We start from the raw sequence: 57,671 nt of genomic DNA on the forward strand, positions 1-57,671 counted from the left end.
TCAGGCGGAATGTTCACGGCGAAGGTGTAGCGCCCGGCGTCCAGCCCGGCATCCATCTCATCAGCGGTGATCATCTCCGGCGTAAAAACCACGGGCGATAAAAGCTGTTCACAATCCGGTTCGACAACTGCGACTGGTCCATATCGGCAATAGCAATCGGCGCCAGATGCAGCGAACCCGGCAGGACGGTCGCGGAAGAATAAACCGAAATCGTGAAGGCAAAGACGATCAGCGTCAGCATCGCTTTGTCACCCAGCAGGCTGCGCAACTCTTTGATACCGAGGTTATAAATATTGCGTAATCGGCGCATCACCCCTCCTGTTTTTCAGCAGTAATACGCTCAAACAATCACCCCCGGAATGGCTACCGCCAGCGGCATAAACAGCTGCCAGAGATCCGTCAGATCCAGCGCTTTAGAGAACGTCCCGCGTGCGATAGTCAGAAAATGGCTGGTCGGGTAAATTTCACCAATCCACCGTCCAGGCCCTTCGAGCGAGGCGACCGGGTCGATCATCCCGGAGAACTGCGTCGCCGGGATAAGCGTAATAATCGCCGTTCCAAAAATGGCGGCGATCTGGCTTTTCATAAACGTGGAGATTAACAGCCCCAGCCCGGTGGCAATGGTGACGTACAGCAGCGCGGCCAGCGTCAGATCATAAAGCTGCCCTTATGCGGGACGCCGAACACAAACACGACAGCGCGCACAGCAGCAGAAAGTTCAGCATGCCAGCACGATGTAAGGCAACTGTTTGCCGAGCAAAAACTCACTGCGGGTCGTGGGCGTGACGTACAGGTTGATAATCGATCCGAGCTCTTTCTCGCGCACTACGCTGAGTGCGCTGAGCATGGAAGGGATCATCATCAACAACAGCGGGATCACCGCCGGAACAATCGCCGGCAGACTCTTCACATCCGGGTTGTAACGATAACGGGTTCAATGGTCATCAGCCCGTTTTGCCCACTGGCATTGGGTTGACGCGCCATCGCATCCTGCAGCCAGGTCTGGTGCATCGCCTGCACGTAACCTCTGACCGTTTCAGCGCGGCTCGGCATTGCGCCATCGACCCAGACGCCAATCTTCACCGGCGTGCCACGCGCGATATCGCGGCCAAAGTTTGGCGGGATCTCTATTGCTACCGCCACTTCGCCCGAACGCATCCGTTTGTCCAGCTCGTCATAACTGGTGAGCGGCGGCTGTTCGATAAAATAGCGCGATCCCGCCAGATTCAGCGTCCACGCCTGGCTGCTGACTGTCTGGTCACGATCGAGCACCGAAAAACGCAGGTTTTCCACGTCCATGCTGATGCCGTAGCCATGATCAGCATCAGGATCACCGTCCCCATCAGCGCCAGCGTTGAACGCACCGGGTCCCGCCGCAGCTCCAGCGCTTCACGGCGGCTGTAGCTGAACAAGCGCCGCAGGCTAAAGCCCTGCCGCGGCGGCTGACTGTTTTCATGCACCAGCGGAGCAGTCGCTTGCGAAAGCGTCGCTTCCGGTGCCGGCCTGCTGCTTCCTGTAGCCAGGAGATAAACGCCTCTTCCAGGCTGGCGGCACCACGCTGTTTCACCAGCTCCTGCGGCGTGCCGCTGGCGAGTACTTTTCCGGCGTGCATCAGCGACATACGGTCGCAGCGCTCCGCTTCATTCATAAAGTGGGTAGAGATAAAAATGGTCACTTTATCCTGACGCGACAGATCGACCATCAGTTGCCAGAACATGTCCCTCGCCACCGGATCGACCCCGGAGGTCGGCTCATCAAGAATGAGCATTTCAGGGCGATGGATCACCGCCACCGCCAGCGACAGGCGTTGACGGATCCCCAACGGCAGCGCACCGGCAACGTGTCTTCGACATCGGTCAGCGAAAAGCGCTCGCTCATCTCTTGTACCCGCCCGGGGATTTCCGCTTCGGGGATATGGAACAGTCGCGCGTGTAGCTCAAGGTTTTGCCGCACGGTCAGCTCGCTGTAGAGCGAAAACGCCTGCGACATATAGCCTACCCGGCGGCGGGTATCGATATTCTTCGGGTCAACCGCTTGCCCAAACAGCCACGCCTCACCTTCGCTTGCGGGTAGCAGACCGGTGAGCATCTTCATGGTGGTGGATTTACCGCAGCCGTTGGAGCCGAGAAAGCCGAAGATCTCCCCGCGGGGAATACGAAAGTTAACGTGATCAACGGCGACAAACTTGCCGAAGCGCATAGTCAGATCTTTCGCCTCAATGGCAATCTCTTCCTGCTCAGCGTGATACGGCGGATCACCACCGGTTTGTGCGCCTGACGCTGCGCTTCAGGTAACAACGCAATAAACGCCTGCTCCAGCGTGGCGCTGTTGGTTTGTTCTCGTAGCTGCTGGGCGCTGCCGGTGGCCAATACCTCACCCGCGTTCATCGCCACCAGCCAGTCAAAGCGCTCGGCTTCTTCCATATAGGCGGTGGCGACCAGCACGCTCATATTGGTCTGACGCTGGCGAATGCTGTTAATCAGATCCCAGAACTGGGCGCGGGACAGCGGGTCTACCCCGGTGGTGGGTTCATCAAGAATGAGCAATTCCGGGTCGTGGATTAACGCGCAGCACAGCCCCAGCTTTTGCTTCATCCCACCCGAGAGTTTCCCGGCAGGACGATCGCGAAACGGCGCCAGTCCGGTGCTGTTCAGTAGCTCGGTAATCCGCGCTTCGCGTTCCGCTTTGTCATGACCAAACAGCCGGCAAAGAAGTCGACGTTCTCATACACCGACAGCGTGGGTACAGGTTTTTACCCAGCCTTGCGGCATCCAGGCAATACGCGGGCAGACATCACGACGATGCTTCGGGTCGCGCATATCGCCACCCAGCACCATCACGTTGCCCTGTTCAATCACCCGCGCACCGGAAATAAGCGACAGCAGGCTCGATTTTCCGACGCCATCCGGGCCAATCAGCCCCACCATGCAGCGGGCGGGATATCCAGCGTGATATTGTTCAGCGCGACCGTTGTCCCGTAATGCTGACTCACGCCGTCAAGGTGCGCCACGGGAGGAACGGGAACCAGCGCCAGATGCGTCATTGCGCAACCTCACCACCAGCTCGTCAGGCCAGGGGCGATTTTCATCCAGACGCACCCAGGCCATGCCCGGCAGACCGGTTTTCACGTACTCCAGATGCTGCTGCAAGCTCTGGCGGAATACGCGCTTTGACGCGAAACATCAGCTTCAGCCGTTCATCACTGGTTTCGACCGTTTTCGGTGTGAACTGCGCGACGCTTGCCACAAAGCTGATGGTCGCAGGAATACGCAGATCCGGCGCGGCATCCAGCACCAGGCGAGCTTCACCGCCAATCTTCAATAAACCAGCCTGTTCGGTAGGTAAGAAGAATGTCATGTAGACATCGCTGAGATCGACCATATTCAGCACGCGCCCCCCGCGGAAAGCACCTCGCCCGGTTCGGCGACACGGTACTGCACGCGACCATCGCGCGGGCTTTCAGCTCGCTGTCATCAATATCAGCGGCAACGACGTTCGGTGCCTGCGCGGCTTCAACGCGGGTTTGCGCCTGAATAATGCTGGTACGGGCGGCTTCAATCGCGGCTTTTGCCGCAGAGACCTGCGCCCTTGCAGATTCCAGTGCCGCGCGCGCACTTTCTGCCGCAGCCCTGTCGTCATCCAGCTGTTGCTCAGACACGGCCCCACGCTGGGATAGCGAACGGGAGCGAACGTGACGTTTAGAGACCGACTGCAGTTCCGCCTCGCGCTGTTTTACCACCGACTGCGCGGCGCGCATTTCACTTTGCCGTTGTTCCAGCAACGCCCGTGCCGCCGCAACTGCACTTTCCGCTTCTTTGATTTGCGCGACCGCTTCCAGCCGCTGCTCGTGCAGCACGCGGGTATCCATTTTCGCCAGCACCTCGCCCTGACGAACGAACTGCCCTTCCGATACGAGGATCGTATCAATACGTCCGGCAATTTTGGTGGCAATATCCACTTCAGTGGCTTCAATTCTGCCGTTGCTGGCGGCAAACCCTTCCGGTATCCCCGCAGGACGCAACATCCACCATGCTATTGCAGCAACCACACCACAATACCGCGCCCCACCACACCAGATGACGCTTAATCTTATCCATATTCGACCCGCCGTAATCCCTGTTATCAAACGATGCGTGTCACAAACCCACTGAACTGCTATTCAGTGAGAGATTCCATCCGGGATGAGAAGGAATGATAAACGATGGCCAAAGAGCGGACAGGCGTTATAGCAACGCATACCGCGAAGGAAGTGAATGACGAAAATGCTGTGAAATCGGGTAGTAATGTTGTCATCATCAGCGTTCCTGGCCGGAAATGAAACACGCATACTCATAACTGCTATCTATTGAATACTAACACCTGGATTCGATATGTCTTCGGTTGTTCGCGATGTCATCGGGCAAAACAGTGTCCGGCAATCCACTCGCCGGACAAGCTTTTGGCGAGTGTTCTGTTTAAAACGCGTGTTGGTATAGCCGCAACGCATCATCTGCCGTGAGCGGAACAGGATTGTTATCCAGAAGACGAGTCTGCTGCATGGCATCCTGAGCCAATATCGCCAGCGTTTCAGCAGGTATATCGACATCGCGCAGCTTTTTCGGTGCACCGATTCAGCAATAATGCGTACCATCGCAGCAATAAATATCGCGGCATCTTTCTCCATATTCCCCGACACCTCCTCGCCAATAACAGCAGCCAGCTCGGCATAGTACGGCGCAGCGACTGGCGCATTAAACTGCAGCACCGGAATCAGCATCAACGCATTCGACAACCCATGTGGAATATGGTGTCGTGCGCCAAGGGGATAAGCCAGCGCATGCACTGCGGCCACTGGGGAATTGGCAAAAGCCTGGCCTGCCAGCATCGCGCCCAGCAGAACATTTCTCGCGCTTCACGGTTGTTCCCATCACGACAGGCAGTCACCAGATGGCGGCTAATTAAGCGTAATGCTTCCCGCGCCAGCGCATCCGAAATGGGGTTCTTCTTATTTACCGGTATAAGCCTCAATGGCATGCACCATCGCGTCGATGCCAGCCGCCGCCGTATGAACCGGAGGAAGTCCAAGCGTCAATTGCGCATCCAGCAGCACCAAATCGCCATATAGCTGTGGTGCGACAATCCCCATTTTGCTGTCATCATTGGTCGTCAAAATCGAAATATTAGTGACTTCTGAGCCCGTCCCTGCCGTGGGGGATGTTAATCAGCGGCAGACGCTGCCCGGAAACTTTGCCAATACCGTAAAGCGCCTGCAGATCTTGCTCAGAGTTGATTAACACGGCCACCAGCTTCGCGACATCCAGCGAGGAGCCGCCGCCCAGACCAATGACCATGTCGCAATGGTCATCACGAGCAACCTGTAAGGCTTCCCGGACAAGACGTTCCTGCGATCGGGTTGGACCCGATCATAGACCGTCACCTGAAACCCTGCCTCTTGCAGGCTATGCAAAACAGGCGGCAGAATCCCTGCTTTGACCAGTCCGGGGTCGGTCACCAACAACACGCGACGCGCGCTAAATCGCGGCTGAATAATCTCCCTGCTCGTGATGCTCCTGCCCACTCGACGATAATTTCCGGTACAGTTGAAAACGTAAAATCCTTCATGACATTGTTCATTGATGTACTCCTGGTAGTAAAAATGGCCAGCTTTTAACTACGCGGTGTATCGGCATGAGTGAGAAAGCTTTTCACCTCTTTACGCTCAAGCAACGGGTTGATAATCCCAACGCCAATACGTTGAAAATGCTCCGTTTGTCGATGAAGTTCGAGACCCTCAGGACAACGATAGGTTTCAATAATCACAAAGCGATCGCCGTCTTCCGTAGAACGGAAAAACTCATAGGTGATGTTTTCAGGCTCCTGACGCGAGGCCTGGGCAAGCAGTCTGAGCGCATCATTGACCTTGTCTCCCATTCCCTTACGAGAAAAATAATGTGCAATAACAAAAAGTTGTGAATTCTCCATGGTCGGGCTCCCGGTGTTCTAACGGTGAAGGTCTATATCCCATAACGCGCTATCACTGCTCGAAACGGCTATCGCGCCGTGTAACAGCGCCGTTTGAGCATGTTCCTCGTTACAGACGAAGCCTGATGCCACTATTGGCGGCAACACATTACGGTCAGCCTGTGAGAGTAGCGGCAACATCTGCGCGGGCATCAGTTGCACGTAATCGGGTTCGCTTTGTTCTACGGCTTTCAGGCTGCGTAGCCAGGTAGAACGGTCGGTGACAAAGATTTTCTGCATCGTCACCAGTCCACACTTTTTCGCTCGCTGTACGGTTTGCAAACGCGTCGAGAGCAACCCCATCGCTCCCGTTTCGGCCACATAATGCCGCCTTATCCTGGGACAGCCCATTGCAGCTGTCGATATTCACGATGACGTACTTCCCCGCCTGCGACAGCAGTTCTATCACCGGATGGAGCTTAATCAGGTCAATATTGGCAATAATGCAGACTTCCGCCTTGCTGGACAGCGCGGTTTTCAATTGCTCAATACCGTAAATCGCCATAATGACGGGCTGCCGTGCCAGGAGCACGCCAAGATTTTATCATTACTGACCTGCCTGATGAAGGAAGATCGACGCTTAACCCCAGTTAAGACGGATCAGCGTTTTTCGCCAGAAAGCGATTCGCCTAAAGAAGCGAACGCAGGAGACCAACACCATGATGGTGGCTAAGGGAGGTGTTGTGCTTAATTAGCACCGCATTCGCTGCATCCCATACCAGGCCGCACGTTGCTCAATCGCCACATCACCGCGCAATGAGAAATAGAGGCATGCGCCGTCGATGTAGGCGTGAGACTGATGCGCCGAACCGGCCAGCGTGCCGGGTACGGCGTTAATAGGCCACCATCATCATCATAAAACGTCCCACCATTTCCAGCGTATCCGCCACCAGACCCGGGCTCTTTTCAGCACTTTTTCCGGTCAGATATCGGGTGTCCAGCCAGCGTTCAAAAATAGCCTCGCCGTCGAGTTGTTGTTGCACATTACTGCATCGACAATCTCAGACTCCCCCTCATCCGCAATCAACAGGACATTGGTCTGGCAGACCAAACTGCACGCCGCTTTCCAGGTTATCGTACAAACGATTCGCCCCATGCTGTAAGATTTCGCGACATGCCTCCAGTCCACTGGCGAAGCTGGAAAAACCCCAGGCGATGGCGCGGCCATAATCCGGCAGGCGATGAAGCTTCAAACGCACACGGACAATCACACCCAATGTGCCTTCAGAACCAATAAACATCTGCTGTAGATCAGGCCCATTGCACGCGCAACATCAGCACGACATCCATCCCATAAACCATATCTTCAATTTTGCCGTAGCGGGTCGACAGCTGTCCCGCGCCACGACAGGCCACCCAACGCCCACGGTACTGATACCAAACGATGACGGCCAGTGGCCCATCGTCATGCCGTACTCTTTTGGATAGTTTGTTCAAAAATGTCGCCGAACATGCCGGCTTCAACGTCAACAATCTGGCTTTGTGATCGAAGTCGATAAGTTTGTTGAGTTCGCAAACGTCCAGCACAATGCCTCCCCGCAACGGCAATGCGGCACCAGTGACGTTACTGCGCCCGGCGGAAACCGTGACCGGGATTGCCAACGCATTCGCCAGACGCATCACATCCTGAATTTGTTCTACCGTAGAGACACGTACAATCGCCCCTTTTGACGTGGCCGGTGCGCCCTGGGTTTCCGCAATCATCGAACCGGCCCACCAGTCGCGGGTCCAGGTAATCACATCAGATTCCGATGTCAGCACCTCATCTGCAATGACCCGCAGTCGATCAAACGTCGCTTCGCTCATCGCCACCGGATCAATCTGCATCCCTTTCGCGCCACCGCTGCTTTTGATATCCGTCGCCCATGCCGGGCGCGTGTGTGCACTACAGTATAATTTCCACGGTTGTAACCGCGTTTAATCGCTTCTTTACTGATCATTCGGATGTCCCCATAAGTGTTGATTTTTCATGTTTAATTGCCGTCTGATAGCTGGCTACCTGCCGGGCCACCTGTTCAGGCTGAAGCTTGAGCTCTTGTTGCAGAATTTCCCCCACGCGTTGCGCAGCATTCGCTGACGCATCACGAGCCATCAGACGGGCACGAATTCGGCGCGATAACACATCATCAATGGTGCTGGCGAGTTCATGGCGCACGGCATACACCACTTCAGCTTCGGTATAGGGAAGCCCTTCCACAATTGGCTTTGCCAGTAAGGGATTGGACTGGATAAGGTCACTGACAAAATGCGCTTCAGTCCCGTAGCGCTCCCCCAGGTGCGCAGACAAACCGCCCGATGCCAGAATCGCCTGCGGTCATAGCCCGCGCCCCCAGCAACCAGGCGGTTTTAGTTGAGCAGGCCTTTTTACGGCCGAGTATTTTGCTGGCGGCATCGATGGTCTCTTCTGCCATATGACGTGATGTCGTCAGCTTGCCGCCGACAATCGTAATCAGACCATCTGCCGCAACCGTGATTTCATGATTACGTTTCATTTCAACGGTCTTGCCTCCCGCCGTCCCACCAGAGGGCGGCAACCGGCGATACTACCCACCACGTCTTCCGGGCGGAGATCGGTTTTCAATGCCGAATTCGCACCTTCCAGCAGAAAGTCCAATTCAGCGCGATTGCAGTGAACATCATTGAGATCGCCCTGATAATCCTCATCCGTGGTCCCCAAATAGGAAACGTTGCCCCAACGGGTGATCGTCGCGCGGCGGCTGCGCCCGGCAACCGGGATCGTCACCGTGCAATCATTGCGGATCATCCACGGAATAGCAACATGTACCCCCTTGGCAGGACGGATTTCAGCGGTGATGCGTCACCTTTTTTCAGCCATTCCAGTCACGCAGCCAGACGCCCGTCGCCATGATGGCAACCCGCGCGTTGACCTGAATTTCTCTGCCATCGGCACAGACGATGGCCCATTCACTTTGCCGTGCTGGTCGCGCGTGGTTTCGATGACTTCCGCATGGTTGGTCACCACCGCGCCATGAAACGCCGCCGTGCGCACCAATGCCAACGTAAGTCGGGCATCGTCGACACGGGCATCGAAATACATAAACCACCGGATAGCTGTTCTTCTTGAGCGTCGGGCAATGCGACAGCACTTCCGCAGGGGTAAGTTTTTGGTGAAGGATGCCTTCCCGCCATCCTCCCGCAAGGTCGTAGGTCCAGAGCAGGCTTTCAAATGCAGCAGACATCCGCTTGTCGAATACGCCATTTTTATCGAGTACCGGGAATAAAAAGGTAACCGTTGCACCAGATGACGGGCATTCCTCCGCATACGCTGGCGTTCGAGTAAAGAGTGGCGAACCAGCCCCAGATTCCCTTGTTCGATATAGCGCAGACCGCCGTGTACCATTTTCGATGACTTTGATGACGTGCCTGAGGCAAAGTCACTTTTCTCAATCAGCGCACCCGGTAGCCACGCAGACTGGCATCCAACGCCGCGTAGGCTCCGGTTACGCCACCACCGACAATAAGAATGTCGTAGGTGTCGCTTCCAGTCGATCCAGTTGTTCAGCGCGCTGGAGACGTAATGGCTCTGCACCGTACATCTCACTACAGGTTTTGTTGGCTTTCGCGAAGGGAAAAACTTCATGAGTAGTGTGCTCCTGATTAGCTGAGGTGAGGCTGTCGGCGGCTTCCATTTCGAGTGCAATACGCATCGCCCAGCGGTTAATTTTTTGTTCGCGAAGGTCATGACTGATTTTCGGCTCAAATAGCCGCGCGGTTTTTAGCATGGCGCAGGCATCCGGCAGCGAGTCCCACAGCAGCCCATCGGCACCAGCCAAAAACGCAACGCCACGTAAGCTTGCCGCGCCGTTTCGGCCATTCGCCGCACGGGAATACCGCTAAGATCGGCCTGGATTTGCAATAACGTATCGCTATTGGATAACCCTCCCCGACTACCAACTCTTTTGTGGGGATCCCGGTTGCCGCTTCATTTGCGCGAATACAGGCCGCGACCGAATGCGCAATCCCTTCCAGAATCGCGTAGGCCACCTGCGAGCGCGTGGTCGAGATTGAGATACCGTTCAGGGACGCACGGGCATGAGGCTGGAGATGGGGTACGCGTAGCCCCGTTAGCGCCGGAATAAAACTCACGCCACCCGCGTCGCTAGCCTGCGCGGCCAGTTCGCTGATCTGTTCGGGTGAGTCAAACCAATGCAGTTTTTCGCACACCCAGTTGAGCGCCGAACCGGTAGTGGGGACAAAGGTTTCGACAGAGAAATGCGAAAGCCCTTTTTGGCGGCGCGCCGTCATGGTGAGCGTACTTTCACAGCCCTTTTGCAAGGTTGGTACCGTTGGCCCCATCATTAAATCAACAAAGCTGCCAGTGCCATGCATACAAAAAGCCTGTCCTCGCTCGGTACACCCCAGCCCAATAGCCCCTGCAAACTGATCCCCTGCGCAGGCCAGGATCGGCACGCTTATCCCCAGAATATCTTCATGAGTGGTGCCGAAGTCATCGGCATCATCATGTAATTCAGGCAGCAATGACGCCGGGAAGCCCAGAGTCTGTAGCCATGGCAAATGATAGTGATGCTCTTTGAGGCAATACGCGCCAGCGGAGGTGGCATTTGTCGGTGTGGTGACACTTTTTTTCTCCTGCGCCAAATGCCAAAGCAACCAGCTATCAACGGTACCAAAGACCAGCGTTCCAGCCTGATACGCCTTCGCCACCGCAGGCGTATTGGCAAGATGGCGCGACGCCAAAGATAAGGAGAGCGTATCCCAACCGGTCGCCCAATCCGCGGCAGCAGTTTTGCATCCCATTCAGGGGCTAACTGGGCCAGTTCATCCGTGAAACGCGCATCCTGCCATACCATCGCCGGAGTTAATGCCTTACCCGTTTGCGCATCCCACAGCACTGCCGTTGAGCGTTGGGTCGCAATCGCCAGCGCCACAATGCGCATCTTGTTGCATTGCGCGTTAGCTATCGCTTTGCGACAAACCTCAATAGTGGCCTGCAAGACCTCATCAGCATCTTGTTCCACCACACCATGACGCAGACTGCTGACCTGAAGCGGCTGGTATTCCAGGCAGTGAACCTGGCTATTTTGTGCAACAACTGCCGCACGGGTCCCCGATGTACCTTCATCGATAGCCAGAATGACATCTTCGTATTCACTCATTTCGTACTCCTGTTTGATTCTGGGGTCATCGACTCTGGATAAGGTGAATGGGGTGATTCGAACTGCGGCGCACCTGGCTCGTTATCCGGCTGAATAATGGTGCGAGTGGGGTCCCACGGAATAACAAAACAGATAATGCTCGCAAACAGCGCACGGCAGACATGATCAGGAAGGTCGTTTGCAGGCCATACAAATCACGGAATACCGGGAAAATAAACAGCCGAGCGCCGCACCTATTGCCCGAGCGCACCGACCACGCCGTTCGCGCCAGCCCGCAGTTCACTGCGAAAAGAGAGTGACGACAGGCTTTTCCGTTTGCACCAGGTCCGCCAGAGTGGCAAAGAATAAACAGTGCAGGGACCAGCAAAGAGGCCCAAAGTGGCATAGTGTCACTGAACAGACCAGCGTGAGTAGCACGAGGAAGGCCACGGCAAAACCGATCGCCGAGGAGCGGCGCAATCCCAGACGGCGGCCAATCGCGGGAGATAAGAAACCGCCGACGATACCGAAAACGTTAAAAATAGTGAACATAAGGTTGCGTAAACAAAATTTTTACCAAACATCGCAGCACTAATAACCGGTAAATACCAGCCCACACCGAAATATTGGATTGACTGACAGATTTGAACGGTCGAAGCAGAATCGTACGTGGTAAATAGACGCCACGGAATATTAACAGCACATTTCTTGCGCCTTTTTCAGCCTGACCAATAACGGGTTTCTGTTCTACTTTCGGCGCCAGAATAAACTGTTCACCATATATTTTATTCATGGAAACGATAGCTTCAGGTAATCGGGATTTCCTTGCCAGCCAAACCGGGCTTTCCACTAAATAACGGAACTGGAAAAACAGAACGATGATTCCACATAACGCCGTTACAGCAATGGAATAACGCCAGATGGCATCACCTACGTCCCATGAGTAAAACATCAGCGCTAATACCAAATTTAAACAAACGGCAACATACCAGACACCCTGCCAGGTATTTAGACGGCTTTTGAGTTTCACAGGCGTGAACTCTGCCAGCATGGCCATTGCCACAGCAAAGTCCATCCCGTAAGAGACGCCAACAAAGAAGCGACCCACGATTATCGTGCTAAAACTGGAGGATGACATCACCAACAAAGCACCAATCACCGCCATTATTTTGGCAATGATCAGCGGTGGCACACGACCCCAGCGATCGGCTATCCAGCCGCCAATCGGGTTAAATAATATGGCGACCCAGGATGAAAATGAGGTAAGCAGTGCAACTTCGGTCGCAGTAAGATTTAAATTGCGGGTCATTGGGTTTAATCCAGCACTGAGAGCTGAATTTGAAAAAGCATCAAGAAAAGGCCGCCTAGTGCCAACCACCAAATAACACCAGCTCTGCCACTGATTTTTCCCCTGGCATCGATGCAATTAATGACATCATCTACACCGCGGATTTTTATCGGATTTGAGAATGAACATGCGGACATGGCTTTCCCCTTCATAATATTCGGAAGAAGGTCGCCATTAGCTAAAAAAATGCAATAAGAGACCATCTTAATTTCACAGATAGTCTCTTATCTAAAATCTGTATTTTTCCACTCTAGAAGGTAACCCAAAGCGTGTCAAAGCGACTTTTAGTCTCATCGTTGATTCTGTGACATGTAGCCCAAATGTTAATGAATCATTACAAAACGAGGTCATTATGAGCCATTTTTCTGTTCTCAGCGGGTGGGATACCACTGTGACTGTACGTAGCCGCCTGATTTGCGCTGAACGTTCGCCGTTCTCCCTGTACGACGCTATTGCAATATCCATCCAAAATAGGTGTTGAATACCAAGTTCGCTTTTATCCTAAATTTACCGCTCACAACAAAACCTTAAAATTCATAAAGATATGCCAACACACATTTGATCGTGATTATTTAAAGCACTAATTTTTCGTTATGTTGATCACATTCGCATCAAAAGAATGGTGATCTTAAAATAGGTTTTAAATATTGTGGTCAGGCCGCTAGACCACAATAAGAGGATATATCATGAAAAGAAAAACAATGGGATGGCTTATCGTTTTTCTTCTTTTTATAGTTTACATGCTTAACTATATGGATCGTTCAGCATTGTCGATCACCGCTCCACTCATCGAAAAGGAATTAGGATTCAATGCTGCTGAGATGGGTATGATATTCAGCGCATTCTTTGTTGGTTATGCACTGTTTAACTTTATCGGTGGCTGGGCCAGTGACCGATTTGGTCCCAAAACAGTATTTCTGGTCGCCGCGTTACTCTGGTCAGTATTTTGTGGGATGACCAGTCTGGTTACTGGATTATGGACTATGCTGGCTGTCCGCGTATTATTCGGCATGGCTGAAGGGCCGTCAGTGCTGCAGGTAATAAAATTATCAATAACTGGATTTCGCGTAAAGAATCTGCCACTGCCATCGGTATTTTCAGCGCTGGCTCGCCGTTGGGTGGCGCAATTTCCGGTCCGGTAGTTGGCCTGCTGGCTCTTTCATTAGGCTGGCGTCCGGCGTTCGGTATTATTTTCCTGTTTGGTTTAGCCTGGGTATTACTTTGGTATTTCATTGCCAGTGATAAACCTTCAAAAAGTAAACACCTCGCCCCGGAAGAACGTGTCGATTTTGAAAACCATGATGACATCATTTTAGCGGATGACGGTAAAGCGATGCCTTCTCTCGGCTACTACATGAAGCAGCCGATGGTGTGGGCAACGACGCTGGCCTTCTTTAGCTATAACTACATACTCTTTTTCTTCCTGACCTGGTTCCCAAGCTATCTGAACCACTCGCTACACCTTGATATTAAAGAAATCAGCATTGCAACGGTGATCCCCTGGGTGATTGGTGCAATCGGCATGGTATTGGGTGGCGTATGCTCTGACTTTATCTATCGGGTAACGGGCAATGCCCTGCTTTCTCGCCGTCTCATTCTCGGTGTTTGCCTGGCTGGAGCGGCAATCTGTGTAGCGGTTTCTGGAACAGTTACCACTATCGGCAGTGCCGTTGGATTGATGTCAGTCTCGTTATTCCTGTTGTATTTAACTGGACCTATTTATTGGGCAGTTATTCAGGATGTCGTACACAAAGATAAAGTGGGTAGCGTCGGTGGCGCCATGCATGGGCTGGCAAATATCTCCGGAATCATTGGCCCTCTGGTCACCGGATTTATTGTTCAGTTCAGCGGTAAATATGATTACGCATTCTATCTGGCTGGTGCTATTGCGATTGTTTCCAGCTGTCTGGTATTCGTATTTGTCAAAAATAAAGGATTAAAAACAAATGAAAGTCAAAGCTGTCTACATCAATAAACCTGGTGAAATTGAAACCCGTTGGGTTGATTATCCAGAAAAGAAAGATAATGAAGTATTAATAAAAGTTGATGCTGCTGGAATATGTGGCTCTGATATAGGTGCATTTCGCGGCACTAATCCCCTGGTGACCTATCCACGTATTATTGGACATGAAGTCACTGGTATTGTTATTAAACAAGGCAATGGCATGCCAGCAAATATTAAGGAAGGTGACCGCGTTATTGTTGATCCTTATATTTATTGTGGCCATTGCTACCCCTGTTCAGTGGGGAGAACAAATTGCTGTGAAAACCTGAAGGTAATTGGCGTACATATTGATGGTGCGATGCAGGAGGTGGTTGCTCACCCCGCGCATTTGATTCACAAAATCCCGGATGACGTCGCCACTGAGATGGCTCCGTTGGCTGAACCACTGACTATCGCACTGCATGCGCTACATCGCGCCAAACTGACGGCCGGGGAGCATATCGCCATTATTGGAGCCGGTGCGATTGGTCTGATGGCAGCATTGAGCGCATTGCGCTACGGTGCGACGCCAATTCTGATCGATATCGTGGACGAACGACTTCAGTACGCAAAATCGCTGGGCGTGCCTTACGTCATCAATCCGTCGAACACCCAGGTTGTTGAGACGATAAAAGATATCACACAGGGGACGATGGCACAGGTTGTCGTCGAAGCATCTGGTGCCAACAGTGCAATTCGCGAAACGCTGGATCTTGCTTCGTTTGCGGGTCGTATTGCTTTCACCGGCTGGCCAAAACAGGAGACATCGTTACCCACTAACCTGATCACGTTTAAAGAGTTGGATCTGCGCGGATCACGTACCAGTGCTGGCGAATTCGAAGAAGCGTTACAGATGCTGGCTACGCTGAACATTAATCCTGCGGATGTCGTCAGCAAGGTGGTGAATATTGATGATGTGCCTGACGCCGTGAAGGAACTCGATCAATACCCGGAACGCTATCTGAAGATCAATGTGACCTTTCATTAATTTTTCCAGGAGATAAAGCGATGGAACAAACCTGGCGTTGGTATGGCCCGAATGATCCCGTGTCGTTGTCCGATGTTCGTCAAGCCGGTGCAACGGGTGTGGTAACTGCGCTGCACCATATTCCAAACGGTGAAGTCTGGTCCGTAGAAGAAATTCTCAAACGCAAAGCGATCGTGGAAAAAGCCGGTCTGGTCTGGTCGGTCGTGGAAAGCGTGCCGATCCATGAAGACATCAAGACCCACACGGGCCAGTACGATCTGTGGATCAAGAATTACCAGCAGACGCTGCGCAATCTCGCCCAATGCGGCATCTTTACCGTGTGCTACAACTTCATGCCGGTTCTGGACTGGACCCGTACCGACCTGGAATATGTGCTACCCGACGGTTCAAAGGCTCTGCGCTTTGACCAGATTGAGTTTGCCGCCTTTGAACTGCATATCCTCAAGCGTCCCAGTGCAGAAGCGGACTACAGCGCAGAAGAAATTGCACAGGCGCACCAGCGTTTTGTGAATATGAGCGAAGAGGACAAAGCTCGGCTGACGCGAAATATCATTGCAGGTCTACCAGGTGCTGAGGAAGGCTATACGCTGGACCAATTCCGTAGCCACCTTGCAACCTATAAAGATATCGACAAAGCGGCCTTACGGGAAAATTTCGCCTGGTTCCTGAAAGCCATTATTCCGGTAGCGGAAGAAGTGGGTGTACGTATGGCGGTTCATCCGGACGATCCACCGCGCCCAATTCTTGGCCTGCCGCGCATCGTTTCTACTGTAGAAGATATGCAGTGGATGGTGGATACCGTAAACAGTACAGCCAACGGTTTTACGATGTGTACAGGCTCTTACGGCGTACGCGCAGACAACGATCTGGTTGATATGATCAAACAGTTCGGCCCACGGATTTACTTTACGCACCTGCGTTCCACACAACGTGAAGAGAATCCCAAAACCTTCCATGAGGCGGCACATCTCTCCGGGGATGTCGATATGTACAGCGTAGTGAAAGCGATAGTCGAAGAAGAACAGCGACGTAAAGCTGAAGGCAACGCCTCACTTATCCCCATGCGACCAGACCATGGTCATCAAATGCTTGATGATCTGAAAAAGAAAACCAACCCAGGGTATTCCGCTATTGGTCGCCTTAAGGGCCTGGCTGAAGTACGCGGCGTTGAACTGGCTATCCAACGCGCCTTCTTCAATCAGTAACCACATTGCCGCATGGTATCCCTGCCATGCGGTTTTTCACTTTCAGTCAGGACCGGTCTTTGATAGCGCATTATCAAAGAAGATCATCAATGACAGGAGTTTGTCATGGACAAGAATCTCGCCACTGCCCAGATTTCCACCCCACGACCACGCTGGGATCGTTCACGCCTCGTTTCGCGCATCGTACATCTTGGTTGCGGCGCTTTTCACCGCGCTCATCAGGCGCTCTATACACATCATTTGCTGGAAAGCAGTGACAGCGACTGGGGTATCTGTGAGGTCAACCTGATGCCCGGAAACGATGCCACACTGATTCAAAACCTGAAGGCGCAGGATCTGCTGTACACCGTTGCCGAGCGCGGAGCACAAACGACAGAGCTTAAAATCATTGGCGCGATGAAAGAAGCGCTGCATCCTGAATTTGACGGCTGTGAAGCCATTATCCACGCAATGGCACGTCCCGAAACGGCCATCGTTTCGCTGACCATCACCGAAAAAGGATATTGCACAGATGCCGCCAGCGGCGAGCTGGATCTGAATCATCCGTTTATCCAGCACGACATTGCTCACCCACTGTCCCCCAAATCAGCAATGGGTTATATCGTCGAAGCCCTCGCGCTACGCCGTCAGCAGGGATTGAAGGCTTTTACTGTGCTGTCCTGCGATAACGTACGAGAAAATGGCCACGTCGCAAAAACCGCTGTCCTGGGTTTAGCCGCCGAGCGCGATCCGCAGTTGGCTGAGTGGATTGCCGAACAGGCAACGTTCCCATGCACGATGGTAGACCGCATCGTTCCGGCAGCGACAGAAGAGACGTTAGCGCAAATCGCAGAACAGCTGGGGGTAGATGATCCCTGTGCCATTGCCTGTGAGCCGTTCCGTCAGTGGGTGATTGAAGATAACTTTGTCAATGGACGCCCGGACTGGGATCGCGTGGGCGTACAGTTTGTAGCAGATGTGGTGCCATTTGAGATGATGAAGTTACGCATGCTCAACGGCAGCCACTCTTTCCTGGCCTACCTTGGTTATCTGGGCGGTTATGAAACGATTGCCGATACGATGACCAACCCGGCGTATCGCAACGCTGCGCGTGCTTTGATGCTCAATGAACAAGCGCCGACACTGTCGATGCCGGAAGGAACAGACCTTGCGGCTTATGCAGAGCTGCTGATTGCGCGCTTTACTAATCCATCACTGAAGCACCGAACCTGGCAAATTGCGATGGATGGCAGCCAGAAACTACCACAACGCTTGCTGGACCCCATTCGACTCCATCTGAAAAAAGGCGAAGATGCCCGCCATCTGATGTTGGGAGTCGCCGGTTGGATGCGCTACATCAGCGGTGTGGATGAACAAGGTCATCCGATTGAGGTGATAGATCCGCTGTCAGCACAGTATCAGGCTATTTATCAACAGTATCCATCAATAGAAGAACGTGTCCGGGCGCTGTTAGCAATTGACACTATCTTTGGGCGAGACCTTTGCGAGAACACAGACTTTATCGAACGCGTAACCGCTGCCTGTCAGCAATTGCACAGCGTAGGCGCACGTGCAGCGGTAGCCGCTCTGAGCCAATAGCGTGGTGTTATTAAAGACCCACTATCTGTCTGACATAGGCCAGATGTTCCAGCGATTTTTGGTAAGCACCGTCAGCATCAGCCTGGCGGATCGCATCCACAATCGCTTTATGCTGTGTATTCATGCTGGTTAATACATCCCGATTGCCGGAACGTTTGTCCAGTCCGGCATACGGGATGTTAACGCGCTGCTCCCACAGCATTCGCGACATATCAAGCAGTACGCGGTTCTGGCTGGCTTCTGATACTGTTAGATGGAATTGCTTATCGAGGGAATAAAAACCATGCACATTGTTTTCGCTAATGGCCTTTTCCATGCTGAGATGCAGTGCTTCAAGCTGGCTAATTAGATCTTCTTTCCCGGCCTGAGCAGCAAGACGCGCACAATGGCTGTCGACCAACTCACGCGAATAGAGGATTTCTTCAATCGTATAATCACTGGTGGAATGCTTTTTATCAGCAACAATCACACCATTACCTGACTGGATGGTGATCCATCCGGAAATCTCCAGCACAATCAGCGCTTCTCTGAGCGATGCGCGACTTACACCGAGTTGCTTCGCCAGCTCACGTTCGGGTGGTAAGAAGCTTCCCGGCGGAAAAATACCATCATTGATGAGCTTAATGATGAGATTGGCTATCTTTTGATAGAGCCGCTCCTGTTTTACCTCAGGAATAACCATGTGTCTCCCGTTCTCTTATCTGTGCGATTTTTAACTGATTTATCATATCATTCCTGGAGTTAAGAAACGCACGTCAGAGTCAGTTCATGTATCACACATCACTATGATATTTTTTCTTATTATGTGCAGACAGAGTCTTTCACTTATTCAGACACCAAATCCTGTGCACATGCCCAGGCGCTCGACCACGCCCACTGGAAGTTATACCCACCCAACCAGCCGGTGACATCCATCACTTCACCAATAAAGTACAGCCCTGGCACTTTGCGGGCTTCCATCGTGCGCGAAGACAGTTCGTTGGTATCCACGCCTCCCAGCGTGACTTCCGCTGTGCGATACCCTTCGGTACCGTTCGGCTGCACCCGCCATTCGGTCAGCGTTTCGACCAGCAATTGCTGATCGCGCACGTTAAGTTGTTTCAGCGTCACATCCGGGATTTGCCCTAATTGCTGCAGGCATTCCACCAGACGTTTCGGCAACTGCATCGCTAACGTGTTCTTTAAGCTCTGATTTGGATGTGCGCTTCGTTGTTCATCGAGGAAGCTCGCAAGGTCAACATCCGGCAACAAATTAATGCTGACAAATTCGCCGGGCTGCCAAAAACTGGAAATTTGCAAAACGGCCGGGCCTGAAAGCCCACGGTGCGTAAAGAGCAGGTTTTCACGAAATACGGTGCCGTCTTCAGCGGTGATAACGGAAGGAACAGACACGCCTGAGAGTACCTGAAGCTGCTCCAACAGTGGCTTATGCAGCGTGAAAGGCACCAAACCGGCACGGGTCGGCAGAACCTTCAGACCAAACTGTTCGGCAATTTTATAACCAAACGGCGTTGCTCCCAGACCCGGCATGGAAAGCCCACCGGAGGCAATAACCAATTTCTTCGCACCGACCGTCATCCCGTTCAGTTCCAGAATGAAGCCATCATCATCCTGTGCGACGCTCAGGACTTCGCTACGTAAACGCATCGTAACGTTACCTTTTTCGCATTCGGCCACCAGCATATCGACGATTTGTTGGGCCGAATCATCGCAGAACAGCTGGCCGAGCGTTTTTTCATGCCAGGCAATGCCGTGTTTACCCACCAAATCGATAAAGTCCCACTGCGTATAGCGAGCCAGCGCCGATTTGCAAAAATGCGGGTTTTGACTCAAATATGCAGCCGGTTCCACATAAAGATTGGTAAAGTTACAGCGCCCTCCGCCGGACATGAGGATCTTACGTCCAGGCTTTTTACCATTATCAATCAGCAGTACTTGACTGCCTGCTTGCCCTGCCTGCGCGGCACAGAACATACCCGCTGCGCCAGCGCCTATAATAACGGTATCAAACCTTTCCACGTTGCGATCCTCTCTAAAAAGCGGGCGTGAATTGTAAAGATTCCTCAGTGGTCGCACCAGCACCAAACTATCAATAATAGGTATTTACCTGAATTCTATAGGATAATTCTTTAGTGGTGTAAAACAAAGCAGGAGACAAATCAAAAAAACTCTATATTTCACTTTGCCCGCGCCGCCAAAGTCACTGATAATGCGCCGCGTTCATGTCCTCAAAATGGCGTAACGTCCTATGCTACATTTGTTTGCTGGCCTGGATTTACATACCGGGCTTTTATTATTGCTTGCTCTGGCTTTTGTGCTGTTCTACGAAGCAATTAACGGCTTCCACGATACAGCCAATGCTGTCGCAACCGTGATCTATACCCGTGCAATGCGTTCGCAATTGGCGGTGGTCATGGCTGCGTTGTTCAACTTCTTTGGTGTTTTGCTGGGTGGTCTCAGCGTAGCTTATGCCATCGTGCATATGCTACCAACGGATCTGCTGCTCAACATGGGTTCTTCACATGGCCTCGCCATGGTGTTCTCCATGCTACTGGCGGCAATTATCTGGAACCTCGGTACCTGGTACTTTGGTCTGCCTGCATCCAGCTCCCACACGCTGATTGGCGCGATCATTGGTATTGGTTTAACCAATGCGTTGATGAACGGGACTTCAGTGGTGGATGCACTTAACATCCCGAAAGTGCTCAATATTTTCGGTTCGCTGATCATTTCCCCTATTGTCGGTCTGGTGTTCGCTGGCGGTCTGATCTTCTTGCTGCGTCGTTACTGGAACGGCACCAAGAAGCGGGCACGTATTCACCTGACACCAGCAGAGCGTGAAAAGAAAGACGGTAAGAAAAAGCCGCCGTTCTGGACGCGTATCGCGCTGATCCTCTCCGCTATCGGTGTGGCGTTTTCTCATGGCGCTAACGATGGGCAGAAAGGTATTGGTCTGGTAATGCTGGTACTGATTGGCGTAGCGCCTGCAGGCTTCGTGGTGAATATGAATGCTTCTGGTTACGAAATTACGCGTACCCGTGATGCTATCAATAACGTCGAAACCTACTTCCAGCAGCGTCCTGATCTGCTCAAACAGGCGACCGGCGTTGATCAGTTGGTTCCGTCTCCGACGGAAACGGCGACAACAACACCGGCAGAGTTCCATTGTCACCCGGCAAATACCATCAACGCGCTTGAGCGTGCAAAAGGTATGCTGGCGAACCTGGAAACCTACGACAAGTTAAGCGTTGAGCAGCGTAGCCAGCTGCGTCGCATTATGCTGTGCATCTCTGATACCACCGATAAAGTCGTGAAACTGCCTGGCGTAAGCAGCGACGATCAGCGACTGCTGAAGAAACTGAAAACCGACATGCTGAGCACCATTGAGTACGCACCCGTCTGGATTATCATGGCTGTTGCTCTGGCTCTGGGCTGCGGTACGATGATTGGCTGGCGTCGCGTGGCGACCACTATTGGTGAGAAAATCGGTAAGAAAGGCATGACCTATGCTCAGGGGATGTCGGCACAGATGACTGCCGCAGTCTCTATCGGTCTCGCCAGTTACACCGGTATGCCTGTTTCCACCACTCACGTTCTCTCCTCTTCTGTTGCAGGGACGATGGTTGTTGACGGTGGCGGTTTGCAGCGTAAAACGGTAACCAGCATTCTGATGGCCTGGGTCTTCACCCTGCCAGCAGCGATTATCCTTTCCGGGGTGCTGTACTGGCTCTCCCTGAAGCTAATCTAAATGCATACACAGTAAAAAAGCGGGTCAGGAAACTGACCCGCTTTTTTTATATCTGTCGTAGAAATCAGTGCCAGATAATCAGCGCGACCATACTGATTAACACCAGCCCACATAACGCGCTGGTAAGGATGAACTGACCGCGAACCCGCTCACAGCGGCGAATAAACTCATCGTCATGATGATCACGGTAACGCTGAGCGTAGATATACCACACCAGACGCATCTGCTTGTTAGGTTGCCCATGCGAGGTAAAAAAGCCGCCCCCATCGACATACTGGTAAAGTAATGGATCGCAACCACGAAGTACCACTAACAGTGCGCGTAGCGAAGAAAAATAACGCGCCATATTAACAATGCAAACGACACATAAAGCCCAGAATAACGCAATGGTGCTTATCATATCTCCTCCCCGGCGACCCGCCCACGGAACGCCTTTCCGGGACTACCGCTCCCCGATACCCTGCCAAACCATTCAGTGAAGAGTACAACCGAAACCGCTCGTGTTAGTGTCACGCATCCGAGCGCCTCTCTAAATAGTGTAGGAGATTAGTTAATTTTTTTGCCAGAAGGTTAATCACTATCAATGCAATTAACTAAAAAATTTGTTTAACTACTTGGCAAGCAAGGCGGATTGACGGATTATCCCGGTCGCTATAATGTAAGGATAGTCCTTAAAAGGTACGTTTTTACGACTGGGCTAGCCCCGCGCATAAAGTTCGCAGGACGCGGATGACGCGGCGGCAAATGAACGCCAGCAGGCTAGTCATCGACAACTTATGGAAGGAGTAACACTATGGCTTATAAACACATTCTTATCGCGGTTGATCTTTCTCCAGAAAGCAAAGTTCTGGTTGAAAAAGCGGTCTCTATGGCACGGCCTTACAATGCGAAAGTCTCCCTTATCCACGTTGACGTAAACTATTCCGACCTGTACACCGGGCTAATCGACGTGAATCTGGGCGACATGCAGAAACGCATTTCTGAAGAAACCCACCACGCGTTAACCGAGCTGTCCACCAACGCAGGCTACCCTATCACCGAAACCCTGAGCGGTAGCGGCGACCTGGGTCAGGTTCTGGTTGATGCCATCAAAAAATACGACATGGATCTGGTCGTTTGTGGTCATCACCAGGATTTCTGGAGCAAACTGATGTCCTCCGCGCGTCAACTGATCAACACTGTTCACGTCGACATGTTGATTGTTCCGCTGCGTGACGACGAAGAAGCATAAAACGCTGGCCGTCGGGAGATAACCCGGCGCGCTGCAAGTCGTTAAGCCTGTAAACGCCCGCCTGCGCGGGCGTTTTTGTTTTTATCATTCAGACACAATTAGTACATCAATCCAACAAATAAATCATAATTAGTGTGATCAACTAATTGGATCGAAAACTATCTCTATAATAATCTACCCTTACGGCTAATCGCCGCAGTCTATAACAAAATAAGACTTTTTCGGCGCGTTTAAGCATACGCGTTCATACTTTTCGGGATGGCTTTGAAAGGCGAAGGAATATGAATACTACTGCACCTACGGGCTTGCTGCAGCAACCTCGTCCGTTCTTCATGATCTTCTTTGTGGAATTATGGGAACGATTTGGCTATTACGGCGTTCAGGGCATCCTGGCGGTATTTTTTGTTAAGCAGCTCGGTTTTTCGCAGGAACAGGCATTTGTCACCTTTGGTGCATTTGCCGCGCTGGTCTACGGCCTGATATCCATCGGCGGCTACGTCGGCGACCATCTCTTAGGGACCAAACGCACGCTGGTACTCGGCGCCATTGTGCTGGCGATCGGCTACTTCATGACCGGGATGTCACTGCTTAAGCCCGACCTGATTTTTATTGCTTTGGGTACCATTGCCGTCGGTAACGGGCTGTTTAAAGCCAACCCGGCAAGCCTGCTGTCAAAATGCTATCCACCGAAAGACGCCCGTCTGGACGGTGCTTTCACCCTGTTTTATATGTCGATTAACATCGGTTCACTGCTGTCGTTGTCGCTGGCACCGGTGATTGCCGATAAGTTTGGCTACGCGGTGACCTATAATCTGTGCGGGGCCGGGCTTATTGTCGCGCTGTTGGTCTACTTTGCCTGCCGTGGGATGGTGAAGAATATCGGTTCAGAGCCGGACCATAAGCCGCTGAGTTTCCGTAATCTATTCTGCGTGCTGGCCGGAACGGTAGTGATGGTATTTATCTGCGCCTGGCTGATGCACAACGTGCAGGTTGCCAACCTGGTGCTGATCGTCCTGTCGATTGCCGTGACGATCATCTTCTTCCGTCAGGCCTTCAAACTGGATAAAACCGGGCGCAACAAGATGTTTGTGGCCTTTATCCTGATGCTGGAAGCGGTGGTGTTCTACGTGCTGTACGCGCAGATGCCAACTTCGCTGAACTTCTTTGCTATCAATAACGTGCACCATGAAATTCTTGGTTTCGCCATCAACCCGGTAAGCTTCCAGGCGCTGAACCCGTTCTGGGTGGTACTGGCGAGTCCGGTGCTGGCCGCTATCTATACCCGTCTGGGAAACAAAGGCAAAGACCTGACCATGCCGATGAAATTTACGCTCGGTATGTTCCTGTGCTCGCTGGGCTTTCTGACCGCCGCTGCAGCCGGGATGTGGTTTGCCGATGCGCAGGGGTTGACGTCGCCGTGGTTTATCGTGCTGGTGTATCTGTTCCAGAGCCTGGGTGAACTGCTGATTAGCGCCCTGGGGCTGGCTATGGTCGCCGCTCTCGTGCCACAACACCTGATGGGCTTTATTCTCGGGATGTGGTTCCTGACGCAGGCAGCAGCCTTCCTGATGGGGGGTTATGTCGCGACGTTCACCGCCGTACCAGAGAACATCACCGACCCACTCCAGACGCTGCCTATTTATACTAACGTGTTCAGTAAGATAGGCCTGGTGACCCTGGCGGTAACGGTTGTAATGGCGATTATGGTGCCATGGCTGAACCGCATGATTAATACACCGAGCACCGAGCAATAACCTTCAGTGCCGGATGGCGGCTATTACCTTATCCGGCCTACATTCAATATGCCCGATCGCCTTGCGCTATCGGGCATTTTAACTCGCTATCCTTTGCGAGCATCAATCCACTCCTGTACTTCCACCACGAAGGTATCTGGCGCTTTGCGGTACATTTTGCGCGCCAAGTCCAGAATCGTATGCTGGCCAAGCGCTTCTTCCATGCGCTGCTGTGCCATGTCCATTACCGAACGCACACCACAAATGCCTTCACAAGCCCACTGGGGCGGATGCTCCTCAAATACCGCCAACCGCTGGCGAATTTCACGACATTCAAAAATACGCTTATCGCCATCAATAGCATTGACCACATCCAGCACAGTGATGTCTTCCGCGGGTTTGGCCAACTGGAACCCGCCGCCCTTACCCTCGATACTGCGCACCAGACCTGCTTTCGACAGACGGGTGAAGATTTTTGCCAGATAGTCATACGGCACGCTTTGTAGTTCGGCAATTTCCCGCACGCTCATATCCCGCGCGTCGCCTTTGCTATCGACCATACACATCAGGCTATGGATGCCGTACTCAACCCCGGAACTGTAAAATGCCATTTTTTATCTCAGCCAAAATGAATCTGAGTTTATTGTAGCTTTTTCATCTAAGGCATTCCAGATAACAGAGCAACCCCGCATGAACATAAAAATATAAATAGATATTTATCAAACAGATAATAAAACACCCTGGCGTAATACTGAAAAAAGGATCAGGATCGCATTGCAATCCTTAACTACGACAAATAAAATCCGAGTAAATGATTCGTAGTCACCAGTGAGAAAAAACCAATGCATAAACAAATTCTGATCGTGGGCGCCGGCTTTGCCGGTATGTGGGCAGCACTAAGCGCCGCGCGACTGGCGGACAAACACCAGCAGACCATTGATATTACGGTGATTGCGCCACAGCCAGAGCTGCGTGTCCGCCCGCGCTTTTATGAAAGCGCCGTGCAAACCCTGGTCGCACCACTGCAACCGCTGTTTGACGTTACTGGCGTCAACTTCCTGCAAGGTCACGTCGAGCAGATCCTCCCGGACTCTAAAGAGGTGAGCTGGAAGGATGCCAACGGTGACATTCATCTGCGCCGCTACGACCGCCTGGTGCTCGCCAGCGGCAGCCACGTAAACCGCGATATCGTTGCCGGTGCCGCCGAGCACGCGTTTGACCTTGACCAACTTGAAAGCGCGACGGTACTGGAGCAGCATCTGAAAGATCTGGCCGACCTGCCTGAGAGCGACGCGCGTAACACCGTGGTGGTGTGCGGCGGAGGCTTCACTGGGATTGAGATGGCGCTGGAGCTTCCGGGCCGTCTGCGTGAAATTCTGGGTGAAGATGCTAAGACCAAAGTTGTCGTAGTTGAACGCGGCACTCAGCCAGGCGGACGCTGGAGCCAGGAATTACGCGACGTGATTATCGAAGCCTCCGCTGAACTGGGCGTCGAGTGGCGGGTGAATACGGAAGTGGAGTGCGTAGATGCGTCCGGCGTAACGCTGAAAGATGGGCAGACCATTGCCTCACAGACCGTTATCTGGACGGTTGGCGTACAGGCAAACGGGTTAACGGCGCAAATTGACGCACCGCGCGATCGTCAGGGCCGTCTGCATGTAAATGCCAATCTGCAGGTTGTAGGTCACGATGATATATACGCCACTGGCGATGTGGCTTACGCCGCCACCGATGATAAAGGTAATCACGCGCTGATGACCTGCCAGCACGCTATTTTGCTGGGCAAATTTGCCGGAAATAACGCGGCAGCCAGCTTGCTAAACGTTGCGCCACTGCCGTATCGTCAGGAAAACTACGTCACCTGTCTGGATCTTGGCGCATGGGGCGCGGTGTATAGCGAAGGATGGGATCAGCAGGTGAAACTGACGCGCGCAGAAGCGAAAAAGCTGAAGGTATCTATTGTCAGTGAGTTGATATATCCACCGAAGGCTGACAAGGCCGTGGCGTTTGAGATTGCCGATCCGTTGGCTCCATTCGTGTAGTCGAATCGCCGGATGCGGCTACCGCCTTATCCGGCCTACTAACGGCACCGAACTGTAGGCCTGATAAGCGCAGCGCCATCGGGCACTATAGCTCACCATCTGGCCTATGCCGTTCCCGCATAAATATCAAACCGATGCCCTTTCGTGACTACCGCATTGGGTGTCGCCACATCAGCGAGCGGCGGCGCGTAATCCGGGCGCTTCACCACGACACGTTTAGTCGCCAGCTGACGTGCTGGCGCCAACAAACCATCGGCATCTAAGTCTGGCCCCACCAGCGACTGAAACACGCGCATCTCTTTTTTCACCAGCGCGCTTTTCTGCTTATGTGGAAACATCGGGTCGAGATACACCACCTGCGGGCGCGGCGTAATATCCGTTAACGCCGTCAGGCTTGAGGCGTGAATCAACTGCAAACGCTCCTGCAGCCACGGACCGATTTCCGGGTCGGCATACCCGCGCGCCAGGCCATCGTCGAGCAGTGCCGCCACCACCGGATTACGTTCCAGCATCCGTACATGGCAGCCCACCGAGGCCAGTACAAACGCATCGCGTCCCAGCCCGGCGGTCGCATCGACCACGTCCGGCAGGTAATCGCCTTTAATGCCGACCGCCTTCGCCACCGCTTCACCGCGGCCACCGCCAAATTTGCGCCGATGGGCCATCGCACCGCCGACAAAATCAACGAAAATGCCGCCGAGTTTCGGCTCATCACGCTTGCGCAGCTCCAGGTGTTCCGGCGTCATTACCAGCGCCATCAGGTTATCTTCATCGTGTTCCAGCCCCCAGCGGGCGGCCAGAACAGATAAGGCGCCGTCTCCGGCGCCTGTTTCATCAATTAAGCAGATTTTCAATTCCGCTTTACCCTAAATAATTCGAGTTGCATCAAGACAACAAGTGAAGGAATCCCTGGGAACGTACAAATAGTACGTGACCAGGGTGAGTGAGCGCAGTTGCCGAAGAGGCAGCTTGAAGTATGACGGGTAAATCAGCCTTTAATCCCGTAATGCTCAAGCATCGCATCAAGCTGTGGTTCACGACCACGGAAGCGTTTGAACAGCGCCATAGGCTCTTCAGAACCGCCACGAGTCAGGATGCTATCCAGGAACGACTGTCCGGTTTCACGGTTGAAAATCCCCTCTTCTTCAAAGCGAGAGAACGCGTCCGCCGCCAGGACATCAGCCCACAGATAGCTGTAGTAGCCTGCTGCGTAGCCGCCCGCAAAAATATGGCTGAAAGCGTGTGGGAAACGGCCCCACGCTGGGCCCGGCACCACGGCGACCTGTTTCTTGATTTCCGCCAGCGTGTCGAGGATTTTCGCCCCTTGCTGCGGGTTAAACTCTGCGTGCAGACGGAAGTCAAACAGACCGAACTCCAGTTGACGCAGAATAAACAGCGCCGCCTGGTAGTTTTTCGCCGCCAGCATTTTATCCAGCAGTTCCTTCGGCAGCGGTTCACCGGTCTCAAAGTGACCAGAGATAAACGCCAACGCTTCCGGCTCCCAACACCAGTTTTCCATAAACTGGCTCGGCAGTTCGACCGCATCCCATGGCACACCGTTAATACCGGAAACGCCCGCGGTTTCGATACGGGTCAGCATATGGTGCAGACCGTGGCCGAACTCGTGGAACAGGGTAATCACTTCATCGTGGGTAAACAGCGCGGGTTTGCCGTTCACCGGACGGTTAAAGTTACAGGTCAGGTAGGCGACCGGTTTTTGCAACGAGCCGTCACTTTTACGCATCTGGCCGACGCAGTCGTCCATCCACGCCCCGCCGCGTTTATGTTCACGGGCATACAGGTCGAGGTAGAAGCTGCCGCGCAGCTCGTTGTTTTCGTCGTACAGCTCGAAGAAACGAACTTCCGGGTGCCAGACGTCAACATCGGTGCGCTCTTTGGCAGTGATGCCATAAATACGTTTAACCACTTCAAACAGGCCGTTAACCGCTTTGTTTTCCGGGAAATATGGGCGCAGCTGCTCGTCGCTGATGCTGTAGAGGTGCTGTTTTTGTTTCTCGCTGTAGTAAGCGATATCCCACGGCTGCAGCTCATCAACACCAAATTCCGCTTTCGCGAAGGCGCGCAACTGAGCCAGCTCTTTCTCCCCCTGCGGACGGGCACGTTTCGCCAGATCGGTCAGGAAGTCGAGGACCTGCTGCGGGTTCTCCGCCATTTTGGTGGCCAGAGATTTAAAGGCGTAGCTTTCAAAGCCCAGCAGCTGTGCCAGTTCGTGGCGCAGCGCGAGGATCTCTTCCATTATCGGGCTATTGTCCCATTTGCCCGCATTCGGCCCCTGGTCAGACGCGCGCGTGGAGTAAGCGCGATACATCTCTTCACGCAGTCCCTGGTTGTCACAGTAGGTCATCACCGGCAGGTAGCTTGGGATATCCAGCGTTAACAGATAGCCTTCCTGTTCTTTGGCTTGCGCCTGAGCCTTCGCCGCAGCCAGCGCGCTTTCCGGCATACCAGCCAGCTCGGCTTCATCGGTGACTAACTTCGTCCAGCCCATCGTGGCATCCAGCACGTTATTGCTGTACAAGTTGCCGAGCTCAGACAGGCGGGTGGCGATCTCACCATAGCGCTGCTGTTTTTCCTTCGGCAGACCAATACCAGAAAGCTCAAAATCGCGCAGCGCGTTATCGACCGCTTTTTTCTGCGCGGTGTTCAGGGTGGCGTAATGATCGCCATCACGCAGGTCGCGGTACGCTTTGTACAGGCCTTCATGTTGTCCAACCCAGGTGCTGTATTCAGACAGCAGCGGCAGCGTTTGTTCGTAGGCTTCGCGCAGTTCCGGGCTGTTTTTCACCGAGTTCAGATGGCTGACCGGAGAGAAAATACGCCCCAGTACGTCGTCAACTTCCGCCAGAGGCTGGCAGAGATTTTCCCAGGTATACGGCGCGCCCTGCGCAACCACGCGTTCAACGTTTTCGCGGCAATCGTTCAGCGCCTTAGTGACGGCAGGCACAACGTGCTCAGGCTGAATTTTAGAAAACGGCGGCAGTTCGAAGGGAGTCAGCAATGGATTGGTCATTAGCGCGGTCCTGTTGAAAAGAGTGAATGAAGCGCGTATCCGGCGCTGTGCATATTAATTTGTACAATGGGGTTAAGTGTAGAGGATTTCAATGCTAACCGTGACGGAAAGACGCCCGGTGGTGCTGCGCTTACCGGGCCTACGGGTAATCTGTGCCGATCTGCTGTAAACTGTGGCAAATCGTCATTTCAGCGGAATTTCATTACCCATGCTCAGTTATCGCCACAGTTATCACGCAGGCAACCACGCCGACGTCCTGAAACACACCGTCCAGAGCCTGATCATCGAGTCGCTCAAAGAGAAAGAAAAACCGTTTCTCTATCTGGATACCCATGCTGGCGCTGGCCGTTATCAGCTGAGCAGTGAGCATGCCGAACGTACCGGTGAATATCTGGAAGGGATCGCCCGTATCTGGCAGCAGGACGATTTGCCAGCCGAACTGGAACCCTACATTGGCGTGGTGCAGCACTTCAACCGCAGCGGTCAGTTGCGCTACTACCCGGGCTCTCCGCTGATTGCCCGCCAGTTGTTGCGTGAGCAGGACAGCCTGCAGTTAACTGAACTGCACCCGAGCGACTTTCCTCTGCTGCGCGGCGAATTCCAGAAAGATGAGCGCGCGCGCGTGGCCAAAGCCGATGGTTATCAGCAGTTAAAAGCGAAATTACCGCCGGTTTCCCGTCGCGGGCTGATCCTTATCGATCCACCCTACGAAATCAAAAGCGACTACCAGGCGGTGGTCACCGGTATTAACGAAGGCTACAAGCGTTTCGCGACCGGCACTTATGCGCTGTGGTATCCGGTGGTTCTGCGCCAACAAATCAAGCGCATGATCCACGATCTCGAAGACACCGGCATCCGCAAAATTCTGCAAATTGAACTGGCGGTGCGCCCGGACAGCGATCAGCGCGGTATGACAGCGTCTGGCATGATTGTGATTAACCCGCCGTGGAAGCTGGAACAGCAGATGAACAACGTTCTGCCGTGGTTGCACAGCAAACTGGTTCCAGCAGGAACCGGTCATACCTCGGTAAGCTGGATCGTGCCGGAGTAATCGCAGCCATCGGTGGAACCTTTTAATATCAGGTATACAATCGCGAATATTTTGGCGGATGGCGTAACGCTTCTCCGCCCTACAATGAACATGAAGGAGCGGTCATGACCAAGCACTATGATTACATCGCTATTGGCGGCGGCAGCGGCGGTATTGCCTCCATTAACCGTGCGGCAATGTACGGCCAGAAATGCGCGCTGATTGAAGCCAAAGAGCTGGGCGGCACCTGCGTTAACGTTGGCTGCGTACCGAAGAAAGTGATGTGGCATGCCGCACAAATCCGCGAAGCGATTCATATGTACGGCCCGGATTACGGTTTCGACACCACCATCAATAAGTTCGACTGGGATAAACTGATCGCCAGCCGTACCGCCTATATCGATCGCATTCATACCTCGTACGACAACGTGCTGGGTAAAAATAATGTCGATGTCATTAAAGGTTTTGCCCGCTTCGTGGACGCTAAAACCATTGAAGTGAACGGTGAAACCATTACTGCCGATCATATTTTGATTGCTACCGGCGGTCGCCCGAGCCATCCGAACATTCCGGGTGTGGAATACGGGATCGACTCCGACGGTTTCTTTGAGCTGCCCGCGCTGCCGAAGCGCGTTGCGGTCGTCGGCGCAGGTTACATCGCCGTTGAGCTGGCAGGCGTGATTAACGGCCTGGGTGCCCAAACGCATCTGTTCGTGCGTAAACACGCACCGCTGCGCAGCTTCGACCCGATGATCGTCGACACGCTGGTTGAGGTGATGAACGCCGAAGGTCCGACCCTGCATACGCACGCGATTCCGAAAGCGGTCGTTAAAAACGCTGACGGCAGCCTGACCTTGCAACTGGAAGATGGTCGTAGCGAAACGGTAGATTGCCTGATTTGGGCAATTGGTCGTGAACCAGCCACCGATAACTTCAACCTGGCAGTTACTGGCGTAAAAACCAACGAAAAAGGCTACATCGTCGTTGATAAATTCCAGAACACCAGCGTGCCGGGTATTTATGCCGTCGGCGATAATACCGGCGCCGTTGAGCTGACGCCGGTTGCCGTTGCCGCGGGCCGTCGCCTGTCTGAGCGTCTGTTTAACAACAAACCGGAAGAACATCTGGACTACAGCAACATCCCGACCGTGGTCTTCAGCCATCCGCCAATTGGCACCGTAGGCCTGACCGAGCAGCAGGCTCGTGAACAGCACGGCGATGACCAGGTGAAAGTGTATAAATCATCGTTTACCGCGATGTACACCGCCGTCACCTCACATCGTCAGCCGTGCCGCATGAAGCTGGTTTGCGTCGGTCCGGAAGAGAAGATTGTCGGTATTCACGGTATTGGTTTTGGAATGGATGAAATGCTGCAAGGCTTCGCGGTCGCACTGAAAATGGGCGCAACCAAGAAAGACTTTGATAACACCGTTGCCATTCACCCAACGGCAGCAGAAGAGTTCGTTACCATGCGTTAATCGCACTTCATGAGTGTTAAAGGGCAAAGAGGGGTTAGCTCTTTGCCCTTAGTTACGTTTCCGCTATCAGTTCAAAAGTTGCAGCAGATAGCGGATCAGCTCCAGCAACGCGATTAACGCTCCCAGAACGATGATTGCTTTATCAATCACCCGTTTTCTCCATCAGATGGAGTGAGAATGCACCCGCTTACTCATCCATTGCCTGTCATGGGGCATGCTCCATTGTTAGATGATAACTATCTCACCCCGGCCAGAGCCACCAACTCGGGCTGAAGCGTAAAAAAACCGACGTGAAGTCGGTTTTTTTACGTCCGAATCAGGACCAGGGCAAAGTCTATTTACCCTGCATATACGGCGTATACACCCCGTTCAGACTCTCAAGGAACGCCACGATATCGTCAATATCTTCCTGCGGCAGTTCTTTACCCACCTGATAACGCAGCATCAGTTTTACCGCACCGTCGAGCGTAGGCACATCACCGCGATGGAAATAAGGCGCAGTTAGCGCAACGTTACGCAAGCCAGGGACTTTTTGACGCAGCTTGTCACGTAATTCATTAGTGACGTTCATGCGGCCAATATCTGCGGCAGTGACCTCGCCGAAGTTAAAGTCCTTTTTCAAACCCAATGGCTCAAATGAACGCCCGCCTAAAATAATACCGCCATGACAGGTTGCGCACTTATTATCTTTAAACAACTGATAGCCATGTTTCTGCTGGGCAGTTAACGCCGCTTCATCACCACGTAGCCATTTATCAAACGGCGAATTTGGCGTAATCAGCGTTTTCTCAAACTCAGCAATCGCATCGGTAATATTATCTCCGCTGAATCCCTGCGGATAAACCGCGATAAACTCTTGTTTGAGTTGCGGATCCTTATCCAGTTTCTGGATAATTTCATCCCAGGATTTAGACGCCATCTCGATAGGGTTCAACGGCGGGCCGCCTGCCTGCGCCTGCAATGTTGGTGCTCGACCATCCCAGAATTGTTCCACGTTGAAGACCGAGTTAAATACCGTCGGCGCATTGATAGGGCCAACCGCGCCACCTACGCCGATTGACGTTTTGCGACCATCCACGCCGCCCGCGTTCAGGGCGTGGCAGTGCGCGCAAGAAATCGTGCTGTCACCGGAAATACGCGGGTCGTGGTAAAGCGTAAAGCCCAGCGCCACTTTGCGGGCATCGGTCGGAATATTTTCCGGTATCGGCTGCACAGGCTCATTACGATGCTGCGCAGCGGTATCGTTACTGGCGTAATACTGCTCGCGTTGTTTTGCAATCCAGCCCAGGATCTCTGCTCGCTCCGTATCGCTTACCTTGCCAGCCCAGTGCAGCGCGGTATAACGCGTTGGCGGCATGGTGTCGTACTGCATCACCCATTCAATTTTATTCAGATCGCTTTGCGAAACGGGTTTATCCGCGACCAGCGCCGCACGCACGGCTTCAAGATTGAATGATTTGTATCCCAGTTGAATATCGTAATTCATCAACTGTTTAGCGACAGGAAAAGAAGAATAGAAAGGTAATTCCGCTGAAGGGGTATGACAATAATCGCATCCTTTTTCGCGTAAAAACCCTAATACTTTATTATTTTCTTCCAGCGTAGAGGCCTGAACATCAGCCTGTTTACTCCGTTGATTATCGTGATACCACACATAACCGGATAATCCAAAATAACAAATCACGACGCCAGCTATGGCTATCGCGGTAAGACGGGTAATGATTTTCATTATTTTACCCTCACCGTTGTGAGTTATTGTGACCCAGAAAAATTAGAATAATGAGTGCATAGTCTTTATCAGACTTAACCATCATAGAAAGTAGGGGATTTATTATTTTGATAAGTATCAAGCAATTACATGGGGGATAACTATCGATAGAATAGCCTGTGCCTATTACGGAGATAAGCTGTTATGGTTTTCCGTTCACAACTCGTTGCAATCGAATGTTCTGAAAATGAAATATCTTCAGGTCACGCAGGATTATGAATTCTTCATTATATTCATTGGGATAGTCTTATTTTCTAAATAATGCGCAATACTAAAACGTGATCGACCGCACGCTTTACTCACCCGGCACCGAAGCGAATGTCTACGCTTAACTGACGACCGGGCAATAGCCTTAATCTTTCAACGTCCATCGGAGGTCTTTCTCATTATGCTCAACCAGAAACTACCCCACGCCCCTTCAGAAGAAATGACGATCGATATCGATCTGCTTTATGAAATGGATCCGTGCGAGTTAAAGCTGGATGAAATGATTGAGGCAGAGCCAGAGCCGGAGATGATTGCAGGGTTACCCGCGTCAGATGCGTTAACCCCCGCCGATCGTTACCTCGAGCTGTTTGAACACGTCCAGTCATCCAAACTGTTTGCTGATAGCAAAACCTTCCCTGATTGTGCGCCCAAAATGGACCCACTGGACATTTTAATCCGCTATCGCAAAGTTAAACGCCACCGCGACTTTGACCTGCGACGCTTTGTCGAGAACCATTTCTGGCTGCCGGAAACCCCCACCAGCGAATATGTGTCCGATCCGGCAAGCTCGCTGAAAGAACATATCGATCAACTGTGGCCTGTGCTGACGCGCGAGCCGCAGGATCATATTCCCTGGTCTTCGCTGCTGGCGTTACCGCAGTCATATATTGTGCCCGGTGGACGTTTTAGCGAAACCTACTACTGGGATTCCTACTTTACCATGCTGGGTCTGGCAGAGAGCGGCCGCGAAGATCTGCTGAAGTGTATGGCGGATAACTTTGCCTGGATGATTGAAAACTATGGTCACATCCCCAACGGTAACCGTACCTACTACCTGAGCCGTTCGCAGCCGCCGGTCTTTGCGCTGATGGTGGAACTGTTTGAAGAAGATGGCGTGCGCGGCGCGCGTCGCTACCTTGAACATCTAAAAATGGAATACGCATTCTGGATGGATGGCGCCGATTCCCTGGTGCTCAACCAGGCCTACCGTCACGTGATCAGAATGTCGGACGGCTCTCTGCTCAACCGCTATTGGGACGATCGTGATACCCCGCGCGATGAGTCCTGGCTTGAAGACGTAGAAACGGCTAAGCATTCAGGCCGACCACCTAATGAGGTATATCGGGATTTGCGCGCGGGCGCGGCCTCCGGTTGGGATTATTCATCACGTTGGTTGCGCGATGCCGGTCGTCTCGCCAGCATCCGCACCACTCAGTTCATCCCGATTGATCTGAACGCCTTCCTCTACAAGCTGGAAAGCACCATCGCCAATATTTCCGCGCTGAAAGGCGACAAAGAAACGGAAGCGCAGTTTCGCCAGAAAGCCAGTGACCGCCGCGAAGCGGTGAACCGCTATCTGTGGGACGATGAAAACGGCTGCTATCGCGATTACGACTGGCGGCGCGAACAAATGGCCCTGTTCTCTGCCGCCAGTATTGTGCCGCTGTATGTCGGCATGGCAACACATGAACAAGCTGACCGACTCGCCAATGCGGTACGCAGCCGCTTACTCACGCCAGGCGGGATTTTAGCAACCGAGTATGAAACCGGCGAGCAGTGGGATAAACCCAACGGCTGGGCACCGCTGCAGTGGATGGCGATTCAGGGGTTTAAACTGTATGGCGATGACCATCTCGGTGATGAAATTGCCAGTAACTGGCTGAAAACAGTTAATATTTTTTATCAGGAACACCACAAGCTAATTGAAAAGTACCATATCGCTGACGGCACGCCGCGCGAAGGCGGCGGCGGGGAATATCCGCTGCAGGACGGCTTTGGCTGGACGAATGGCGTGGTGCGCCGATTAATCGGTTTGTACGGTGAACCGTAAATGTCTGAGGGCCTGATGCCACGAAATGCATCGGGCCGTTAGTTAATGGCATCGTATAGCGCGGTGTGGATTTTCTGCCATTTCTTGTTCTCTGCATTTGGATCTGCACGCACACGCAGTTGGGCCTGTTCCATATCATACTGCTGACGAGCAACGACCTCCGGTGTCGAGCAGAAACTTTGTAGGTAACTTTTATGCAGTGACGTCAGTGATGCGCCATTCGACATGGCATGACTGAGCGTAGTCATAAACTGCTGGCAGGGTTTAGCCTCATCCATCTGTGAGGGATACCGCAGCAGCAGCTTTAGAACTGCGGTGTTCCCCGCGGAAAATGCCTGCTCCGTCCACGCCAGCTTCCAGTCCATACCTCCTTGCAGGAACAGCGACGTGACGCGGGTATCGTTGCGATCGATAGCCGCCCGCATATTAAAGGTATCCCATGTAATGCCCATCCGGGTCACCGATTCTCGCGCAGAAGGCGCATCACGCCGCGGCTCTTCCTGCACTATCTCAACAGTTTGCCCTGAAGATGCTTGCGGTGCAGGTGCATTGAATAGCCAGAAAGCGCCCAGCGAGATCGCCAGAACCATAACACCGACAGCCACCCACAACATGCCGGAAATCAGCTGTTCGCGCTCTTCGGCCGTACGCTGCGCTCGCTTCTCAGGAGGATCGATACTGTCGGCAATTTCCTTTTTATCGCCTCCAGCCTGCTCGTCTTTTTGCCTTGCCGTTTCCCAGAATTGACGAACCGTCGACTCATCAGATTCCAGATACGATGCAGGATTGATACGCGTTCGGCGCTCTTCAAACGCCCGCTGCACAGAATGCGTAATTTGTTGGTACTGGTAATTTAACAGCATCAGCTGTACTGACGTCAGCGGTTGCTGAGCAATGACAGCGTTTCGCGCCTGTCGGCAATCATCCAGAAACATTCGCAGCGTTAAGCGCGGTTCGACAAACAGCATCAACACTGACGTATCATTAAAAATCTGCGTAAAGTGGCGAACAAATAGTTTCTTATCGACCACCATCAACGCCAGTTCGCTAAACAACATGCCGTCCAGCGCATCACGTCCTTCGCCCAGCTTTAACCAGCGACGCAAGCGTTCGGCACCAAAGTGCTGCTTCAGAAAACTGTTTAGCGGATGCTGATCTGGCCATACCCGTGCGACGAGGGCTTTGAGCGTTAACTCTATTGCGCGAAGCTGACGCTGCGCCCGCATCTGCGCATCCGGCCCCCCGATGTCGATATCGGTTTGATAGTTCAGGAGCGGCTGTTGCTGGCGTAATTGCTCCAGTGCTGCTACAAAACGCAGCGCGGAAATCAGCTGGTTTTCACTGACATCCTGACCGCTTTCATACTGAGGCACACTCTGTTGAAGATGGCGTAAACGCAACGTGAACTGGCTGAGTTGCGCATCATTCATCTGCAAGCGTCTGGCGACAGCCCCCCAACCGCCCAGATTCAGTCGGGCCTGATCGAGTTGCTCCAGAAACCAACGCGGATCTTTGCCCTCTGCCACATGTACGCCTAACAGCAGCAAAATTTCCACCGACGCCTGACGGATGATCCCCAAACAGTGTTCAAATGGCGCACATGTCGCCTGTAACGCGCTATTGGTCATTATCTTCCCTAAAAGAGCCCAGAAAGGTGCGGCCTCACGATGTATTTCGTTATCTTTTTATAAACGTGGCACAGCGCAGAATTGTGCCGCTGTAGACTAGAACACATTCATATAACAAATAAATGCGTTTTGCAGTGACAACGGCAAAATCATTGAAATTTATTCTGGAGATAAATCCTCCGTGTCGGTGTTGAAAACAGCGCGACTGCCCCTCAATGACGGAGGGTGACTGGTTATGCCTGGTGATACGCAATAGCATATCGGGAAAAGTGCCTGAGATGACAGGATGTTTAGCCGGTTAAAACGTGAATGCCGCCCCTTAAGTCGTAAGGCGTTTATGGCCAAAAATGGCCATATGGCAACTACGTCTGCTGATAATTATCTTTATACTGTTTTTCTTTTAAGAGAAATCATTATGCCGCATTGCGCCGCTCATTTTACCTCCGCCGGTATTGCATTTATCAAGCAATGGCAGGGCCTGTCGCTGGAAAAGTATCAGGATAAAAATGGTGTATGGGTCATTGGCTACGGGCATGAAATTACACCCGATGAAACCTTTATTGCCCCCATTTCAATGGCGCAGGCAGAATCCCTGCTGCTCACAGATCTGGATATCTGCCAAGCATTAATACGCACAAATAAACCTCAGCTTAACGACCCGTTTCAACAAGAAGTCTTTATTGCGTGGATGCTAAGTGTTGGGATAACGCGCTTTTGTCACGCAGAAAGGTGGCCGGTTAATATTTCACAGCCAGATAGCGTCTGACCGTGAAATAAATATCAATTATAGGAATTCATTTAACATCATTGCCGCCTGAGTACGGTTTTTAACTTCCAGGCGCTGATAAAGTGACTCAAGGTGGGCTTTTACCGTTCCGGTACTGATATTTAACAGCCGACCAATTTGTTTATTTGACTCACCAGCCGCCAGCATGGTCAGGATCTCTCGCTGGCGGGCGCTTAATGTTTTTATATTTTGCCGACTGCTATCGTTTGTCGCTAAGTGATCCCTGGGAAGAAACATCATGCCCATCGCAACGCTGTTAAGCGCCAGAGTAAAGGTTTCTGCATCAGAGTCACGCGGCACAATGGCCAACACGTTTAATTGCGTCACATCCTGCAGCCATTTCTTACTGCAATCAGTGGCAGAGATCAGCACCTTCACCGTTGAAAAAGAGTGTGCAATCTGTTGCAGCAAGCTGCAGCAAAACTCACCGTCGAGATCACCGTCCAGCATGAGCAGCGCATCTGGGGTATTTTCCAGTTTTTGCCAAAGGTCATCAGCCTGACTGACACCCTGAACATTCACTCCTGGAATTCGTTGCTGCAAACTTATATTCATTCCATGAATAAATATTGACTGCCTGTCAAACATTATTACCTGCATTATTAACTCTCCGTCTAAAAAATAGTGGTCTTGAGACGCGAAAGGGTATTCTTCACGAGGAAAAATAATAACTCACCATTTGGCAGGGGTCATTCTACCGATAAGCGAAGAATAAAAAAGCAAGAGTTATGAATAGTTACAGCTCAAGAAAAAGGATTACACAAAGCGGACAGAACAGGATAGATTTCTGAGACATTCCTCATTTATCGAGGGTCAGAATTCCTTATTAATATTAATTTTCAGAGAATACATTTTTAGCTGAAAATAAGATATCCTGAAAAAATAATAAATATGTTACAAATTACAATATAGCATTAAGTGCTCATTCAACAGCTACCGCAGCCTATTGAATAAGCACGTTGCACGTTACAGGAACATCCCGCCAGATACCTCAATACGCTGTGCAGTCATCCAGGCGAGTTCATCGCTGAGCAACGCGGCGATGGCATCACCGATATCATCCGGTAACCCGACGCGTCCCAGCGCCGTTTGCGAGGCAATATATGCATTCAGTTGCGCGTTATCACGCACGTTCCCACCGCCGAAATCAGTTTCAATCGCGCCCGGCGCAATAATATTTGCCGTAATACCGCGTTCCCCCAACTCTTTAGCCTGATACCGGGTAAGCACTTCCATCGCCCCTTTCATGGCGGCATAGGCGCTGTAGCCCGGTAGAGCAAAACGCGCCAGGCCGGTCGAGACATTGAGGATCCTTCCCCCCTTGTTCATCAGCGGAAGAAGACTCTGCGTCAGGAAAAATGGCCCCTTAAACTGGATGCTCAGCAATTGGTCAAATTGCGCTTCGGTGAATGCAGAGTACGGCGCAGTAATGCCGATTCCGGCATTGTTCAATAAATAATCAAACCCTTCGCTTTGCCACTGTGCCTTTAAGGTGTGCTTCATCTGTTCAACGAAGGATGGGAAAGTTGAAATATCCCCGACATTTAACGGTAATGCCGCTGCTTTTCCACCAGATTGCCGAATTTCATCCACAACCTGCTGCGCCTCTTTTTCATTGCTGTTCCACGTCAGGACGATACCTATTCCTTTGTTCGCCAGCTTAAGTGCCGCGTTTTTACCGAGCCCACGACCGCCACCGGTCACTAATGCGATACGTTGCGTCATAAGAAACCTCATTTCAGATGTTGTGATGATTGAGACAAAGCTTATTAGGTGGTAGAAGAACAATAAATATCGCTAATTGCGCATTACTGTTTCATTCAGAACAACAATAGGGCATGGGAATGGATAAAATTCACGCAATGCAGTTGTTCATCCGCGTCGCAGAACTGGAGAGTTTTTCGCGTGCGGCAGACACCCTTGGACTTCCTAAAGGTAGCGTATCGCGCCAAATCCAGGCCCTGGAAAATCATCTGGGTACGCAGCTTCTGCACCGCACTACCCGCCGCGTTCAGCTCACACAAGACGGCATGATCTATTACGAACGTGCAAAAGATCTGTTGAGCAATCTGGATGAACTGGATGGGTTGTTCCATCACGATCCAGCCAGTATCAGCGGTAAGCTGCGCGTCGATATGCCGGTTGGCGTGGCGAGAAATCTGGTCATGCCCCGCCTGCCCGTCTTTTTGCATCAGTATCCAGGGCTGGAGCTTGAACTCAGCAGCAGTGACCGCCTGGTAGACTTAATTCGTGAGGGTTTCGACTGCGTCGTACGCGTTGGCACACTGAAAGATTCGGGGCTGATTGCCCGACCGCTGGGGAAACTCACGCAGATTAACTGTGCCAGTCCACAGTATCTGGCCCGCTTTGGTTATCCGGAAAGCCTGGAGGATTTGGCCTCACATGCCGTGGTGCATTATTCGGTCAATTTGGGAACACGCGCACAGGGCTTCGAGGTGGCTACAGACAATGGGACTGCATGGGTAAAAACGGGCGGCATGCTGACCGTGAACAGCACAGAAACCTATCATGCGGCATGTCTTGCCGGGCTGGGCATTATTCAGGTACCACGCGTCGGGGTGCGTGAAGCCCTTCGCGCCGGTACTCTGGTTGAAGTGTTACCGCAATATCGGGCCGAACCCATGCCCGTTTCTTTGCTCTATCCACATCGCCGGAACCTTTCCCGCCGGGTACATCTGTTCATGGAATGGTTGACCGGTGTGATGAAAGACTATGTGGATTAGCCCATTTTTCGGGAAGTGGGTCTGAGCGGCTATAATGTCATGAGTAAACAAAATAAGGACTACCGATCGGATGACGCAGGAACACCACGCAAAGCACCCTACGCCTGAACAACAGCAAACCGCCACAACGCCGGTGAAAAACGCCACAGCGAACCAGGCGTTGAAAACTGCCCTGACCTTCGCTGAAAAAATTCAACGTCAACCTGTTATCGCCCACCTGATCCGCGCAGCAGAGCGTTTTAATGACCGAATGGGAAATCAGTTTGGCGCAGCCATCACGTATTTCTCGTTCCTGTCGATGATCCCTATCCTGATGGTGTCGTTTGCGGCGGCCGGTTTTATTCTCGCCTCACACCCCACGTTATTACAGGATATCTTCAGCAAAATATTGCTCAACGTTAGCGATCCGACGCTGGCCTCGACGCTGAAAAACACCATCAATACTGCCGTTCAGCAACGTACCACCGTGGGTCTGGTGGGGCTTGGAATCGCCCTCTACTCTGGTATTAACTGGATGGGAAACCTGCGTGAAGCTATTCGTGCACAGTCGCGGGACCTCTGGGAACGCACACCGCAGGATCAGGAAAAAATATGGGTTAAATACCTGCGTGATTTTGTCTCATTGATTGGATTGCTGATTGCGCTGATCGTTACGCTGTCGATTACCTCCATTGCCGGTTCTGCCCAGCAAATGATCATCTCGGCACTGTATCTCGACGGTATTGAGTGGCTGAAACCCGCGTGGCGATTGATTGGTCTGGCGATCTCCATTTTCGCCAACTATTTGCTGTTCTTCTGGATTTTCTGGCGGCTACCGCGTCACCGACCGCGTAAGAAGGCGCTGATTCGCGGAACATTTATTGCGGCTATTGGCTTTGAGGTGATTAAGATCGTCATGACCTACACGCTGCCATCGTTGGTAAAATCCCCCTCCGGCGCGGCGTTTGGTTCGGTGCTTGGGCTGATGGCATTCTTTTACTTCTTCGCGCGTTTGACCCTGTTCTGCGCCGCCTGGATTGCCACAGCGGAATACAAAGACGACCCGCGTATGCCGGGGAAAACGCAATAGCCACCGCCGGATTAGTTGTGAATTGCCGGATAAGCGCAGCGCCATCCGGCAATTATAATGCCGCCTGCTCTCACCGATTTAGTGAATAAATCCAGAACGTAACTTTTATTTAACCAAAAACCAGTTTTATCAACTAAGTTTTAAATTGTGTGAAGCATTTCATGGAAGTGAAATCTCAAGCCTAAAAATTATCCCCTTTTTGCTCCATTTTTGACCGATCTCAAAGTTTGTTACAGATTGAAATGTCTCTTTTGCTGTGCGTAATATGGCCTTTCGTTCGACCCAAAATAAGAAATTATTATGCAAGCAACCGCCACAACACTCGATAACGAACAGGAACACGCCCCGGTCAATTCGCGCAATAAAGTCGTCGTCGCTTCGCTCATCGGCACTGCCATTGAGTTCTTCGACTTCTATATTTACGCGACCGCGGCGGTGATCGTGTTCCCCCACATCTTCTTCCCGCAGGGTGACCCCACGGCGGCCACACTACAGTCGCTGGCTACCTTTGCTATCGCCTTCGTGGCCCGCCCGATCGGCTCCGCCGTATTCGGCCATTTCGGCGATCGTGTTGGACGTAAAGTCACGCTGGTTGCTTCACTGCTCACCATGGGGATTTCAACGGTTGTGATTGGCCTGCTGCCGGGCTATGAAACAATCGGCATTTTCGCCCCCTTGCTGCTGGCGCTGGCGCGTTTTGGTCAGGGTTTAGGTCTGGGCGGTGAATGGGGCGGCGCGGCGTTGCTGGCAACGGAAAACGCACCACCGCGTAAACGCGCGCTGTACGGTTCATTCCCGCAGTTGGGTGCGCCTATCGGTTTCTTCTTCGCTAACGGCACGTTCCTGTTGCTCTCCTGGCTGTTGACCGACGAACAGTTTATGAGCTGGGGCTGGCGCGTGCCGTTTATCTTCTCTGCCGTACTGGTCATTATCGGTCTCTACGTCCGTGTTTCTCTCCACGAATCGCCGGTATTTGCCAAAGTCGCCGCAGCGAAAAAACAGGTGAAAATCCCGCTGGGTACTCTGCTGACAAAACATGTTCGTGTGACGATCCTTGGCACATTCATCATGCTGGCGACCTATACACTGTTTTATATCATGACCGTCTATTCGATGACGTTCAGCACTGCCGCAGCCCCCGTAGGGCTTGGCCTGCCGCGTAATGAAGTGTTGTGGATGCTGATGATGGCGGTTATTGGCTTTGGCGTTATGGTACCAGTGGCTGGCCTGCTGGCCGATGCGTTTGGTCGTCGCAAGAGCATGCTCATCATCACCACGCTTATCATTCTGTTTGCGCTGTTTGCCTTTAAACCGCTGCTCGGTTCTGGCAATCCGGTGTTGGTGTTCGCTTTCCTGTTGCTTGGCCTGAGCCTGATGGGTCTGACATTCGGCCCGATGGGGGCACTGCTGCCGGAGTTGTTCCCGACTGAAGTGCGCTATACGGGAGCGTCGTTCTCATACAACGTCTCGTCAATTCTCGGTGCCTCTGTTGCCCCTTATATTGCCGCATGGCTGCAGGGGAACTACGGTCTGGCGGCGGTCGGTACGTATCTGGCATCGATGGCGGCTTTAACGCTGATTGCGCTGCTGTTAACCCATGAGACACGGCATCAATCGCTGTAATTTGATTGCCTGATGGCGCTATGCTTATCAGGCCTACAGACTGCAATCCCCCGTAAGCCGGATAAGGTGTTTACACCGCATCCGGCGCGCTCATCACTTCTTCATCTGCGACAGGATCGTCCGGCACTGATTCGTTTCGTTTTCAGACGGAGAAATTAGCGCCAGCAGCGCCGCCGCTGGCGTAACCAGCGTTGCCAGCGCGGCAGCCACCGCACCGCGTGCAATCAGCGGCCCGGCCTTCACGCCAGCCTGTGGATTTTTAAAGGTCCCACGGACATACAGCGGCGAACGCAGGGTAATAATACGAATGCCTTTGCTCTCCGGGTCGATGGTTAAATCCAGTTGCTCAGATGCAAAGCTTGCAGTCCCGGTCACGTTGATCACCGCGTTTTCTGTGTCGAACGCGAAAATTTGTGGGCGCGCGATGCCATTGACGATATCCAGATTTGCCGCTGCGCAGTTCACCCGTACTTCGTCATCACCGAATATTTGTCCGACGATATAGTTACCCAGATTCAGCCCAACGATCTCCATCAGATTGCGACTGACCAATCCATCATTCATCAATAGCTTCAGGTTACCGTTGCTGTTACCCAGCAGCGCAGCCACTGAATTTCCGCTACCGCTCAACCTGGCGTCACCGTTCATCTCACCGAGCGTTTTCTGCATCAACTCCACGTCCGGCATCAGCGCTTTTAGCTTCAGGCGGCGAGCCTGAATATCCGCCTGCCCCCGCATCGGCTTTTTATCCCCTTCCAGATGAATGCTGGAAACAATACTGCCCCCTGCGAGGCCAAATTTCAGTGGCTGCAGGCGCAAGTCAGCATTTTTCAGGAGGATATGGGTGGAGAGATCGCTGATGGGCAGGCTACTGCCGTGCTCAATCCGCTGCCCTTTGAAACGCACATCAGCATCCATTACGTTCCATTTGTCGGTTTCAAAACGGTCATACGGCAAGACTTTGCCTGCGGGTTGCGCACTGTTCTCACCTTTGCGCTGTTCAGATTGTTTTGCCCGTTCTGCCCCTTTGCCTGAATCCACACCGATCAGCGGCCCCAAATCAGCCAGCCTCAGCTGGCGTGATTCCACATCGCCCTTCAGCATGGGTCGCGGCTTGCCGGTGGTGTAGGCCAGCGTCCCGTGAATATCGCTATCGCCAATGCGACCATTAAAATGGCGGTATTCAAAAAGAGAGGACTTTTCCGGATCGATTTTCGCCACCAGACGCCCGTCTGTTTCAAACGGTGGTGTATCCGGTAACAGCACACCGGTCAAATCGTATAAATCCCCAAGTGAATCCCCAGAGAATTTAAGCCGTAGATCGACACCGCCCATATTCATCGGGTCATTTATCGTGCCGCTAAATACCACGCGCGTGTTGCCCGAGCGAAAGTCAGCCTGTATCGGAAAAGGGGTACCTTCGCCTCGTAACGCCAACATCCCGCCAATTTTTCCCGTTCCGGTTAGCGGCTCACCGTTGTAGCGGCCCTGGGCTTTCAGACCAAAAATGTAATCCTCAACGCTGGTGCCCCCTTCTTTGCTGTTGGTGCCTGTCACTTCGCTAAACGGTAGCGGCTTGCCTAGTGGATCGACCAGGATCTCAAGCTCCGACTTCGTCACCTTATCATTAACAGCGATACGCCCTTGATCGAACAGAATGTTATCCAGCCTGAAAGACCACGCGGGTGGCGGCGCATTGGGATCGCGTTTTTCATCCCCGGCGAAGTTAAAGGTCCAGTTGTTGTTTTTCTCCGACAGCCGAATGAGCCGCGCATCGGGTTTCACCATCTTGACCCACGGGAGCCAGACGGTTTTTGTCAGCAGTGCCAGTGGGGCGAGCGTAGCTTCAACACGCGGGAGATGCACCATGGTAACGTCGGGAATATCTGGCGGGTTGCCGAGGATAATATCTTCAGCATGAACATGCGGCCACGGAACCCAACTGCGCCAGCCGGTTTCCTGCTTCTGGCGTTCCCAGACGACGCCCAGATCACCGCGTATGGCGAATGGACGGTTGAGTTCAGTAGAGACTTTCTGGTTGATGGTCGGTTTGAGCCGGTTCCAGTCAAATGTCGCAATCACAATGATGAGCACGACGATCAGCAACAAGAAAAACCCTACTACGGATGCGGCTATTTTGCTTGTTTTCGTCACGTTTTCCTCCTGACTTCCTCCCTTGCCTGTCCTAAAGATAGTCCAGCAGGGCGAAAAGGAGGCACGCTACATCCGCATCAAAGCGACAGAATCACCTCTTCCAGGGTACTCAGTGGCACCGGACGAGAGAGGAAATAGCCCTGAGCAGCAAAAGCCGGTGAGTTTTGCACATCGCGCCACTCTTCCAGGGTTTCAACACCTTCGACAATCACGCCACGGCAATAGCGGTTCATAAGCTGGAGCAGCAAAGTGAAGAGGTTACGGCCTTCCGGCGTCTGACGCAGCATGACAAACAGATCCCGCGCCACTTTGATGTAGTCGTAACTCACTTCGCTAAGGGCCGAGAAATTGGCCATCCCGGTACCAAAATCATCCAGCCAGAGCGGGCCGAACTCGCACATCGAGGCAAACGACGATCCCTTCGGTAAGCGGATGTGCTCTACCAACTCAAAGCGTAACCAGGGCAGGCATTCAATGATTTTCAGGATCTCGGGGTCCTGGCGCATCGCAATGAGCGTCGGGCCATCGACATTGACGGAGGCCAGCAGATCGTGGGCTCTGAAAAAATCACTTTTCAGTTCAAGTTGTTCAAGCTGCTCTTTCACTACCTCAACGCGATGCCGAACAGCAACTTCAGCAAAATAACGGTCTGGCGCAATGCGTTGAGCAGGGTTATCAGGATGACTCACGACGGTTAGCAGCTCTACGGCCATCAGCCGACCATTGGTCTGGTAAATGGGCTGATAAGTGTAAGCACGCTCGCACTGCAGCCAATAGCGTCGCTCCTGCAAGCATTCGATACTCGCATCTGGCGTAATTAGCTGCTGGGTGACCTGCTTTATCATCTGAGGTGTCCTGTAAATAAGAGTGTGACTGACCGGACTCGTCAAAGGTTATCGGCGCTCAGGCGCAGAACTTTACGTTCAGCAGTACGCAAAATAAAAACAGCGGTAAAAACGACACAGAACACGTTCTGGCTCAAAAAAATAATGGAACGTTGTTTTAATATAGTTGACCACTTAACACCCACAGCGCACACTAACGCTAATTTTTTTCAGAGCAGGTTACGACTATGTCCAGGAAGATTGCCGTGATTGGCGAATGCATGATTGAGCTGTCACAGAAAGGCGCCGACGTTCAGCGCGGATTCGGTGGCGACACGTTGAATACATCCGTTTATATTGCCCGTCAGGTCGATTCTGCGGCCCTTTCCGTACATTACGTCACGGCGCTGGGCACTGACAGTTTCAGCCAGCAAATGCTGGAATCCTGGCAGGGAGAAAACGTCGATACGTCATTAACCCAGCGTATGGAAAACCGTCTGCCGGGTCTCTATTACATTGAGACTGACAGTACTGGCGAGCGCACCTTCTATTACTGGCGTAATGAAGCGGCGGCAAAATTCTGGCTGGAGAGCGAACAATCCGGCGCCATTTGCAAAACGCTGGCGACATTCGACTACCTGTACCTGAGCGGAATCAGCCTGGCGATTTTAAGCCCGGCCAGCCGTGACAAACTGCTGTCGCTGCTGCGCGAGTGTCGCGCCAACGGCGGCAAGGTCATTTTTGACAACAACTACCGCCCGCGTCTGTGGAGCAGCAAAGAAGAAACTCAGCAGGTGTATCAGCAGATGCTGGAGTGCACCAATATTGCGTTCCTGACGCTGGACGATGAAGACGCGCTGTGGGGTGAAAAACCCGTAGAAGACGTAATTGCCCGGACTCACGCAGCTGGCGTACAGGAAGTGGTTGTGAAGCGCGGCGCAGACTCTTGCCTGGTGTCCATCGAGGGTGAAGGACTTATCGATGTACCGGCTGTAAAATTACCGAAAGAAAAAGTGATCGATACCACGGCGGCAGGAGACTCCTTCAGTGCCGGGTATCTGGCAGTGCGTTTAACCGGTGGCGATGCCGCTGAAGCCGCAAAACGCGGCCACCTGACAGCAAGCACCGTTATTCAGCATCGCGGGGCAATTATCCCACGCGATGCCATGCCGCAGTAACGTCGATGATCCGGTCTGCATACCGTAGGCCGGACAAGCAAAGCGCCCCCGGCATCTCCAATGCCGGATAGCGGCGTAACCCCCTTATCCGGCCTACAGGTTACTGTACTGGCGGGATATCCGTCACTTCAGGATGTGATTCATCCGTTTCAGCCGACGTTGCCGCTGCGGTAACCGGCGCCATTATGCTATCCCATGTCGCCTGCAGATCCTTCATGTTGAACTCAGGTTCCCCTTTCGGCTGAAGAAGAATGAGAGCCATATCCTGCGATAGCTGCTGACGCAAATCCTGATTCAGCATCTCAACAGTCAGGCCATTAAGGAAGTTCTGCCGTAAACGCTGATACTGTTCTGGCGCGATATCCACCACCTGGTTTTGCAACGAGCGCAAACGCTGGCTGATCAAAATATCGGTATCGGTGCGGCCGTAGGTGGCAAACAGTTTCTGCAATTCCAGATTTTTTTGCGCTACCAGCGCATTGAACTCTTCTTCCGGCAGGCCTTTGTCCCGCACTTTCGCCAGTTCACGAGCCACCGTGCCCAGGTTCGCATTCAGCTTATCGTTCGGCGATTCAACGTTAATAGCGCACTGTGCACGCAGGAACAGCACCCGACAGTCAAAGCCGAGGCCGATGTCTTTCGCGTTGTTCCTGGATAACGTCTGCTGGATATGCCAGAACAGCGCTTCACGGGCTAAATCGGCACGCCAGTAGCGTAACAACGCGGCGGATTCACGAATAGGTTGCCACGGCGCGTCCCACATGATGGAAAGACGATCCTGGCGTACCGCATCGGTCATAATGCTTACCGCTTCCGCACGCAGTGGAGAGAGCGTAGGCACCGGAGCCGGCGTTTCACGTTTTCCGTTTAACTCACCGAAGGTTTTATTGATTTGCTCAGCCACGCTGCGCGCATCAACGTTACCGACGATAATCAGCGTCATCGCATCCGGGGTATACCATTTCTGGTAGAACGACTGAATTTTTGCTGCATCAATCGGCTTTTTCAGCGGATCGGCAGGATCGTGCCCTAACAGCGTGGAGCCTTTCAGACGATAGCGCCACCATCCCTCTTTGGTATCTGACGGCCAGGTTGCCACCATATCTTCGCTGCTCAGCGCATGGTTAACCGTTTCAGGGGTAATGGTCAGCTTGCCGGAAATATTCGCCAGGTAAGAAAGTGACTCTTTCAGCAGGTCATTCCGGCTATTGGGCAAGCTAAGGTTATACAGCGTGGAATCATAGGAAACGATAACGGGCGGCATGGGGCGTTTAGGATCAAACCCCTGCTGCCACAATGAACGGGCTTGCGTGGCATCAAGGCCACCGCTTTGCGTCAGCGCGATACGTGGGATCGCATGGCTGAAACCACTCTGTTGCGTACTTTCGGTGAGTGAACCGGTATTAACCAGCAGGCGGACCTCAATACGGTCGCTGGGGCGCTGGGGAGTGGCTAACACTTGCCACTGGAGACCATTTGCCAGCGTGCCCTGTTGCCACGCCGGGTCAGGCTGGAGCGCATCTGCCTGCACATAGCCGGCAGTGGCCATCATCAGCAAGCCGCCCGCTAAAAGTCGAATTTTTGTGCCCTGCATGTGAACCCCTGATCAACTATCCTGGAAATAAAAAGACAGCCCTGAGAAGGACCCTCTGAATATGACGTTAAAAACACTTCGTGTTAGACCGCAAGAACATAAAAATGTCACGGAAGAAGTGAAAAAATCCCGAAACCGTCGAACAGACAGTTTCAGGCACAGGGGGTAATTATGCGCAAACGCCCGCAGTCCTGGAAGGGACTACGGGCATAAGTGGAGAGATTAAGAGGATATTTCGTGCGTTTTGCCATCCGACGCACGATTATTCAGCACATCATCAAGCTTTTTGTGGTCCAGTTCTTTCACCCACTTAGCCACAACGACCGTTGCCACCCCGTTACCGACCAGGTTAGTCAGCGCACGCGCTTCAGACATAAAGCGGTCAATACCCAGGATGAGCGCCAGACCCGCTACCGGCAGATGCCCTACTGCGGAAATTGTCGCTGCCAGCACGATAAAGCCACTTCCGGTCACGCCCGCTGCGCCTTTCGAGGAGAGCAGCAGCACCACCAACAGGGTTATCTGATGGAAGATATCCATATGACTATTTGTGGCCTGCGCGATAAACACCGCCGCCATAGTCAGATATATCGATGTCCCATCAAGGTTAAACGAGTAGCCCGTGGGTATAACCAACCCGACAACCGACTTCCGGCAGCCCAGTTTTTCCATCTTATCAAGCATACGCGGCAGCGCTGACTCGGAAGAAGAGGTCCCCAGAACGATCAGCAGTTCTTCACGGATATAGCGGATAAACTTAAAGATGCTGAAGCCGGTTGCGCGGGCAATGGAGCCCAGAACCACGACCACAAACAGGATACAGGTAATGTAGAAGCAGATAATCAACTGACCCAGTTGCACCAGCGTTCCAACGCCATACTTACCGATGGTAAAGGCCATGGCACCGAAAGCACCTATCGGCGCAAGGCGCATGATCATGTTGATAATGCCGAAAATAACCTGCGAGAAACTTTCAATTACGTTGAAAATCATCTGGCCTTTGCTGCCCAGACGGTGCAGAGCAAAACCAAACATCACCGCGAACAACAATACCTGCAGGATGTTGCCGCTGGCGAACGCGCCAATGACGCTACCCGGGATAATATCCATCAGGAAGCCCACGATCCCCTGGTCTTTTGCCTGCTCGGCGTAGATCGCTACCGCTTTGGCATCCAGCGTTGCCGGATCGACGTTCATCCCGGCGCCGGGTTGCACCACGTTGACAATGATAAGACCAATGATCAGCGCAATCGTACTAACCACTTCAAAATAAAGCAGTGCAACCGCACCGGTGCGGCCTACTGCTTTCATACTTTCCATACCTGCAATGCCGGTAACGACAGTACAGAAGATAACAGGTGCGATGACCATCTTAATGAGCTTAACGAACGCGTCGCCAAGCGGTTTCATTTGGGCGCCTAATTCAGGGTAGTAATGGCCAAGGAGGATACCAATGGCAATTGCTGTCAGGACCTGAAAGTAAAGGCTTTTGAAGATAGAGGTTTTCATAGGGTGTCCTTAAAGTAAAAACCACAGGTCTTGTAAGGTTTTGTTTAACCTGCGGCCTTAAAGTAACACCCACACAACATGACAGAAATGCACCTGGATCATAATTGATACAAATTTGTTAAAAATTTTGAACTGGCTCGCACAAGCGCTACCTTTTTTAACTTTTGTAATCAGCTGATTCCTTCGCTAAATAGCGTTCTTCGAAGATATCTGCCGGAACCGGACGGGCAAACAGGAATCCTTGCGCGACATCCACCCCTGCCTGTGATAACCAGTCGCGTTGCGCTTCGGTTTCAACGCCTTCCGCAATCATTTGCAAATTGAGACTGTGAGCCAGCTGAATAATGGCAGAAATCATACTGCTATCTTCTGGCAGACCTTCAACAAACATCTTATCGATTTTGAGCACATCAACTGGCAGTGACTTCATATGCTGCAACTGTCGCAGACCCGCATAGCCCATACCAAAGTCATCCAACGCAATGCGTACCCCCGCATTGCGCAGCGGGCGCAGGATAGCGACAGCGGCGTTTGGATCATCTATATGCCGGCTTTCGGTAACTTCCAGAATCAAGGTGCCGGGCTTAATGCGATATCGGTTTAACAACTCCAGCAGATCCGACACCATACTGGGGTGCATGAGCTGTAGCGCAGACAGATTCACCGACAGCGGTAACATCAGACCACGTTCCTGCCAGGCCGCAAGCTGGCGACAAGACTCCTCCAGCACCCAATATCCAACCGTCACCATCAGACCGCAGGATTCAATCCTGTCGATTAACCCTTCCGGTAATTCCCAGCTTCCGTCTGCCTGCTGCATCCGCAATAAAGCTTCAGCACTCAACATCTTGCCGCTGGCGATCTCTACCTGCGGCTGCATCCACAGCGCAAATTGCTGGTGATCAAGCGCGGTCAGAATGTCGTTCTCTTCGGTCAAACGTTGCTGTGCTTCTTCCATTTGCTGCGGATCAAAGAATTGGATCTGATTTTTACCCTTACGACGCGAGGTTAGCACTGCCGATAGCGCGCGACTGTATAGCTGTTCCGCCGTCAAATCGCCGTAGTACATCGCCACCCCAATGTTGCAGCTCGGGCGAAGCTGAATACCCTGAATGGGCAACCGTTCATTCATGATAGTAAGTACTTGCTGACCTAATGTGATTGCATGCCAGGGTTCCTTCACACCGTGCGCGATAATCGCGAAGTCATAGCCGCTCACCTGAGTAAGCACCATTCTGGGCGCCAGCACCGATCTCAGTTTCTCAACCAGCGTCAACAGCAGGATTTCCCGCTGGGTCTCGGTCAATACACCGGCGGTATCACGCAGGGTTTCGCAGGTGACAATCATCAACGCAGTTGTTTGCGGGCCAGTAACAATCTGCTCAAGTAGCCCCATTAAGAACGTCTTATTTGGCAGTTCAGAGACCGGAAAGCGCATCGAATTGTCGTTCTGCTCTTCACTGTGGCGCAGGACCAGTTGCTGATTCAGGTTGTAGCTACGCACCAGCATCCCAATCTCATCATCCTGATGCATAGGCGGTAATGCCAGTTGATAGCCGATCAGCTCCTGCTGCGGAATATCGTTCAGTTCGCGAGCAATTTTGCGTAACGGGTGCACAATCAGGCGGTTAATACACCAGGAGATGGCTACCGACAGGATTAACGACAAAAGTAAGTAAATGGTCACTAACGTTGAAAGCGTGCTCGTCACGAATTTGTACATGCGGTATGAATCCGCCTGTAACACCAGATACGCCAGCGGCTGTGGGTTGGCAGAGCGCTCAAGAGAATAGACCGGGAGCGAAATCTGCACCGGCAGTTCAAACAGTCGGGTCACCGTAACCGGAACGGGGCGTTCAGGGATAAAGCTCATCCGCAATGCCTGAAACTGGTTGGGCAGTACCACATCCGCGCGACTGACCACGCCAGCGGGCTGGATACGGCTTAAAATCATTTCTGCTTCGGGGATATCCCCCTTCAGGATGGCAGCCGACAGAGGTTCACGGACGGAGCGAGCGATGCTTTCCAGTTGCGTAGCCGTGTTATAGCGGTTCTGCTGGACCAAATGGAACAACAAAACGGTGCAAAAAATAAAAACAAACACCATGACAACGGCCGCAACCATCGCCATCTGCTTAATTGTTAACGAGCGACTGACACGCAAACTGACTCTCCACGGATAGACGAAACTGCCGTCAGAGTATACCCGATCGTAGCGGTATTAAGAGAGGCGGTATCTGAAAACTTCCCAGCGTGCATTATCGCGACAGGATAGGCACCTGGCGACGAGATTTATCTGCATTTAAGCCGAAAAAGGCCGCAAGGTTAACCCCTGCGGCCTGGTTCGGGCGCATGTTGCCATTACGGCAGGCAGACACCCATAGAGCACATTACTTCCGGTTATGTAGCCAGTTCACAATCAGGCTGGCGATAATGCCAGCGATGATCGGCGCTGCCAGATCGTGCCAGAAGGCTGTGCCCAGTTGCATGAGCGTCATATAGCCGCCTGTGTTGCAATGGCAACTGTTCGCGGCTATTCTTGAGTTGTTGAGGTTCAAGTTAGCCCCCGTTTTGTTGCCAGGTTTATACCGAACAACGTGCGGGGGTTTTCTCTTTCCAGCAACCTATGCCGCCGGGGATCAAGCCCCCGCAACATTGCGCCTCACCGGGTAAACCCGGCTTGCTGCTGATTCTACGGTAACACTTCCGTCTCATCACCCCGGAGTGATCCAGTCTGCGTAAAGCCTCGCAATTACGGCTTAATAAATCCGCCAAGCGCTGGAAAGTTTCTTGCCAACTGGCAACTTTCCTGACGGCTACCCGCACGATAAAACAACTAACGTATTGATATCTATTAGTTTATTTTCTGGCACAGCGATTGCTATATGACTGTGAGCTGTTCTGTTCCGAATCAAAGGAGATATCATGTCTGACTGTCGTACTTACGGATTCAACACCCAGATCGTTCACGCGGGGCAACAACCCGACCCTTCAACTGGCGCGCTCAGTACGCCTATTTTCCAGACTTCAACGTTTGTTTTTGACAGCGCCGAACAAGGTGCCGCCCGCTTTGCGCTCGAAGAGTCCGGGTACATTTATACCCGTTTGGGCAACCCTACCACCGATGCGCTGGAGAAAAAGCTGGCGGTGCTGGAAAGAGGTGAAGCCGGGCTGGCTACCGCGTCCGGTATTTCTGCGATCACCACAACGCTGCTGACGCTGTGCCAGCAGGGCGACCATATCGTTTCCGCCAGCGCGATTTATGGTTGTACTCACGCATTTCTGTCGCACAGCATGCCGAAGTTCGGCATTAACGTGAGTTTTGTCGACGCCGCGAAACCGGAAGAAATCCGCGCCGCCATGCGCCCGGAAACCAAAGTTGTGTATATCGAAACGCCCGCTAACCCGACGCTGTCGCTGGTCGACATTGAAACGGTAGCCGGTATCGCCCATCAGCAAGGCGCATTGCTGGTGGTGGATAACACCTTTATGTCGCCGTACTGTCAGCAGCCTCTGCAATTGGGCGCAGACATCGTGGTGCATAGCGTCACTAAATATATCAACGGTCACGGAGACGTGATTGGCGGCATCATTGTCGGGAAACAGGAATTTATCGACCAGGCGCGGTTTGTCGGTTTGAAGGATATTACCGGTGGCTGTATGAGCCCTTTCAACGCCTGGCTGACGCTGCGCGGCGTTAAAACATTGGGCATTCGTATGGAACGTCACTGTGAAAACGCGCTAAAAATCGCCCGCTTCCTCGAAGGGCATCCGTCCATTACCCGCGTTTATTACCCTGGCCTGGCTTCGCACCCGCAGTATGAACTGGGCCAGCGGCAGATGAGCCTGCCAGGAGGAATTATCAGCTTCGAAATCGCCGGCGGCCTCGAGGCTGGCAGACGGATGATCAATTCTGTAGAATTGTGCCTCCTCGCGGTCAGTCTCGGTGATACCGAAACCCTCATTCAGCACCCAGCGTCTATGACACATTCGCCCGTTGCGCCAGAGGAACGGCTTAAAGCAGGTATTACCGACGGGCTTATCCGTCTTTCTGTGGGTCTTGAAGATCCAGAAGATATTATTAACGACCTTGAACACGCCATCAGAAAGGCAACATTCTGACCATTACGGCCTGAACCGACGACGCTCGGTTCAGGTCGTTGAGCATCAAGGCACAACAGTCTGGCTATACGCGCGCTCCTTTTTTGGGGAGAACGGGTATTTTGGGCAGGGGGTTCTATGCAGGACAACACAATACAAATAAGCAACAATACAGCAACCGCCGTACCATTCTCAAAGAAAATACCGTTTACAAAATACGATTTTGGCTGGGTATTACTCTGCATCGGCATGGCAATTGGTGCGGGTACAGTTCTGATGCCGGTACAAATTGGCTTAACCGGCATTTGGGTTTTTATTGTCGCCTTTATTATCGCTTACCCGGCAACGTACATTGTGCAGGACATTTATTTAAAAACATTATCCGAAAGTGAAACCTGCAATGACTACACCGATATTATAAGTCATTACCTTGGGAAAAACTGGGGTGTATTCCTCGGTGTGATTTACTTTTTGATGATTATTCATGGAATATTCATCTATTCATTATCGGTGGTTTTTGACAGCGCCTCGTATATCAAAACCTTTGGGCTAACCGATACCGACCTTTCGCAGTCAATCATCTACAAAGTGGCCATTTTTGCCGTACTGGTAGCCATTGCTTCCGGGGGAGAAAAGCTACTGTTCAAAATCTCCGGTCCGATGGTGGTGGTAAAAGTCGGCATTATCATCATCTTCGGCTTTGCGATGGTTCCGCACTGGAACTTCAGCAATATCAGCGCCTTTCCTGAAGCATCGGTGTTCTTTCGCGATGTGCTGCTGACTATCCCATTCTGCTTCTTCTCGGCGGTGTTTATTCAGGTGCTGAACCCCATGAACATTGCCTACCGCAAACGGGTGGCGGACCGGGTACTGGCCACACGTATGGCTATACGCACGCATCGGATCAGTTACATTACGCTGATTGCGGTCATCCTGTTTTTCTCCTTCTCTTTTACCTTTTCGATTAGCCATGAAGAGGCCGTGTCGGCCTTCGAACAGAATATTTCTGCACTGGCTCTGGCGGCGCAGGTTATTCCTGGTCAGATTATTCACATCACCTCAACGGTGTTAAATATCTTCGCTGTATTAACCGCATTCTTTGGTATTTATTTGGGATTCCACGAGGCGATTAAAGGAATTATTCTTAACGTTCTGAGCCGCGTTATTGACGTGGAGAAAATTAATCCTCTGGTGCTTACGCTGGGTATTTGCACATTTATCGTTATTACGCTGGTTATTTGGGTATCGTTTCGCGTATCGGTACTGGTGTTCTTCCAGTTAGGCAGCCCGCTGTACGGGATTGTGTCGTGTATTATTCCGTTTTTCCTGATCTATAAAGTCACACAGCTGGAAAAACTGCGCGGGCTGAAAACCTGGCTAATCCTGCTGTACGGGATCCTGCTGTGCCTGTCGCCATTACTGAAGCTGATTGAATAACCCGCGTAAACTGCGCCGTCAACACCTGGCGGCGCTTAGCTCACACTCTCCAGTTGATAGCTGCGAATTTTATTCAGTACCGTGGTATGTGACACCCCCAGCGCTTTGGCGATATGCCGTGACGACACATTCTCCTCCACCATCTGTTCAATTAACTGACGCTCGGCGCACTGGACCTGCTCTTTAAAAGGACGTTCTGTCGGGCCTTGCTTAACGGCGGGAAAATTCACTATTCCTAATTCTTCCCGCGTTATGACATCGGACTCCGCCATTAGCATCAGGCGAATAATGGTATTTTCCAGTTCGCGCACATTTCCCGGCCAACTGTGATGATGCAGGGCATCAAAGCAAGCTTTATCCAGAATGATCCGTCGCTGGAACTCCTTCGCATATTTCTGCACAAAGTGGCGAATCAACAGACTGATATCCTGTGGGCGTTCCCGCAAGGGTGGAATAGTCAGGGAAAGTACATTGATGCGGTAATAGAGATCGGCGCGTAGCAGGCGTTGCTCCACCATCTCTTCCAGATTGGCGTTGGTTGCCACAATAATGCGTACATTAACCGGAATAATTTGCGCCCCGCCAACGCGACGGATCCCGCCATCCTGCAGGACGCGCAATAATTTAGCCTGTAAGCCCAGCGACATTTCACCAAATTCATCGAGAAAAAGGGTGCCTTTCTCGGCCATTTCAAACAACCCTTT

General features: G+C 52.4%; 55 protein-coding genes and 7 pseudogenes (1 of these 62 running past the window's edge). 19 read left to right on the top strand and 43 right to left on the bottom strand.

Annotation, left to right across the window (positions count from 1 at the left end; all coding sequences use genetic code 11):
- Positions 1-2: 2 nt before the first annotated feature.
- From AL515_RS00005 to AL515_RS00030, 13 genes and pseudogenes are all read right to left on the bottom strand, one after another.
- Positions 3-310, bottom strand: a pseudogene (locus AL515_RS00005) (hypothetical protein); the annotation flags it as partial.
- A gap of 30 nt (positions 311-340) precedes the next feature.
- A complete protein-coding gene (locus AL515_RS24005; protein ID WP_442861259.1) occupies positions 341-586 on the bottom strand; it encodes an ABC transporter permease in 246 nt (81 codons plus the stop codon).
- 132 nt (positions 587-718) lie between these two features.
- A complete protein-coding gene (locus AL515_RS24010; RefSeq protein WP_442861260.1) occupies positions 719-910 on the bottom strand; it encodes an ABC transporter permease subunit in 192 nt (63 codons plus the stop codon).
- On the bottom strand, positions 907-1,299 hold the full coding sequence (locus AL515_RS24015) for an ABC transporter permease (protein ID WP_442861261.1): 393 nt from the start codon (positions 1,297-1,299) through the stop codon (positions 907-909). The genes AL515_RS24010 and AL515_RS24015 overlap by 4 nt, the downstream gene beginning before the upstream one ends.
- Before the next feature lie 43 nt (positions 1,300-1,342).
- Positions 1,343-2,199, bottom strand: a pseudogene (locus AL515_RS24020) (ATP-binding cassette domain-containing protein).
- 2 nt (positions 2,200-2,201) lie between these two features.
- Positions 2,202-2,927: pseudogene (locus AL515_RS24025) on the bottom strand (ATP-binding cassette domain-containing protein).
- Positions 2,915-3,043, bottom strand: coding sequence for a hypothetical protein (locus tag AL515_RS24030; protein WP_442861262.1), 129 nt, complete (start codon positions 3,041-3,043; stop codon positions 2,915-2,917). The pseudogene AL515_RS24025 and the gene AL515_RS24030 overlap by 13 nt, the downstream one beginning before the upstream one ends.
- Positions 2,997-4,097: pseudogene (locus AL515_RS00015) on the bottom strand (HlyD family secretion protein). The gene AL515_RS24030 and the pseudogene AL515_RS00015 overlap by 47 nt, the downstream one beginning before the upstream one ends.
- A gap of 245 nt (positions 4,098-4,342) precedes the next feature.
- On the bottom strand, positions 4,343-4,864 hold the full coding sequence (locus tag AL515_RS23910) for an iron-containing alcohol dehydrogenase (protein ID WP_236871752.1): 522 nt from the start codon (positions 4,862-4,864) through the stop codon (positions 4,343-4,345).
- A gap of 120 nt (positions 4,865-4,984) precedes the next feature.
- Complete coding sequence (locus tag AL515_RS23920) at positions 4,985-5,149, bottom strand: iron-containing alcohol dehydrogenase (RefSeq protein ID WP_236871744.1); 165 nt, start codon at positions 5,147-5,149, stop codon at positions 4,985-4,987.
- Positions 5,150-5,159: 10 nt separating this feature from the next.
- Positions 5,160-5,330 carry an iron-containing alcohol dehydrogenase gene (locus AL515_RS23925; protein ID WP_236871745.1) on the bottom strand — a complete coding sequence of 57 codons (171 nt, stop codon included), beginning with the start codon at positions 5,328-5,330 and terminating at the stop codon, positions 5,160-5,162.
- 316 nt (positions 5,331-5,646) lie between these two features.
- Positions 5,647-5,961, bottom strand: coding sequence for a putative quinol monooxygenase (locus tag AL515_RS00025; protein WP_048213613.1), 315 nt, complete (start codon positions 5,959-5,961; stop codon positions 5,647-5,649).
- Between the two features lie 18 nt (positions 5,962-5,979).
- A pseudogene (locus AL515_RS00030) lies at positions 5,980-6,505 on the bottom strand (glycerol-3-phosphate responsive antiterminator).
- On the opposite strand from AL515_RS00030, the gene AL515_RS23575 reads away from it, so the two are divergent.
- Positions 6,413-6,673, top strand: coding sequence for a hypothetical protein (locus tag AL515_RS23575; RefSeq protein WP_192575280.1), 261 nt, complete (start codon positions 6,413-6,415; stop codon positions 6,671-6,673). The pseudogene AL515_RS00030 and the gene AL515_RS23575 sit on opposite strands and share 93 nt — an antisense overlap.
- A 160-nt stretch (positions 6,674-6,833) precedes the next feature.
- Here AL515_RS23575 and AL515_RS23580 read toward each other — a convergent pair whose 3' ends face one another.
- The 12 genes and pseudogenes from AL515_RS23580 to AL515_RS23720 form a co-directional block, all read right to left on the bottom strand.
- Positions 6,834-6,983: a hypothetical protein gene (locus AL515_RS23580; RefSeq protein WP_192575272.1), complete on the bottom strand. Its 150-nt coding sequence runs from the start codon at positions 6,981-6,983 to the stop codon at positions 6,834-6,836.
- Between the two features lie 30 nt (positions 6,984-7,013).
- Complete coding sequence (locus AL515_RS00035; protein ID WP_071887291.1) at positions 7,014-7,241, bottom strand: FAD-binding oxidoreductase; 228 nt, start codon at positions 7,239-7,241, stop codon at positions 7,014-7,016.
- 10 nt (positions 7,242-7,251) lie between these two features.
- Entirely contained in the window at positions 7,252-7,827 is a 576-nt protein-coding gene (locus AL515_RS00040) for an FAD-binding oxidoreductase (RefSeq protein ID WP_071887292.1), read from the bottom strand.
- Positions 7,828-7,936: 109 nt separating this feature from the next.
- On the bottom strand, positions 7,937-8,287 hold the full coding sequence (locus AL515_RS23680) for a glycerol-3-phosphate dehydrogenase C-terminal domain-containing protein (protein WP_225807923.1): 351 nt from the start codon (positions 8,285-8,287) through the stop codon (positions 7,937-7,939).
- Positions 8,253-8,492, bottom strand: coding sequence for a hypothetical protein (locus tag AL515_RS23685; protein WP_225807924.1), 240 nt, complete (start codon positions 8,490-8,492; stop codon positions 8,253-8,255). Before AL515_RS23685 ends, AL515_RS23680 begins: the two co-directional genes overlap by 35 nt.
- A complete protein-coding gene (locus AL515_RS23690; protein WP_225807925.1) occupies positions 8,489-8,743 on the bottom strand; it encodes a hypothetical protein in 255 nt (84 codons plus the stop codon). Before AL515_RS23690 ends, AL515_RS23685 begins: the two co-directional genes overlap by 4 nt.
- Positions 8,744-8,818: 75 nt before the next feature.
- Entirely contained in the window at positions 8,819-9,361 is a 543-nt protein-coding gene (locus AL515_RS23930; protein ID WP_442861304.1) for a hypothetical protein, read from the bottom strand.
- Between the two features lie 100 nt (positions 9,362-9,461).
- Positions 9,462-9,743, bottom strand: a complete 282-nt coding sequence (locus AL515_RS23700; protein ID WP_236871747.1) for a hypothetical protein — start codon at positions 9,741-9,743, stop codon at positions 9,462-9,464.
- Entirely contained in the window at positions 9,718-10,779 is a 1,062-nt protein-coding gene (locus tag AL515_RS23940) for an FGGY-family carbohydrate kinase (protein ID WP_335621942.1), read from the bottom strand. The genes AL515_RS23700 and AL515_RS23940 overlap by 26 nt, the downstream gene beginning before the upstream one ends.
- 59 nt (positions 10,780-10,838) lie before the next feature.
- Positions 10,839-11,138, bottom strand: a pseudogene (locus tag AL515_RS23965) (FGGY family carbohydrate kinase); the annotation flags it as partial.
- Positions 11,139-11,417: 279 nt separating this feature from the next.
- Positions 11,418-11,669, bottom strand: a complete 252-nt coding sequence (locus AL515_RS23715; protein WP_225807928.1) for a hypothetical protein — start codon at positions 11,667-11,669, stop codon at positions 11,418-11,420.
- On the bottom strand, positions 11,653-12,426 hold the full coding sequence (locus AL515_RS23720) for an MFS transporter (protein ID WP_236871748.1): 774 nt from the start codon (positions 12,424-12,426) through the stop codon (positions 11,653-11,655). Before AL515_RS23720 ends, AL515_RS23715 begins: the two co-directional genes overlap by 17 nt.
- Before the next feature lie 725 nt (positions 12,427-13,151).
- On the opposite strand from AL515_RS23720, the pseudogene AL515_RS00060 reads away from it, so the two are divergent.
- From AL515_RS00060 to AL515_RS00075, 4 genes and pseudogenes are all read left to right on the top strand, one after another.
- A pseudogene (locus tag AL515_RS00060) lies at positions 13,152-14,440 on the top strand (MFS transporter).
- A complete protein-coding gene (locus tag AL515_RS00065; protein WP_061066767.1) occupies positions 14,412-15,437 on the top strand; it encodes a zinc-binding dehydrogenase in 1,026 nt (341 codons plus the stop codon). Before AL515_RS00060 ends, AL515_RS00065 begins: the two are co-directional and overlap by 29 nt.
- A gap of 20 nt (positions 15,438-15,457) precedes the next feature.
- Positions 15,458-16,642 (top strand): mannonate dehydratase, encoded by a 1,185-nt coding sequence (gene uxuA / locus AL515_RS00070; RefSeq protein ID WP_061066768.1) that lies wholly within the window; start codon positions 15,458-15,460, stop codon positions 16,640-16,642.
- Between the two features lie 105 nt (positions 16,643-16,747).
- On the top strand, positions 16,748-18,220 hold the full coding sequence (locus tag AL515_RS00075) for a fructuronate reductase (RefSeq protein ID WP_061066769.1): 1,473 nt from the start codon (positions 16,748-16,750) through the stop codon (positions 18,218-18,220).
- 10 nt (positions 18,221-18,230) lie between these two features.
- Here AL515_RS00075 and AL515_RS00080 read toward each other — a convergent pair whose 3' ends face one another.
- Together AL515_RS00080 and AL515_RS00085 are read right to left on the bottom strand one after the other, a co-directional pair.
- Entirely contained in the window at positions 18,231-18,902 is a 672-nt protein-coding gene (locus AL515_RS00080; RefSeq protein ID WP_048213623.1) for a FadR/GntR family transcriptional regulator, read from the bottom strand.
- Positions 18,903-19,045: 143 nt separating this feature from the next.
- Positions 19,046-20,239: an NAD(P)/FAD-dependent oxidoreductase gene (locus AL515_RS00085; RefSeq protein WP_061066770.1), complete on the bottom strand. Its 1,194-nt coding sequence runs from the start codon at positions 20,237-20,239 to the stop codon at positions 19,046-19,048.
- A gap of 229 nt (positions 20,240-20,468) precedes the next feature.
- Here AL515_RS00085 and pitA point away from each other — a divergent pair, with 229 nt between their 5' ends.
- Positions 20,469-21,968: an inorganic phosphate transporter PitA gene (gene pitA / locus AL515_RS00090; RefSeq protein WP_048213627.1), complete on the top strand. Its 1,500-nt coding sequence runs from the start codon at positions 20,469-20,471 to the stop codon at positions 21,966-21,968.
- Positions 21,969-22,032: 64 nt separating this feature from the next.
- Here pitA and uspB read toward each other — a convergent pair whose 3' ends face one another.
- On the bottom strand, positions 22,033-22,368 hold the full coding sequence (gene uspB, locus AL515_RS00095) for a universal stress protein UspB (RefSeq protein WP_003023371.1): 336 nt from the start codon (positions 22,366-22,368) through the stop codon (positions 22,033-22,035).
- Positions 22,369-22,761: 393 nt separating this feature from the next.
- On the opposite strand from uspB, the gene uspA reads away from it, so the two are divergent.
- Positions 22,762-23,199: a universal stress protein UspA gene (gene uspA / locus AL515_RS00100; RefSeq protein ID WP_003023368.1), complete on the top strand. Its 438-nt coding sequence runs from the start codon at positions 22,762-22,764 to the stop codon at positions 23,197-23,199.
- A gap of 281 nt (positions 23,200-23,480) precedes the next feature.
- Positions 23,481-24,953: a dipeptide/tripeptide permease DtpB gene (gene dtpB, locus AL515_RS00105; RefSeq protein ID WP_061066771.1), complete on the top strand. Its 1,473-nt coding sequence runs from the start codon at positions 23,481-23,483 to the stop codon at positions 24,951-24,953.
- Positions 24,954-25,039: 86 nt separating this feature from the next.
- On the opposite strand, the gene AL515_RS00110 is transcribed toward dtpB, so the two are convergent.
- Positions 25,040-25,543, bottom strand: coding sequence for an RrF2 family transcriptional regulator (locus AL515_RS00110; RefSeq protein WP_048213629.1), 504 nt, complete (start codon positions 25,541-25,543; stop codon positions 25,040-25,042).
- A 231-nt stretch (positions 25,544-25,774) separates the two neighbouring features.
- Here AL515_RS00110 and AL515_RS00115 point away from each other — a divergent pair, with 231 nt between their 5' ends.
- Positions 25,775-26,974, top strand: a complete 1,200-nt coding sequence (locus AL515_RS00115; protein WP_061066772.1) for an NAD(P)/FAD-dependent oxidoreductase — start codon at positions 25,775-25,777, stop codon at positions 26,972-26,974.
- A gap of 104 nt (positions 26,975-27,078) precedes the next feature.
- Here the strand turns inward: AL515_RS00115 and rsmJ are convergent, their stop codons facing one another.
- Both rsmJ and prlC read right to left on the bottom strand, forming a co-directional pair.
- A complete protein-coding gene (rsmJ, locus tag AL515_RS00120; protein ID WP_048213631.1) occupies positions 27,079-27,828 on the bottom strand; it encodes a 16S rRNA (guanine(1516)-N(2))-methyltransferase RsmJ in 750 nt (249 codons plus the stop codon).
- A 134-nt stretch (positions 27,829-27,962) separates the two neighbouring features.
- Positions 27,963-30,005, bottom strand: a complete 2,043-nt coding sequence (gene prlC / locus AL515_RS00125) for an oligopeptidase A (RefSeq protein WP_061066773.1) — start codon at positions 30,003-30,005, stop codon at positions 27,963-27,965.
- 208 nt (positions 30,006-30,213) lie between these two features.
- Between prlC and AL515_RS00130 the strand changes: the two genes are divergently transcribed.
- Together AL515_RS00130 and gorA are read left to right on the top strand one after the other, a co-directional pair.
- A complete protein-coding gene (locus AL515_RS00130; RefSeq protein ID WP_003023347.1) occupies positions 30,214-31,056 on the top strand; it encodes a 23S rRNA (adenine(2030)-N(6))-methyltransferase RlmJ in 843 nt (280 codons plus the stop codon).
- Positions 31,057-31,160: 104 nt separating this feature from the next.
- Positions 31,161-32,513 carry a glutathione-disulfide reductase gene (gene gorA, locus AL515_RS00135; protein ID WP_061066774.1) on the top strand — a complete coding sequence of 451 codons (1,353 nt, stop codon included), beginning with the start codon at positions 31,161-31,163 and terminating at the stop codon, positions 32,511-32,513.
- A gap of 66 nt (positions 32,514-32,579) precedes the next feature.
- Here the strand turns inward: gorA and dinQ are convergent, their stop codons facing one another.
- Together dinQ and AL515_RS00145 are read right to left on the bottom strand one after the other, a co-directional pair.
- Complete coding sequence (gene dinQ, locus AL515_RS00140) at positions 32,580-32,663, bottom strand: damage-inducible type I toxin DinQ (RefSeq protein WP_003837776.1); 84 nt, start codon at positions 32,661-32,663, stop codon at positions 32,580-32,582.
- A gap of 184 nt (positions 32,664-32,847) precedes the next feature.
- Positions 32,848-34,242 carry a cytochrome-c peroxidase gene (locus tag AL515_RS00145; protein WP_061066775.1) on the bottom strand — a complete coding sequence of 465 codons (1,395 nt, stop codon included), beginning with the start codon at positions 34,240-34,242 and terminating at the stop codon, positions 32,848-32,850.
- Positions 34,243-34,669: 427 nt separating this feature from the next.
- Between AL515_RS00145 and AL515_RS00150 the strand changes: the two genes are divergently transcribed.
- Positions 34,670-36,319, top strand: coding sequence for an alpha,alpha-trehalase (locus AL515_RS00150; protein ID WP_061066776.1), 1,650 nt, complete (start codon positions 34,670-34,672; stop codon positions 36,317-36,319).
- A 38-nt stretch (positions 36,320-36,357) separates the two neighbouring features.
- Here AL515_RS00150 and AL515_RS00155 read toward each other — a convergent pair whose 3' ends face one another.
- On the bottom strand, positions 36,358-37,947 hold the full coding sequence (locus tag AL515_RS00155) for an STY4199 family HEPN domain-containing protein (RefSeq protein ID WP_061066777.1): 1,590 nt from the start codon (positions 37,945-37,947) through the stop codon (positions 36,358-36,360).
- Between the two features lie 415 nt (positions 37,948-38,362).
- Between AL515_RS00155 and AL515_RS00160 the strand changes: the two genes are divergently transcribed.
- Entirely contained in the window at positions 38,363-38,713 is a 351-nt protein-coding gene (locus AL515_RS00160; RefSeq protein WP_048213804.1) for a glycoside hydrolase family protein, read from the top strand.
- Positions 38,714-38,731: 18 nt separating this feature from the next.
- Here the strand turns inward: AL515_RS00160 and AL515_RS00165 are convergent, their stop codons facing one another.
- Both AL515_RS00165 and AL515_RS00170 read right to left on the bottom strand, forming a co-directional pair.
- Positions 38,732-39,334, bottom strand: coding sequence for a helix-turn-helix transcriptional regulator (locus AL515_RS00165; protein WP_061066778.1), 603 nt, complete (start codon positions 39,332-39,334; stop codon positions 38,732-38,734).
- A 366-nt stretch (positions 39,335-39,700) separates the two neighbouring features.
- Complete coding sequence (locus AL515_RS00170; RefSeq protein WP_048213637.1) at positions 39,701-40,459, bottom strand: SDR family NAD(P)-dependent oxidoreductase; 759 nt, start codon at positions 40,457-40,459, stop codon at positions 39,701-39,703.
- Positions 40,460-40,578: 119 nt separating this feature from the next.
- Between AL515_RS00170 and AL515_RS00175 the strand changes: the two genes are divergently transcribed.
- The 3 genes from AL515_RS00175 (at position 40,579) to AL515_RS00185 (ending at position 44,170) form a co-directional block, all read left to right on the top strand.
- Positions 40,579-41,478 (top strand): LysR family transcriptional regulator, encoded by a 900-nt coding sequence (locus tag AL515_RS00175; RefSeq protein ID WP_061068776.1) that lies wholly within the window; start codon positions 40,579-40,581, stop codon positions 41,476-41,478.
- 70 nt (positions 41,479-41,548) lie between these two features.
- Positions 41,549-42,547 carry an inner membrane protein YhjD gene (gene yhjD / locus AL515_RS00180; RefSeq protein WP_061066779.1) on the top strand — a complete coding sequence of 333 codons (999 nt, stop codon included), beginning with the start codon at positions 41,549-41,551 and terminating at the stop codon, positions 42,545-42,547.
- A 300-nt stretch (positions 42,548-42,847) separates the two neighbouring features.
- The gene (locus AL515_RS00185) at positions 42,848-44,170 is read left to right on the top strand and encodes an MFS transporter (protein WP_048213639.1); all 1,323 of its coding nucleotides are present in this window, start codon (positions 42,848-42,850) and stop codon (positions 44,168-44,170) included.
- A 93-nt stretch (positions 44,171-44,263) separates the two neighbouring features.
- Here AL515_RS00185 and AL515_RS00190 read toward each other — a convergent pair whose 3' ends face one another.
- Both AL515_RS00190 and pdeH read right to left on the bottom strand, forming a co-directional pair.
- Positions 44,264-46,324 (bottom strand): AsmA family protein, encoded by a 2,061-nt coding sequence (locus AL515_RS00190; RefSeq protein WP_061066780.1) that lies wholly within the window; start codon positions 46,322-46,324, stop codon positions 44,264-44,266.
- Between the two features lie 77 nt (positions 46,325-46,401).
- Positions 46,402-47,169, bottom strand: coding sequence for a cyclic-guanylate-specific phosphodiesterase (pdeH, locus tag AL515_RS00195; protein ID WP_005133851.1), 768 nt, complete (start codon positions 47,167-47,169; stop codon positions 46,402-46,404).
- A gap of 227 nt (positions 47,170-47,396) precedes the next feature.
- Between pdeH and AL515_RS00200 the strand changes: the two genes are divergently transcribed.
- Positions 47,397-48,326 (top strand): sugar kinase, encoded by a 930-nt coding sequence (locus AL515_RS00200; protein WP_048213641.1) that lies wholly within the window; start codon positions 47,397-47,399, stop codon positions 48,324-48,326.
- 100 nt (positions 48,327-48,426) lie between these two features.
- On the opposite strand, the gene AL515_RS00205 is transcribed toward AL515_RS00200, so the two are convergent.
- From AL515_RS00205 to AL515_RS23410, 4 genes are all read right to left on the bottom strand, one after another.
- Positions 48,427-49,920 (bottom strand): M16 family metallopeptidase, encoded by a 1,494-nt coding sequence (locus tag AL515_RS00205; protein WP_048213642.1) that lies wholly within the window; start codon positions 49,918-49,920, stop codon positions 48,427-48,429.
- 222 nt (positions 49,921-50,142) lie between these two features.
- Positions 50,143-51,429, bottom strand: a complete 1,287-nt coding sequence (gene dctA / locus AL515_RS00215) for a C4-dicarboxylate transporter DctC (protein ID WP_061066781.1) — start codon at positions 51,427-51,429, stop codon at positions 50,143-50,145.
- A gap of 157 nt (positions 51,430-51,586) precedes the next feature.
- Positions 51,587-53,593, bottom strand: a complete 2,007-nt coding sequence (gene hmsP, locus AL515_RS00225) for a biofilm formation regulator HmsP (RefSeq protein ID WP_061066782.1) — start codon at positions 53,591-53,593, stop codon at positions 51,587-51,589.
- Between the two features lie 226 nt (positions 53,594-53,819).
- Entirely contained in the window at positions 53,820-53,927 is a 108-nt protein-coding gene (locus tag AL515_RS23410; RefSeq protein ID WP_040231637.1) for a type I toxin-antitoxin system toxin Ldr family protein, read from the bottom strand.
- 427 nt (positions 53,928-54,354) lie between these two features.
- Here AL515_RS23410 and megL point away from each other — a divergent pair, with 427 nt between their 5' ends.
- Together megL and AL515_RS00235 are read left to right on the top strand one after the other, a co-directional pair.
- Positions 54,355-55,551 carry a methionine gamma-lyase gene (gene megL, locus AL515_RS00230; RefSeq protein ID WP_061066783.1) on the top strand — a complete coding sequence of 399 codons (1,197 nt, stop codon included), beginning with the start codon at positions 54,355-54,357 and terminating at the stop codon, positions 55,549-55,551.
- A gap of 117 nt (positions 55,552-55,668) precedes the next feature.
- Positions 55,669-56,967, top strand: coding sequence for an aromatic amino acid transport family protein (locus AL515_RS00235; protein WP_061066784.1), 1,299 nt, complete (start codon positions 55,669-55,671; stop codon positions 56,965-56,967).
- 35 nt (positions 56,968-57,002) lie between these two features.
- Here the strand turns inward: AL515_RS00235 and AL515_RS00240 are convergent, their stop codons facing one another.
- A protein-coding gene (locus tag AL515_RS00240) for a sigma-54 interaction domain-containing protein (protein ID WP_061066785.1) crosses the window boundary here: on the bottom strand, positions 57,003-57,671 show its 3' portion. The gene runs 534 nt beyond the window's last position; 669 of the gene's 1,203 nt are visible here — the last part of the coding sequence; the start codon falls outside the window, past its right edge — the gene reads right to left on this strand; it ends in the stop codon at positions 57,003-57,005.

This window comes from Citrobacter sp. FDAARGOS_156, from assembly GCF_001559235.2.
Taxonomy (GTDB): Bacteria; Pseudomonadota; Gammaproteobacteria; order Enterobacterales; family Enterobacteriaceae; genus Citrobacter; species Citrobacter youngae.

Bases quoted from the DNA above. Each gene is read 5' to 3' on its own strand.
- AL515_RS24005 (WP_442861259.1), bottom strand. From the start codon at position 586: ATGAAAAGCCAGATCGCCGCCATTTTTGGAACGGCGATTATTACGCTT.
- AL515_RS24015 (WP_442861261.1), bottom strand. From the start codon at position 1,299: ATGGACGTGGAAAACCTGCGTTTTTCGGTGCTCGATCGTGACCAGACA.
- AL515_RS24030 (WP_442861262.1), bottom strand. From the start codon at position 3,043: ATGACGCATCTGGCGCTGGTTCCCGTTCCTCCCGTGGCGCACCTTGAC.
- AL515_RS23910 (WP_236871752.1), bottom strand. From the start codon at position 4,864: ATGCTGGCAGGCCAGGCTTTTGCCAATTCCCCAGTGGCCGCAGTGCAT.
- AL515_RS23925 (WP_236871745.1), bottom strand. From the start codon at position 5,330: ATGGTCATTGGTCTGGGCGGCGGCTCCTCGCTGGATGTCGCGAAGCTG.
- AL515_RS00025 (WP_048213613.1), bottom strand. From the start codon at position 5,961: ATGGAGAATTCACAACTTTTTGTTATTGCACATTATTTTTCTCGTAAG.
- AL515_RS23575 (WP_192575280.1), top strand. From the start codon at position 6,413: ATGGAGCTTAATCAGGTCAATATTGGCAATAATGCAGACTTCCGCCTT.
- AL515_RS00035 (WP_071887291.1), bottom strand. From the start codon at position 7,241: ATGTTTATTGGTTCTGAAGGCACATTGGGTGTGATTGTCCGTGTGCGT.
- AL515_RS00040 (WP_071887292.1), bottom strand. From the start codon at position 7,827: ATGCAGATTGATCCGGTGGCGATGAGCGAAGCGACGTTTGATCGACTG.
- AL515_RS23685 (WP_225807924.1), bottom strand. From the start codon at position 8,492: ATGAAACGTAATCATGAAATCACGGTTGCGGCAGATGGTCTGATTACG.
- AL515_RS23930 (WP_442861304.1), bottom strand. From the start codon at position 9,361: ATGGTACACGGCGGTCTGCGCTATATCGAACAAGGGAATCTGGGGCTG.
- AL515_RS23700 (WP_236871747.1), bottom strand. From the start codon at position 9,743: ATGCTAAAAACCGCGCGGCTATTTGAGCCGAAAATCAGTCATGACCTT.
- AL515_RS23940 (WP_335621942.1), bottom strand. From the start codon at position 10,779: ATGGGATGCAAAACTGCTGCCGCGGATTGGGCGACCGGTTGGGATACG.
- AL515_RS23715 (WP_225807928.1), bottom strand. From the start codon at position 11,669: ATGTTCACTATTTTTAACGTTTTCGGTATCGTCGGCGGTTTCTTATCT.
- AL515_RS23720 (WP_236871748.1), bottom strand. From the start codon at position 12,426: ATGACCCGCAATTTAAATCTTACTGCGACCGAAGTTGCACTGCTTACC.
- AL515_RS00065 (WP_061066767.1), top strand. From the start codon at position 14,412: ATGAAAGTCAAAGCTGTCTACATCAATAAACCTGGTGAAATTGAAACC.
- uxuA (WP_061066768.1), top strand. From the start codon at position 15,458: ATGGAACAAACCTGGCGTTGGTATGGCCCGAATGATCCCGTGTCGTTG.
- AL515_RS00075 (WP_061066769.1), top strand. From the start codon at position 16,748: ATGGACAAGAATCTCGCCACTGCCCAGATTTCCACCCCACGACCACGC.
- AL515_RS00080 (WP_048213623.1), bottom strand. From the start codon at position 18,902: ATGGTTATTCCTGAGGTAAAACAGGAGCGGCTCTATCAAAAGATAGCC.
- pitA (WP_048213627.1), top strand. From the start codon at position 20,469: ATGCTACATTTGTTTGCTGGCCTGGATTTACATACCGGGCTTTTATTA.
- uspB (WP_003023371.1), bottom strand. From the start codon at position 22,368: ATGATAAGCACCATTGCGTTATTCTGGGCTTTATGTGTCGTTTGCATT.
- uspA (WP_003023368.1), top strand. From the start codon at position 22,762: ATGGCTTATAAACACATTCTTATCGCGGTTGATCTTTCTCCAGAAAGC.
- dtpB (WP_061066771.1), top strand. From the start codon at position 23,481: ATGAATACTACTGCACCTACGGGCTTGCTGCAGCAACCTCGTCCGTTC.
- AL515_RS00110 (WP_048213629.1), bottom strand. From the start codon at position 25,543: ATGGCATTTTACAGTTCCGGGGTTGAGTACGGCATCCATAGCCTGATG.
- AL515_RS00115 (WP_061066772.1), top strand. From the start codon at position 25,775: ATGCATAAACAAATTCTGATCGTGGGCGCCGGCTTTGCCGGTATGTGG.
- prlC (WP_061066773.1), bottom strand. From the start codon at position 30,005: ATGACCAATCCATTGCTGACTCCCTTCGAACTGCCGCCGTTTTCTAAA.
- AL515_RS00130 (WP_003023347.1), top strand. From the start codon at position 30,214: ATGCTCAGTTATCGCCACAGTTATCACGCAGGCAACCACGCCGACGTC.
- gorA (WP_061066774.1), top strand. From the start codon at position 31,161: ATGACCAAGCACTATGATTACATCGCTATTGGCGGCGGCAGCGGCGGT.
- AL515_RS00145 (WP_061066775.1), bottom strand. From the start codon at position 34,242: ATGAAAATCATTACCCGTCTTACCGCGATAGCCATAGCTGGCGTCGTG.
- AL515_RS00150 (WP_061066776.1), top strand. From the start codon at position 34,670: ATGCTCAACCAGAAACTACCCCACGCCCCTTCAGAAGAAATGACGATC.
- AL515_RS00155 (WP_061066777.1), bottom strand. From the start codon at position 37,947: ATGACCAATAGCGCGTTACAGGCGACATGTGCGCCATTTGAACACTGT.
- AL515_RS00160 (WP_048213804.1), top strand. From the start codon at position 38,363: ATGCCGCATTGCGCCGCTCATTTTACCTCCGCCGGTATTGCATTTATC.
- AL515_RS00165 (WP_061066778.1), bottom strand. From the start codon at position 39,334: ATGCAGGTAATAATGTTTGACAGGCAGTCAATATTTATTCATGGAATG.
- AL515_RS00170 (WP_048213637.1), bottom strand. From the start codon at position 40,459: ATGACGCAACGTATCGCATTAGTGACCGGTGGCGGTCGTGGGCTCGGT.
- AL515_RS00175 (WP_061068776.1), top strand. From the start codon at position 40,579: ATGGATAAAATTCACGCAATGCAGTTGTTCATCCGCGTCGCAGAACTG.
- yhjD (WP_061066779.1), top strand. From the start codon at position 41,549: ATGACGCAGGAACACCACGCAAAGCACCCTACGCCTGAACAACAGCAA.
- AL515_RS00185 (WP_048213639.1), top strand. From the start codon at position 42,848: ATGCAAGCAACCGCCACAACACTCGATAACGAACAGGAACACGCCCCG.
- pdeH (WP_005133851.1), bottom strand. From the start codon at position 47,169: ATGATAAAGCAGGTCACCCAGCAGCTAATTACGCCAGATGCGAGTATC.
- AL515_RS00200 (WP_048213641.1), top strand. From the start codon at position 47,397: ATGTCCAGGAAGATTGCCGTGATTGGCGAATGCATGATTGAGCTGTCA.
- AL515_RS00205 (WP_048213642.1), bottom strand. From the start codon at position 49,920: ATGCAGGGCACAAAAATTCGACTTTTAGCGGGCGGCTTGCTGATGATG.
- dctA (WP_061066781.1), bottom strand. From the start codon at position 51,429: ATGAAAACCTCTATCTTCAAAAGCCTTTACTTTCAGGTCCTGACAGCA.
- AL515_RS23410 (WP_040231637.1), bottom strand. From the start codon at position 53,927: ATGACGCTCATGCAACTGGGCACAGCCTTCTGGCACGATCTGGCAGCG.
- megL (WP_061066783.1), top strand. From the start codon at position 54,355: ATGTCTGACTGTCGTACTTACGGATTCAACACCCAGATCGTTCACGCG.
- AL515_RS00235 (WP_061066784.1), top strand. From the start codon at position 55,669: ATGCAGGACAACACAATACAAATAAGCAACAATACAGCAACCGCCGTA.